At 66.0% G+C, this 57,671-nt stretch carries 54 protein-coding genes, 1 tRNA gene and 1 pseudogene (1 of these 56 running past the window's edge); 40 read left to right on the top strand and 16 right to left on the bottom strand.

The features are described 5' to 3' along the window. Together L6Q96_07865 and L6Q96_07860 are read right to left on the bottom strand one after the other, a co-directional pair. Window positions 1-295, bottom strand: partial view of an alcohol dehydrogenase catalytic domain-containing protein gene (locus tag L6Q96_07865; protein MCK6554484.1) — the 5' portion only. Its footprint begins 737 nt before the window's first position; only the first 295 of its 1,032 coding nucleotides appear in the window; it begins with the start codon at window positions 293-295; the stop codon falls past the left edge of the window. Window positions 296-516: 221 nt separating this feature from the next. Next, complete coding sequence (locus L6Q96_07860; GenBank protein MCK6554483.1) at window positions 517-1,494, bottom strand: alcohol dehydrogenase catalytic domain-containing protein; 978 nt, start codon at window positions 1,492-1,494, stop codon at window positions 517-519. A 192-nt stretch (window positions 1,495-1,686) separates the two neighbouring features. Here L6Q96_07860 and L6Q96_07855 point away from each other — a divergent pair, with 192 nt between their 5' ends. Further along, window positions 1,687-3,069 (top strand): hypothetical protein, encoded by a 1,383-nt coding sequence (locus L6Q96_07855; GenBank protein ID MCK6554482.1) that lies wholly within the window; start codon window positions 1,687-1,689, stop codon window positions 3,067-3,069. A 12-nt stretch (window positions 3,070-3,081) separates the two neighbouring features. On the opposite strand, the gene L6Q96_07850 is transcribed toward L6Q96_07855, so the two are convergent. Then, complete coding sequence (locus L6Q96_07850; protein ID MCK6554481.1) at window positions 3,082-3,525, bottom strand: universal stress protein; 444 nt, start codon at window positions 3,523-3,525, stop codon at window positions 3,082-3,084. Between the two features lie 345 nt (window positions 3,526-3,870). On the opposite strand from L6Q96_07850, the gene L6Q96_07845 reads away from it, so the two are divergent. The 4 genes from L6Q96_07845 to L6Q96_07830 all read left to right on the top strand — a co-directional run bounded on the left by L6Q96_07845 (window position 3,871) and on the right by L6Q96_07830 (window position 9,016). Further along, complete coding sequence (locus L6Q96_07845) at window positions 3,871-4,668, top strand: alpha/beta hydrolase (protein MCK6554480.1); 798 nt, start codon at window positions 3,871-3,873, stop codon at window positions 4,666-4,668. A 36-nt stretch (window positions 4,669-4,704) separates the two neighbouring features. Then, window positions 4,705-5,163 carry a TIGR03618 family F420-dependent PPOX class oxidoreductase gene (locus L6Q96_07840; protein MCK6554479.1) on the top strand — a complete coding sequence of 153 codons (459 nt, stop codon included), beginning with the start codon at window positions 4,705-4,707 and terminating at the stop codon, window positions 5,161-5,163. Between the two features lie 148 nt (window positions 5,164-5,311). Continuing rightward, entirely contained in the window at window positions 5,312-7,066 is a 1,755-nt protein-coding gene (locus L6Q96_07835) for a hypothetical protein (GenBank protein MCK6554478.1), read from the top strand. Window positions 7,067-7,831: 765 nt separating this feature from the next. Continuing rightward, the gene (locus L6Q96_07830; GenBank protein ID MCK6554477.1) at window positions 7,832-9,016 is read left to right on the top strand and encodes a hypothetical protein; all 1,185 of its coding nucleotides are present in this window, start codon (window positions 7,832-7,834) and stop codon (window positions 9,014-9,016) included. A gap of 139 nt (window positions 9,017-9,155) precedes the next feature. Here the strand turns inward: L6Q96_07830 and L6Q96_07825 are convergent, their stop codons facing one another. From L6Q96_07825 to L6Q96_07815, 3 genes are all read right to left on the bottom strand, one after another. Then, entirely contained in the window at window positions 9,156-9,731 is a 576-nt protein-coding gene (locus L6Q96_07825; GenBank protein MCK6554476.1) for a hypothetical protein, read from the bottom strand. Between the two features lie 30 nt (window positions 9,732-9,761). After that, window positions 9,762-10,025: a hypothetical protein gene (locus L6Q96_07820; GenBank protein MCK6554475.1), complete on the bottom strand. Its 264-nt coding sequence runs from the start codon at window positions 10,023-10,025 to the stop codon at window positions 9,762-9,764. Between the two features lie 762 nt (window positions 10,026-10,787). Further along, entirely contained in the window at window positions 10,788-11,489 is a 702-nt protein-coding gene (locus L6Q96_07815; GenBank protein MCK6554474.1) for a hypothetical protein, read from the bottom strand. Window positions 11,490-11,885: 396 nt separating this feature from the next. On the opposite strand from L6Q96_07815, the gene L6Q96_07810 reads away from it, so the two are divergent. From L6Q96_07810 to L6Q96_07795, 4 genes are all read left to right on the top strand, one after another. Further along, window positions 11,886-13,151: a hypothetical protein gene (locus L6Q96_07810; GenBank protein ID MCK6554473.1), complete on the top strand. Its 1,266-nt coding sequence runs from the start codon at window positions 11,886-11,888 to the stop codon at window positions 13,149-13,151. An 84-nt stretch (window positions 13,152-13,235) separates the two neighbouring features. Further along, window positions 13,236-14,516, top strand: coding sequence for a hypothetical protein (locus L6Q96_07805; protein ID MCK6554472.1), 1,281 nt, complete (start codon window positions 13,236-13,238; stop codon window positions 14,514-14,516). A 60-nt stretch (window positions 14,517-14,576) separates the two neighbouring features. Beyond that, a complete protein-coding gene (locus L6Q96_07800) occupies window positions 14,577-15,701 on the top strand; it encodes a hypothetical protein (GenBank protein ID MCK6554471.1) in 1,125 nt (374 codons plus the stop codon). 73 nt (window positions 15,702-15,774) lie between these two features. Then, window positions 15,775-17,028 (top strand): hypothetical protein, encoded by a 1,254-nt coding sequence (locus L6Q96_07795; GenBank protein MCK6554470.1) that lies wholly within the window; start codon window positions 15,775-15,777, stop codon window positions 17,026-17,028. Between the two features lie 199 nt (window positions 17,029-17,227). Here the strand turns inward: L6Q96_07795 and L6Q96_07790 are convergent, their stop codons facing one another. Beyond that, window positions 17,228-17,467: a helix-turn-helix transcriptional regulator gene (locus L6Q96_07790; protein MCK6554469.1), complete on the bottom strand. Its 240-nt coding sequence runs from the start codon at window positions 17,465-17,467 to the stop codon at window positions 17,228-17,230. Window positions 17,468-17,869: 402 nt separating this feature from the next. On the opposite strand from L6Q96_07790, the gene L6Q96_07785 reads away from it, so the two are divergent. Then, entirely contained in the window at window positions 17,870-18,436 is a 567-nt protein-coding gene (locus L6Q96_07785) for a hypothetical protein (protein ID MCK6554468.1), read from the top strand. 21 nt (window positions 18,437-18,457) lie between these two features. Here the strand turns inward: L6Q96_07785 and L6Q96_07780 are convergent, their stop codons facing one another. The 7 genes from L6Q96_07780 to L6Q96_07750 form a co-directional block, all read right to left on the bottom strand. Then, the gene (locus L6Q96_07780; protein ID MCK6554467.1) at window positions 18,458-18,907 is read right to left on the bottom strand and encodes a hypothetical protein; all 450 of its coding nucleotides are present in this window, start codon (window positions 18,905-18,907) and stop codon (window positions 18,458-18,460) included. A gap of 162 nt (window positions 18,908-19,069) precedes the next feature. Beyond that, the gene (locus L6Q96_07775; protein ID MCK6554466.1) at window positions 19,070-19,807 is read right to left on the bottom strand and encodes a 5-formyltetrahydrofolate cyclo-ligase; all 738 of its coding nucleotides are present in this window, start codon (window positions 19,805-19,807) and stop codon (window positions 19,070-19,072) included. Next, on the bottom strand, window positions 19,794-20,663 hold the full coding sequence (locus L6Q96_07770) for a tRNA (adenine-N1)-methyltransferase (GenBank protein MCK6554465.1): 870 nt from the start codon (window positions 20,661-20,663) through the stop codon (window positions 19,794-19,796). Before L6Q96_07770 ends, L6Q96_07775 begins: the two co-directional genes overlap by 14 nt. 23 nt (window positions 20,664-20,686) lie before the next feature. Beyond that, complete coding sequence (locus L6Q96_07765) at window positions 20,687-21,613, bottom strand: adenine nucleotide alpha hydrolase family protein (GenBank protein MCK6554464.1); 927 nt, start codon at window positions 21,611-21,613, stop codon at window positions 20,687-20,689. A 37-nt stretch (window positions 21,614-21,650) separates the two neighbouring features. Then, complete coding sequence (locus L6Q96_07760) at window positions 21,651-21,845, bottom strand: thiamine biosynthesis protein ThiS (protein MCK6554463.1); 195 nt, start codon at window positions 21,843-21,845, stop codon at window positions 21,651-21,653. 36 nt (window positions 21,846-21,881) lie between these two features. Continuing rightward, window positions 21,882-22,511 (bottom strand): CoA pyrophosphatase, encoded by a 630-nt coding sequence (locus L6Q96_07755; protein MCK6554462.1) that lies wholly within the window; start codon window positions 22,509-22,511, stop codon window positions 21,882-21,884. 40 nt (window positions 22,512-22,551) lie between these two features. Continuing rightward, window positions 22,552-23,037 carry a hypothetical protein gene (locus tag L6Q96_07750; GenBank protein MCK6554461.1) on the bottom strand — a complete coding sequence of 162 codons (486 nt, stop codon included), beginning with the start codon at window positions 23,035-23,037 and terminating at the stop codon, window positions 22,552-22,554. A gap of 132 nt (window positions 23,038-23,169) precedes the next feature. On the opposite strand from L6Q96_07750, the gene rpoZ reads away from it, so the two are divergent. From rpoZ to yihA, 8 genes are all read left to right on the top strand, one after another. After that, window positions 23,170-23,367, top strand: a complete 198-nt coding sequence (gene rpoZ, locus L6Q96_07745) for a DNA-directed RNA polymerase subunit omega (protein ID MCK6554460.1) — start codon at window positions 23,170-23,172, stop codon at window positions 23,365-23,367. A 96-nt stretch (window positions 23,368-23,463) separates the two neighbouring features. Then, complete coding sequence (gene dnaJ, locus L6Q96_07740) at window positions 23,464-24,597, top strand: molecular chaperone DnaJ (protein MCK6554459.1); 1,134 nt, start codon at window positions 23,464-23,466, stop codon at window positions 24,595-24,597. Between the two features lie 54 nt (window positions 24,598-24,651). Then, entirely contained in the window at window positions 24,652-24,966 is a 315-nt protein-coding gene (locus L6Q96_07735) for a hypothetical protein (GenBank protein ID MCK6554458.1), read from the top strand. Window positions 24,967-25,012: 46 nt separating this feature from the next. Next, window positions 25,013-26,080 (top strand): RNA polymerase factor sigma-32, encoded by a 1,068-nt coding sequence (locus tag L6Q96_07730; GenBank protein MCK6554457.1) that lies wholly within the window; start codon window positions 25,013-25,015, stop codon window positions 26,078-26,080. 86 nt (window positions 26,081-26,166) lie between these two features. Beyond that, the gene (locus L6Q96_07725) at window positions 26,167-27,816 is read left to right on the top strand and encodes a thiamine pyrophosphate-dependent enzyme (protein ID MCK6554456.1); all 1,650 of its coding nucleotides are present in this window, start codon (window positions 26,167-26,169) and stop codon (window positions 27,814-27,816) included. A gap of 69 nt (window positions 27,817-27,885) precedes the next feature. Continuing rightward, on the top strand, window positions 27,886-28,617 hold the full coding sequence (locus L6Q96_07720; protein MCK6554455.1) for a competence/damage-inducible protein A: 732 nt from the start codon (window positions 27,886-27,888) through the stop codon (window positions 28,615-28,617). 19 nt (window positions 28,618-28,636) lie between these two features. Continuing rightward, entirely contained in the window at window positions 28,637-28,960 is a 324-nt protein-coding gene (locus tag L6Q96_07715) for a hypothetical protein (GenBank protein ID MCK6554454.1), read from the top strand. 29 nt (window positions 28,961-28,989) lie between these two features. After that, a complete protein-coding gene (yihA, locus tag L6Q96_07710) occupies window positions 28,990-29,574 on the top strand; it encodes a ribosome biogenesis GTP-binding protein YihA/YsxC (GenBank protein ID MCK6554453.1) in 585 nt (194 codons plus the stop codon). A gap of 60 nt (window positions 29,575-29,634) precedes the next feature. Here the strand turns inward: yihA and ilvC are convergent, their stop codons facing one another. Then, window positions 29,635-30,735 (bottom strand): ketol-acid reductoisomerase, encoded by a 1,101-nt coding sequence (gene ilvC / locus L6Q96_07705; GenBank protein MCK6554452.1) that lies wholly within the window; start codon window positions 30,733-30,735, stop codon window positions 29,635-29,637. Window positions 30,736-31,011: 276 nt separating this feature from the next. Here ilvC and L6Q96_07700 point away from each other — a divergent pair, with 276 nt between their 5' ends. The 4 genes and pseudogenes from L6Q96_07700 (at window position 31,012) to L6Q96_07685 (ending at window position 35,386) form a co-directional block, all read left to right on the top strand. Further along, window positions 31,012-32,598 carry a fucose isomerase gene (locus tag L6Q96_07700; GenBank protein MCK6554451.1) on the top strand — a complete coding sequence of 529 codons (1,587 nt, stop codon included), beginning with the start codon at window positions 31,012-31,014 and terminating at the stop codon, window positions 32,596-32,598. A 15-nt stretch (window positions 32,599-32,613) separates the two neighbouring features. Beyond that, the gene (locus tag L6Q96_07695) at window positions 32,614-34,278 is read left to right on the top strand and encodes a ribulokinase (GenBank protein ID MCK6554450.1); all 1,665 of its coding nucleotides are present in this window, start codon (window positions 32,614-32,616) and stop codon (window positions 34,276-34,278) included. 95 nt (window positions 34,279-34,373) lie between these two features. Next, entirely contained in the window at window positions 34,374-34,787 is a 414-nt protein-coding gene (locus L6Q96_07690; GenBank protein MCK6554449.1) for a single-stranded DNA-binding protein, read from the top strand. Between the two features lie 491 nt (window positions 34,788-35,278). Further along, window positions 35,279-35,386 (top strand): annotated as a pseudogene (locus tag L6Q96_07685) (thrombospondin type 3 repeat-containing protein). Window positions 35,387-35,661: 275 nt separating this feature from the next. Here L6Q96_07685 and L6Q96_07680 read toward each other — a convergent pair. Continuing rightward, on the bottom strand, window positions 35,662-35,817 hold the full coding sequence (locus L6Q96_07680; GenBank protein MCK6554448.1) for a hypothetical protein: 156 nt from the start codon (window positions 35,815-35,817) through the stop codon (window positions 35,662-35,664). A gap of 186 nt (window positions 35,818-36,003) precedes the next feature. Here L6Q96_07680 and L6Q96_07675 point away from each other — a divergent pair, with 186 nt between their 5' ends. From L6Q96_07675 to L6Q96_07590, 18 genes are all read left to right on the top strand, one after another. Beyond that, a complete protein-coding gene (locus L6Q96_07675) occupies window positions 36,004-36,942 on the top strand; it encodes an SDR family NAD(P)-dependent oxidoreductase (protein ID MCK6554447.1) in 939 nt (312 codons plus the stop codon). Window positions 36,943-36,995: 53 nt separating this feature from the next. After that, on the top strand, window positions 36,996-37,493 hold the full coding sequence (locus L6Q96_07670) for a low molecular weight protein arginine phosphatase (GenBank protein ID MCK6554446.1): 498 nt from the start codon (window positions 36,996-36,998) through the stop codon (window positions 37,491-37,493). 131 nt (window positions 37,494-37,624) lie between these two features. Continuing rightward, window positions 37,625-38,197, top strand: coding sequence for an NUDIX hydrolase (locus L6Q96_07665; GenBank protein MCK6554445.1), 573 nt, complete (start codon window positions 37,625-37,627; stop codon window positions 38,195-38,197). Window positions 38,198-38,291: 94 nt separating this feature from the next. Beyond that, the gene (locus tag L6Q96_07660) at window positions 38,292-39,767 is read left to right on the top strand and encodes an MmgE/PrpD family protein (protein ID MCK6554444.1); all 1,476 of its coding nucleotides are present in this window, start codon (window positions 38,292-38,294) and stop codon (window positions 39,765-39,767) included. Between the two features lie 3 nt (window positions 39,768-39,770). After that, window positions 39,771-40,574, top strand: coding sequence for a peptidoglycan editing factor PgeF (gene pgeF, locus L6Q96_07655; GenBank protein ID MCK6554443.1), 804 nt, complete (start codon window positions 39,771-39,773; stop codon window positions 40,572-40,574). Between the two features lie 43 nt (window positions 40,575-40,617). Further along, window positions 40,618-40,866 carry a hypothetical protein gene (locus L6Q96_07650; GenBank protein ID MCK6554442.1) on the top strand — a complete coding sequence of 83 codons (249 nt, stop codon included), beginning with the start codon at window positions 40,618-40,620 and terminating at the stop codon, window positions 40,864-40,866. 42 nt (window positions 40,867-40,908) lie between these two features. Continuing rightward, window positions 40,909-41,550 carry an RlmE family RNA methyltransferase gene (locus tag L6Q96_07645; protein ID MCK6554441.1) on the top strand — a complete coding sequence of 214 codons (642 nt, stop codon included), beginning with the start codon at window positions 40,909-40,911 and terminating at the stop codon, window positions 41,548-41,550. Between the two features lie 359 nt (window positions 41,551-41,909). Next, window positions 41,910-43,049, top strand: coding sequence for a pilus assembly protein PilM (locus L6Q96_07640; GenBank protein ID MCK6554440.1), 1,140 nt, complete (start codon window positions 41,910-41,912; stop codon window positions 43,047-43,049). After that, window positions 43,046-43,702, top strand: a complete 657-nt coding sequence (locus L6Q96_07635) for a PilN domain-containing protein (GenBank protein MCK6554439.1) — start codon at window positions 43,046-43,048, stop codon at window positions 43,700-43,702. The genes L6Q96_07640 and L6Q96_07635 overlap by 4 nt, the downstream gene beginning before the upstream one ends. Continuing rightward, window positions 43,699-44,325: a type 4a pilus biogenesis protein PilO gene (locus tag L6Q96_07630; protein ID MCK6554438.1), complete on the top strand. Its 627-nt coding sequence runs from the start codon at window positions 43,699-43,701 to the stop codon at window positions 44,323-44,325. Before L6Q96_07635 ends, L6Q96_07630 begins: the two co-directional genes overlap by 4 nt. Window positions 44,326-44,330: 5 nt before the next feature. After that, the gene (locus tag L6Q96_07625) at window positions 44,331-44,798 is read left to right on the top strand and encodes a pilus assembly protein PilP (GenBank protein ID MCK6554437.1); all 468 of its coding nucleotides are present in this window, start codon (window positions 44,331-44,333) and stop codon (window positions 44,796-44,798) included. A 134-nt stretch (window positions 44,799-44,932) separates the two neighbouring features. Then, the gene (gene pilQ, locus L6Q96_07620; GenBank protein ID MCK6554436.1) at window positions 44,933-46,942 is read left to right on the top strand and encodes a type IV pilus secretin PilQ; all 2,010 of its coding nucleotides are present in this window, start codon (window positions 44,933-44,935) and stop codon (window positions 46,940-46,942) included. Window positions 46,943-46,969: 27 nt separating this feature from the next. Next, on the top strand, window positions 46,970-47,494 hold the full coding sequence (locus L6Q96_07615) for a shikimate kinase (GenBank protein MCK6554435.1): 525 nt from the start codon (window positions 46,970-46,972) through the stop codon (window positions 47,492-47,494). After that, entirely contained in the window at window positions 47,491-48,600 is a 1,110-nt protein-coding gene (gene aroB, locus L6Q96_07610) for a 3-dehydroquinate synthase (GenBank protein ID MCK6554434.1), read from the top strand. The genes L6Q96_07615 and aroB overlap by 4 nt, the downstream gene beginning before the upstream one ends. Before the next feature lie 27 nt (window positions 48,601-48,627). Further along, on the top strand, window positions 48,628-49,308 hold the full coding sequence (locus L6Q96_07605; GenBank protein ID MCK6554433.1) for a hypothetical protein: 681 nt from the start codon (window positions 48,628-48,630) through the stop codon (window positions 49,306-49,308). Window positions 49,309-49,340: 32 nt separating this feature from the next. Further along, window positions 49,341-56,642 carry an Ig-like domain-containing protein gene (locus L6Q96_07600; protein MCK6554432.1) on the top strand — a complete coding sequence of 2,434 codons (7,302 nt, stop codon included), beginning with the start codon at window positions 49,341-49,343 and terminating at the stop codon, window positions 56,640-56,642. A gap of 146 nt (window positions 56,643-56,788) precedes the next feature. Beyond that, window positions 56,789-57,268, top strand: a complete 480-nt coding sequence (gene aroQ, locus L6Q96_07595; GenBank protein ID MCK6554431.1) for a type II 3-dehydroquinate dehydratase — start codon at window positions 56,789-56,791, stop codon at window positions 57,266-57,268. 169 nt (window positions 57,269-57,437) lie between these two features. Further along, a tRNA-His gene (locus tag L6Q96_07590) sits at window positions 57,438-57,510 on the top strand. Window positions 57,511-57,671: the final 161 nt, after the last annotated feature.

The following is a 57,671-nucleotide window of genomic DNA, read 5'->3' as shown; positions in this document are numbered from 1 at the left end:
GGACGTACTCGCCGCGCCGGCAGGCCCGACAGGCGAAGCAGGGTGCGTGATGGTGCACAAAGACCCGGTCGCCCGGACGGAGGTGGTTCACCTCGGTCCCGACTTCGACGATTTCCCCGGTGGGCTCGTGCCCGAATACCAGCGGGGCTTTCTTGCGGATGTACCAGGGAACGACGTCACCTGAGCAGATGCCGCACGCGCGGGTGCGCACGAGTGCCTCGCGCGGGCCGGGACGCGGCACGGGGGCCTCCTCGATGCGCACGTCGAGGTAATCGTACAGGCGGGCTACTTTCATGGCCTGGTGGTTCGATGGCGTGCGTCCGGGAACGTACGCGAGGTCATAGGTTCGGCTACGGATCGACTCGGCATGGCGAGCATCGGTGGGCGAGGAACACCCTTTCTCAGGACCGCAAGGAGCACCCCACCGCGCAGGGCAGGCGGGTCAACCTCCTCGCTTGCTACGCCAGACCACCAGTCGCAGATGGGAAAACGTTGCCGCACGTGCGCGTCACTCCATCAAGGCAGGACGGCGAACTTGATGCCGTCGCCGCGTTGGTGGGCGTCCAGCGCCTGGGGCAACTGGGGGAGCGGATACACGCCGCTGATTAGCGCATGACCGGCGAACGCATCGGTCGTGAGCAAATCGTAAGCTCGGCGTACCGATCGCGGCGTGAAGTGGAACGGGCTGACGACCCGCAGCTGGTCGTAGTGCAGACGCTGGGTGTCCACAGAGACGTGCGAACCGGGCGGACAGCCGCCAAACAGCACCACGGTGCCGCCCCGCCGCGCAAACCCCGGTGCCGCTTCCCAGACTTCGATCTGGCCGGTGCACTCGATGACCACGTCGGCGCCACGCCCGCCGCTGCGAGCGCGAACCCGCTCGCGGGCGAGTTCGAGGTCCCCCACCAGTACCTCGGTGGCCCCAAGCTGGCGCGCGTACTCAGCCCGTGACGGGCGCCGCCCGATGACGACGATGTCCTCGACGCCGTGAGTCCGTAGCAGTAGCAGGTGTAGCAGGCTGATCGCGCCAGCACCGAGCAGCACGACCGTATCGTCGGTGCGCAGCGGCACTGTCTCCAGGCCGTGGATGACGCAGGAAAGCGGTTCGAGTAGCGCCGCCACCGGGTACGAAACGCCGGCGGGCTTGGGATACACGTTGGTTGCCACCACTCTTGCAGGCAGCTTGACGTACTCGGCAAAGGCACCAACGACATAGGTGGCCATCAGCGTAGCGCACAGGTTCTCCTGGCAACGGGTGCAGAAGTAGCACGATCCGCAAGGGGCGGTTGGCACCGCCATTACGGCGTCGCCCTCGCGAAAACCGCGCAGTCCCTCGCCGACCGCGGCAATTTCGCCGGCAAACTCGTGACCGAACATGGTCGGCATGGGGAACTTGGGATGGCCGCGGAGCAACGACTTGACGTCGGTGCCACAGGTTAGCGCCGCGCGGACGCGCAGAACGATCTCACCCGGCCCCGGGACCGGCCGCGGCATTTGGCAGAGAGACATCCGCCCCGGTTCCCAGAGTACGAACCCGTGCATCGCCGGCGCTTTACTGGCCGGTAAGCTCACCGACGAGCTCGGGGACATGTTGCATGGGGTATCCGCGCCGGAAGTGGATGTCAATCGACAGTCGATTCGGACCGGAGGACTGACTTCAGCGGCATACAAGGCTATAGCGGGCCCATGTCCGGGGACGGCTCGGGGAGCGCGGCGGTAGCGAAGCTGGTAGCGGAAGCGGCGGCCGGGAAGGCCCGACGGGCCTATCTGTTCGTGGGTGAGTCGGCGGCGACACGCGCCGCCGCTGAGGCGCTGGTTAACGTGCTGGTCCCGCCGGCGCGGCGCAGTTTCAATCTCGAGGTATACGACGGGCGGAGCGCCGCCTTCGGACGAGTTGTCGACAGCGCGCGCACGCCGGGCTTTTTCGCCGGCGCCAAGGTCATTTGGGTCCGCGAGAGCCCCGCCTTCCTCGCCGCCGAGAAGCGTCCGGACGTCACCAAGGCCTTGCTGGCGGCCTGGGATAACGGTCGCGAGTTGGAGGCGGCGGAGAAGTTGATGGCTCTGGTGGCGCTCGCCGGATGGTCCGACGAACAGTTCCGCGAGGCGCGTTGGGAGCAACTGTCGAAGACGAGAATCCGGGAGGTTTTCGGGGGAGAACTGGATGGTGCGCAGTTGGCGGCCGTCCGTCAGGTGCAGAGCGCATGTGTGGCACGCGATCTGCGCGCCGGCGATTATCGGGATGAAGGCACCGCCCTTGCCGATCTGCTCGAAGGCGGAGACCCGGGCGGGGCAATCCTGCTGTTTACGGCGGCGGCCGCGGATGCGCGGAAGCGCGTCGTCAAGCGCCTGGCGGAGGTCGGCGCGGTGGTCGATCTGACCGTCGCTAGAGAACGCAGCGGTACGCTCGCCGAGGACGCGGTGACGGCTATCGTTCGCGAGGTGACCGCAACATTCCGCAAGCAACTGTCGCCTGCCGCCCTGGCGTTGTTGCGGCGCCGTGCGGGCTCCGACCCGGCCGCCCTCGCCGGCGAAGTCGAGAAGGTCTGTCTGTATGCGGGGGATCGCGCAGTTATCGATGTCGGCGACGTGAGCGCGGTGGTCCGTGACATGGGAGAGTCGTGGATCTTCGATTTCACCAGCGCGTTGGCAGCGCGGCAGTTACCGGCGGCGGTCTCCCTGCTGCGGGATCTACTTGGCCAGGGCGAACCTCCCTTACGCCTCCTTGCCATGGTTGCCCGCGAACTGCGTTTGCTGTTGCTGGCGCGGGAGAGTCTCGATAGCGAGCTGCGGGGCCTCTGGCGTACCGGCCTGGCGTTCCCGCAGTTCCAGAGCCGGGTGTTGCCGCATCTGGACGGTGCGACCCGGGAGGCTTTTGGGCCAGCGCATCCGTACGTGCTTTACCGCCGCTTTCAGGATGCCGAGCGCACTGCGGCTCCGGCCCTGCGCGGGGCGCTCGTCGATCTTGCGGAGCTCGATCGCCGGCTCAAGTCGTCCGCCGGTTTGCCCGCGCTCTTACTCGAAGCGTTCGTGATGCGCTGGTGCGCGACCCAGGTGGGCGGCGCGCGTTGATGGCGGTCGGGTTCACTCCGCCCCGCGACGGACGACGAACACCGGGCACGGCGCGGTACGGACGATCGCTTCGGCGACGCTACCGACCAGAATGTGATCCATGCTGGTATGGCCGTGCGTCGACAGGACGATCAGGTCGACGTCGCGCTGGCGCGCCATTAGCGCGGTCTGCTCCGCCGGATCGCCGACTTCGGTGAGGAGTTCGCAATTCGCATAGTTGCCTAACTGGTCGCGGTGGATGTCGAGCATACGGGCCAGAGCGCGGGTGCGCGCTTCCTCGAAGGTGAGGACATGTCCGCTGGGCTCGTACAGCTCTCCCGATGGAACGTGGACGACGTGCAGCAGCAGGAGTTTGCCGCCGGCCTGTTGCGCGAAGCGCAGTCCGTACGCCAGCGCGCGGAACGACTCGGACGAGAAGTCAGTGGGGCAGAGGGTCGTCTTGAATTCTCGCGGCATGGTTCCTCCCTGGTTGTTACGCGAGCGTTATTGCGAGGACTTGTACCCGTGCTGCATAAGGTTTGGCGCCAACCTCGACCTCCCGGCCGCTAGCGACGTGCCCTGGCGAGCACTTGGCACCTCTTCTGGAACGTTGTCAATCGGTTGCGGCGTTTCCGGCGTACCGCGGGCGGCGGGTGCCGCGATCGGGGCCATGCGGTCGCAAATCCAGGGGAGTGCCGAGGGCGCCTCCGTAGAGCCGGCCGGTATGTGTCGGCCGCCGTCATATCGCGTGATGGGACCGAGCAGGTGGGAGAGCGCCGTTCCGCCGTGGAGTTGCGGGCGAGAATCCGGTAGGAGGCTGACATGCCGATGATCGACATCGGGGGGCTGGCCGTGCATTTCCATGACGAGGGTGGCGGCACACCTGTGTTGCTATTACACGGCCTCGGGCAGGACGCGGGGTACTGGGACGTCGAGGCTCCCGTGCTGGCGGCCCACCATCGCGTGCTGCGTTGCGATTTGCGCGGCTTCGGAGCGACCGCAAAGCCGGCCGGTCCGTACTCCCTGACCCAATACGCCGCCGACGTGGCCAATTTCCTTGCTGCGCTGGAGGTCGATTGCGCCCACGTGGTTGGCATCTCGATGGGCGGGGTCATCGCTCAACGACTGGCGCTGGACGATCCGCGAAGGGTGCGATCGGCCGTTCTTGTGAGCACGTCGAGCGAGGTCGGTCGCGCATCGACCTCGGTCTGGCAACGATTGGCGGACAGCGTCGAGCGCGATGGCTTCGACGAGCATCTGGCGGACGCCTCTCGTGCCTTCTCCACCGGCTTTGCCGCGGCTCATCCCGACGTGGTTGCGGCGATGACGCAGCGTAACGCCGGTAACGATCCCCGCGCTTACGCGGCGGCCGCGCGGGCGGTTAGCGACTACAACTGGACAAGCGCCCTGGGCGGTATCGCCGCACCCGTGCTGATTCTCCAGGGGCTGGAGGACCGGCTCACGCCGCCGGGCGGCTCGGTGAAGATGCGCCGAGCGATCCCGAGGGCACGGGTGTTGATGATAGAGCAGGCCGGCCACAATCTGCCCCTCGAACGACCTGAGGTATTTCGGGCCGCGGTGCTGGCATTCACTGCCGGCGTCGATTTCGCCCGCCCGTGAGGCGCTGTCCTCGATCGTCAATGCATCAGGAGGTCTATGTCCCGGCGCAGTTCCATACAGCTCACGCCAGATGAACGAAGAGAGTTTCTGGCTGCGGCGAAGACCATCATTCTGTCCACGATCGACAGCAACGGATACCCCCATTCGGTGGCGATGTGGTACGTCATGGATGGGGAAGAATGCCTGATGACGACCTATGCGAAGTCGCAAAAGGCGGTCAACATCCGGCGCAACCCGAAGGTGGCGCTGCTGGTTGAATCCGGGGTCACCTACGACACGCTACGGGGCGTATTGATACGCGGTACTGCCCGGTTGGAATCGGAGATCGACTTGTGCCTGGCCGTGCTAACGCAGGTGCACGCTAAGATGCACGGGTCCCAGCCGGCTGGATTGGAGGATGCCCTGCGACAGCAAGCCCGCAAACGCGTGGTCATCCGCGTGACCCCGGTGCGGGTCAGCAGCTGGGACCACGGCAAGTTGGGCGGCGTCTACTAGCCGCTGTCCGAGAATAGATCCACCATGAAGGCGCGGGCTAAGGCGGTCGCCGAATCCACAGGTATTATTGCGGTGCGAACCGCGCCATGACGATGCCGGAGGCCCTCGTCAAAAGCTCTTCTCTTGCTTTGGGTCCTCCGAGATCCCGGTGCCGCGGTGGCGGGAGTTCGTTCTGGATTGGGGCGGGCTTTCCTCTCTGGCGTTGGGTCGCGGCCCGTGCGCGTTTGGCGCTCCGCGAATCGTGTTGCAAAACCGGCAACCGGTTCGCTACATACCCGAAGCGCGGCTGATGTGGTTCACGCAAACGATTTGGCGCCGCGCCCTTGCCGGTGGCGGCCTTTCCCTTTCAATGTCGTTGGCGACGATTCTGGTCCTGGCCGGAGTGGCCGGTGCGCAGGTGCACGGCGATGCAAACTGCGACGGGGTGACCGATGCGTCCGACGTGCAGGCGCTGCGCGCCGCGGTGTTCGAGGGCACTCCGTGCGAGGATGCGGACGCGAATGTTGACCGGGTGATCAGTGTTGCCGATTTGACGGCCGTGATCGCGGTTCTGGGAGCGGCGCCTTCGACGCCGAGCCCGACCGAAGAGGCGACCCCGACCGCGACCGCGGCCGAGGTGCCTGCGACGCCGACCGAGACCCTGACCGAGACACCGACCGTTACCGCCACGCCGACGGGCACGAGCACCGAAACGGCGACCGTTACCGAGAGTCCGACCGCCGCGGGGACGCCGACGCGGACCCCGACGGTGACGCGCACGGGGACCCGAACGGCGACGCCGACCTTGACCCGAACCGGCACGCGAACTCCGACCGGTACGCGCACCCCGACTCCGACACGCACGTACACGGTGACCCGGGCCGTTACCCCGACCCGTACCGCAACCTTCACCAGGACTATTACGCCAACGCCAAGTGCGACCAGGACGGCGACATCGACGGCGTCGGTGACGCCAACGCGTAGCTCCACGCCGACGCCGACCGAGACGGCGACGAGAACGGCGACACGAACGCCGACGGTGACCCGCACGCCCACGCCGACCAAGACGGAAACCCCGACGCGTACCCCGTCGGCCACGCCAACCGAGACAACCACGCGAACGCCGACCCGTACCGCTACGGAAACACCAACCCTGACCCCGTCGCGGACGCAGACGCCTACCCGAACCCCGACAACCACGCCAGCGCCCTCGTTAACGCCGACGCCTTCACTGACTCCTTCGATTACCGCAACGCGTACCGTCACGCCGACGCCGACGGCGACCCGGCCCCCCGGCGACGGCCCGAAGGTCGTGGCGTTTGCCGCGCTCTCACGCCTCAACGGGTGCCTCTTCTGCTGTAGTGACTATTGCCGTACGACGCCGACGCCGACGCCGATCTTCGATAGCGAAGGCCGGCGGGTATTTATCAGTCAAACGGGTCGCGTCTTAATCGTGGTTGAGGGGATTCCCGGGATGAGCGGGAATGCGGTGGGAAAATCGCTCGACGCTGTCGATCCGGATGGCCGTCCCGACCTGCAGATTCAGAGCACAAAGAACCTCGGCAACGGCGACCCCGCCCTTCCCGAGTCGTGCCCGCCCGGGCGGTTAACCACGGACGGTGGCGTTCCGGGCCTGATCTCCCCAACGTTTGCCGACGTGCCCGGAGTGACGGAAGCGCTGCTTGACTTCGCCTGTCGGTTCGACCGCGGTGTTAGCGTCGGGTCGCCGTGTACGATGAAGGACGCTAGTGGCGAGGCGAAGACTATAGACCCCGACGCGTCAGCGCAGTTCTGCAACCTGGTACCGGAAAAGGCGAAGTTCCCACCGGGCGATTCGTTGCTCACGGTGCGCCTGCGCGACACCTTTGCGGTGCCCGGGCCGACGGCGCAAATCGTCGTGCGCGTACCGACCCCGCCGTCGTAAGGGGTGCGGGCGATGCAGCGTCGCGGGCGAGTTGGCCGGCCGGATAGTGTCGAGCGGCCGTGGTGTCGGCGGCGGCAGGCGGGTTGGCTTGCTCTCGCGGTCCTAATCTGGATAGTGCCGACAGCCGGTGGCCATGCCCAGCCCTCCTTGCGGGGCGACACGAACTGTGACGGCATCGTGAACCCTCTTGACCTTTCGGCGCTTGCCGATGCACTGATGGGCGGGCACCTCTGCGCCGGTGCCGATGCGGACTTGAATGGTGACGGACGGGTTTCGGCGGCCGACATGACTGCGATGGTTGACATCCTCGTCGATCGGCCGGAGCCGAGTGCCACACCGGTGACCACGCCGACGGCGTCGGCGTCCCCCGGTGTGGGGGCAACGGCAACCGGTACGCCGACTGGCGTGGCCACCTTGACCGCTCCTCCCGCGCCGTCCGCCAGCCCGACACCTCGACCGAGCGACCCGCCCTTGTCCACGCCGACCGCCTCCGCAGCCCCGACGCACACCGGTACACCCGTCCCTTCGCTCAGCGCGACGGAGACGCCTACGTCGACAAGGACGCATACCGCCGTACCTACCCACACAGCGACGCGCACGCCGAGCCTGCCCCCGTCTCCGTCCGTTTCCGCCACGGCGGCGGACGCGAGTAAGTCCGCGACGCCGTCTCCCACTCCCACGCGGAGCGCGACAGCCAGCGCCACGGCGACCCGGTCCGGCACCGCAACGCCATCGCGGACTGCCTCCGCGACGAGGACCGGGACCATGTCTCCTACCGTCAGCCGGACGGCGACCGCGAGCCGCACGCCAACCGGTACCGTCACGGCGACCCCGCCGTTCACTCCCAGTCGGACCAAGACACCGACGCCGGTCTGGACGGCGAGCCCGACGGCGACTGTTTCTCCGTCCGCCAGTGCGACGCCGGTGGCGTCAGAGAGCCCGACGCATACGCCATTGCCGAGCGCAACAGGGTCGCCGTCGCCGACACCAAGTCGCACCGCGACAACGACGTTGACTCCAACCCGCACCGCCACTCCAACCCGCACCGGCACTCCTACCGGCACCGTGACTCCGACCCGTACCGGGACGGCGTCGCCGACGGGGACCGCAAGCCGCACCCCCAGTTTGCCGCCAAGCGCGACGGCTACACCGACCGCGACAGCGCCGACCTTTCCGACCTCGACTCCGACCCGGACGTCAACCGCGACGGTGACCCCGACGCGCACGCCGACCGTGTCCCCCACTCCCCCGCCGGGCAGTGCGACCCCGAGTCCGACCCCGACCCCGACGACAGGCAGCGGGCCGACCGGCCCCGTGGTGGTGGCGTTTGCCGTTGTGCCCGCGAACGGCTGTCTGGCGTGCGGCGACACTCGCTGCGAGTGCGGTACGACGCCGACTGCAACGCCCGAGTTCGACGCCTTAGGAAGACGCGTGTTCCGACGGTCCGACTCACGCGACTTCATGATCGTCGTCGAGGCGATTCCGGGTTCGAGCGGTACATTCCCCGGCGCCCGCGAGCCGGCGGTTTGTGCCCCGGGGCCGGCACGGCCCGACCTGCAGATTCAGAGCGACAGTCGCCTCGGTGGCGGGCCGGACCCGGAGTGCCCGCCGACCGGTGTCACGCCCGGGATACCGGCATTCCCGACGCCCGAGTTCGGCTCTTCTGACATGGTGACGCTTGCGCTGCGGGAGTTCGGCGCCCGCTTTGACCCGGGTCACACCAGTGCCGGAGAGGCCTGCACCCGCGATTGGAGTGGGGAGTGGAACTTCCTGTCGTCTCCGCCGCCGCCGACGCCCGCGCGAACCGGCGTTCGACAGTATTGCTACCTGGTCGATAGTGCCTCCGAGTTTCCGGCTGGAGATACGGTTCTCACCGTACGCGTGAGCGATGCGTCGCCGACCCCGAACGTCGGACCGACGGTGCAGATCGTCGTGCGGGTGAGTCCGTGAGTCTCATGCGGAGTCTGAGACGGCAGGGTGGGATCGATGGTCTCCGTTCCCACCGGCGGAGCGCGGCGAGGGGGGCGGTATGGCGCGCCATTCCGGTCGGGATCGTGGTGCTCGCTGCAACGGCCCGCATGGGGGATGCTCAAGTGCCGGGCGACGCGAACTGCGACCAGGTCGTCAACCTGCTCGATCCGCCGGCGCTGGTCGACGTGCTCATGGGCGAAAGCGTCTGTCCGGGTGCCGATGCGAACCTCGACGGTCGCGTGACGGCCGCGGATTTCCCGGCGCTGGCGATGCTTCTGGCGCGCCCCCTGCAGTCCCCGTCCCCGACCGGCGGCGTGCCGACACCGACGCCGAGTCCGTCCCCGGGCGTGACCGCAACAGCCACCGGTAGCGCCGCTCCGAGCCGCAGCGCCACGGTCACACTCACGCGGACGAGAACCCCGAGCGTGACGCCGTCGTCGCCCAGTCCGACGCGCAGCCCGTTGCCCCCGACGGCAACCCGCACGGCGACCGCGACCCCCAGCCCCTCGGGCTTGCCGACCTCGGCGCCGAGCATTACCCCCAGCCGGACGCCGAGTCGTGCGGTAACCGCGACCGGCACGCCGACGACCGCCGGCCTGCAGACGCCGACGCTTACGGCCAGCGCCGCACCTGCGGTTTCTGCCACGCCGACTGCAAGCGCGACGGGGACGGCAACTCCGACGTCGAGTGTCACGCCGAGTCTGAGCCCAACGGTTTCGCCGAGTCAGACGCCGACCTCTGTGCCGACACTTACGTTCAGCCCGACGGTTACCGCTACGGCTAGCGCCACGGCGACCTCGGTGCCTAGTTCGACGCCGACCAGTTCGCCCGTCAGTACGCCGACTGCCACGGCGAGTTTCTCGCCGACGCGGACAGTGACCGTCTCCCCGACGCGCAGCCCGACCGGTACTGCCACCCCGAGCGCAACGCCGACGCCGTCGCCGACGTTCTCGCCGACGGCGACCGGAACGCGCACGCCGACGGTCACGCCGACTATGTCGTCGCTGCCGGCGACGCCGACAGTGACGCCGATCCTGACGCCGACGCCGACGAATACCGGAACCGCGGTGCCGACGGCGAGCCCGTCACGGAGCCCGACGCGGACGATAACTCAGACGCCGGTTCGGACCCCGACGCCGACGCCGACTGCGCTGCCGGCGTTGCCGGGTCCGGTGGTGGTATTGGCGGGGGCAGGCCCGGCCAATGGCTGCTTCGCATGTCCCGACTCGCCGACGGGGCTTTGCTATTGTGCGGGCAGCCCGACCCCGACGCCGGCTTTCGATGGACACGGACGGCGCCTGTACGAATGGATCGACGGGGTGGGTTTCCTTCTCGTCGTCGAGACGGTGGCGGGTAGCAGCGGACAAGCCGCAGGCGATTTCCTGCCGTCGGTGTGCTCGACCGAGGAGCGTCCCGACCTCCAAATGCTGTCCAATCGGCCGCTGGGCAGCGGCACGCCTGCAAGCTGTCCCCCCACTCCCGGAGTTTTGACCGGGATTGAGGCGTTCCCGACTCCGGATTTCGGACCGGGAACGGCGATCACGACCGCCATGCAAGACCTGGGGTCGAGATTCGTATACGTGGCCGGGGCGGAGTCGGCGTGTACGAAAGACCGTTTCGGGAACTCTAACTTCGCCAGCGTAGATCCGTTTGCACCCGTAAACCCGACGATGCGGCAGTTCTGCTACATCGTTTCGCCGTCCCTGCGCTTCCCGCCGGGGGACACGCTTCTTACCCTGCAAGTGCTCGATTACGGTGCGAACGCCGGCCCGACCGCACAGGTTGTCGTCCGCGTGTGGACGCCGCTGCCGTCGTTTACACCGACCTCGTCCCCGACGCGCACCGTCACGCCGACGAGGACCCGCACCGCGACGGTGACGCCAACCCCGAGCGATTCCGCGACGCCGACCGAGACGCCGACGCCGACGTTGACTGCACCGCCGACAGCGACGCCGACATTGACTCCCACGGGAGCGCCGACCGCGACACCGACGGCCATGCCGACAGCGACTCCATCCGCATCGCCCTCGATAACACCGACCGGTACACCGACGCGGACCATGACGCCAAGTATAACCCCAACCGGCACCGCAACGCGGACCTCGACGGTCACGGCAACGCCGTCAGTGCCGCCAAGTGCCACCCCGACGGCAACGTTGACGCCAACCGGTACGGCGACGGTCGCGCCCTCGGCAACGCCGTCGGCGAGTCCAACGCTGACCGATAGCCCGACCGCGTCTCCCACCGCGACGGCGACGGATTCGCCCACACCATCGCCGACCGAGACGGCCACGGAGACGCCCGCTGTCGCGACCGAAACGCCGACCATGACGGCGACCGACACTCCAACCGCACTACCTTCGGAAACGCCGACGGCCCCGGCTACAGAAACTCCCACCACCGCCGCCACCGACACGCCGACCGCCCCGCTGACGGCCACCCCGACGGACACGCCGACACCCTGATCCCGGGCATGACCGTGAGGAGTCGTCGGGCGTCAGGTTTTCGGCGTGCGCGTTGCCAAATCGTCTGCAAATGGGGGTGGGCGATGCGGCGCAGCTTCGTTGGGCGACAGTTCGACGTGTGCAATGGGTTTGGCACGCGTGATGCGGGGGCGGTGATCGTGGGCCGTGGATGGACAGGGTTGCGCGCCGGTGCGGATGCCTGGTTGATGGCCAAAATGCGATGCGGCGGACAGTGGTCAAACTGGTGTGGCGTGAGGGAAATAGCGCTTTTCCTCTTGACTGCATTGCAACGATCAGGCATACGAAGAGGCGCGATTTTGCGGGGGTCGTGTGCGATCCTCACGCTGGACATGAATGCAGGTTGTGCCGAAAGGAGGCAGGCAATGCGTGGGTTAAAGCGGAATCCTTGGCTGGTCGGCCGTGGGGTGCTGCTCGCTGCCCTGGTGCTGTGCGCCGGGCAAGCCCGAGCCGACGTCTTCACCGACCAGTCGGGCTCTGTCGTTATTTTCCCCAAGGTGGTTTCGGACGGGGTGCGGGATACCGTCATCCAGCTCGCGAACACCTCCAACTATCCGGCGCAGGCTCATTGCTTTTACGTGAACGCGATGGGCTACTGCAGCCAGTCGATCGGAACCGACTGCACTCTCGACCGGCAGTGTCCGGCCGGTGAGCTTTGCGTTCCGCAGTGGACCGAAATCGATTTCGACTTGCAATTGACGGGGCAACAGCCCACGCAGTGGCGGGTGTCGACGGGCCGGAGCGTGGATTACTTCGTCAAGCCGTGTCGGCCCGGGGACGCTACCTGCGCCTGCACGGTCGACCCGTTCAACGGCGGCTTGATTTGCCCCGGCCTGCAGCCGGGCACGGGCGGACAGGGGTCGCTGGCGGTGAAGCCTGTGGGAACGTCGTTTATCGGCGAGTTGAAGTGCGTTCAGGTGCTCGACGACTTCGACGCTCCGAGCGGTCAGAACTCGCTCAAGGGCGAAGCCTACATCGAGACCCTCGCTAACGGGCAGATCAGCAAGTACAACGCGACGGGCGTTAGCGCGCGAGCGGTTGCTTCGGACAACCTCCTGCTCCTCAATAACGTGGAATACAACTTATGTCCGGCGAGCCTCGGCATGAATCATTTTGCCGAAGGTGCGCAGGAGCCTTTCACGGGCGCAGTGGTCGGTACGGAGTTGACGTTGGTGCCCTGCACTGAACTGTTCGAGCAACAGATCCCGACGCGATCGCGAGCGATCTTCACGATCTACAACGAGTACGAGCAGCCCCTGAGCGCCGACCTCACGTTCGATTGCTTTGTGAACCGCCAATTGAGTGATATCAGCCTGAACTTCTCGGTGGGCACCTTGGGTACGATGCTGGCGCACACGCGGATTACGCCGCCGAGCAGCTCGATTTGCCTGACCGGCGACAATCGGGGCCTGCCTTGTGGGAGTGACTCGGATTGCCCGAATGCGCGTCCCAGTGGAAGTGCCAGTGTGTCGTTCGGCTGTCGTCCGTGGACGGGCCTTCTCGGTGTGGCCGAGGAGTTCTACGTGCGTACCCAGCCGGCGGTCAGCGTGACGACTGCCGCGTACGAGCTGACCCTCGAGGGCTCGCGTGCGGGCGTAGGCGATGTCATCGAGCTACCCCTCAACCCGTAACGGGTGGGGTCGGTTAATTGTATGCTGAGCCCTACACGGGTTGGAAGTGTGGTTTCCAGAGAGAGGAACGAAAGGAGAGCGGCAATGTTGAACAGCACGCGGGTTGCGTTCCGGGGAGCGCTGGCCGGCCTGGTCGCGGGGGTTGCCCTGCTCGGCGCCGTCGTCCCGGCCGCGCGCGCCTTCACCACCGCCGACAAGCCGGCGTCGATTCTGGTGTGGCCGCGAATCAAGGTGGACACGCTCGGCCGTTTCAACAACGGCATCCCGCTGGACACCCTGGTTCAGTTGACCAACGCGAAGTCCGTTCAGCGGCAGGCGTACTGCTTCTACGTTAACGCCAACAGCCACTGCTTGAACAATCCGTCGCTCGTTTGCGAGACGCCGGCCGACTGTCCCGTCGAAGCGGGCTTTTCGCCGTGCGTGCCGGGGTGGAGCGAGATCGACTTCGTAATCAACATCACGCAGAACCAGCCGCTTGGGTGGTATGCCTCGGACGGACTGAGCCGGGGTGACTTTCCGCTCGAGGGGCCGGGTCTTTGCACAACACCCCCCGGCCGCCCGTGCACGAGGAACTCCGATTGCGGCTTCCCCACTGGCGTCTGCCAGCTCGGTCAGACGAACCTGGGGAGCGGGATTCCCCCGGTGCCGGAAGATCCCTTCATCGGATCCCTGAAATGCATTCAGTACAACCCTGATACGAATCCTCCGGTTCCCGATCAGTCGGCCAACCGCGATGCCTTGGTCGGGCATGCGACCATCCTCACCAGTCCTACAATCGTCGAGGATGGCGCACCGGATGCTGCCAAGTACAACGCGGTTGGGGTGCGAGCCACGGGCGTGGCCGTCGCCAACGAAACCCTGAATCTTGGTGGCCCGTCGGCAACGGCGAATTACGCAGCCTGCACAACCACCCTCATCCTGGACCACCTCTTTGACTTTGCGACCGACCCAGCTCAGGCCGGCGCCACCGCCCCCGCCGGGACGGTCCTTTCGAACCTCACTCTGGTGCCCTGCGGGGACAACTTCCTCACGCAGACGCCGGGGCGCGTGACGGCGCAGTTCCTTATTTTCAACGAGTACGAGCAGCGTTTCTCGACCAGCCGACTGATCGACTGTTTCTACGACAGCCAGCTTTCTCTGATCGATACTCGCAGCCCGACCCGGTCGATCTTTAGTGCGTTTGTCGCCGGGACTATCGCCGGTCAGACGCGTATTCGTGGCGTGGGCACGGCGGCGACGGGCCGCGGGCTCATCGGGGTCGCGACGTTACAGACGGATCAGCCGACGGGGCCGTCGGCCGGGTACAGCCTGCAGCAGCAGGGTGACCCGGTTAATACGCCGGCGGACGTCATCACGCTGCCGTAACGCAACCGGGACTTTCCTGGGGCATCGGTGAACGTGCTCGATCGTGAAAGGAGGAAAGTCATGAGGACGATCCGTGGGATCCGGGTCGCGTGGATATCGGGAGCCCTGGGTAGCCTCATCCTGCTTGCGGGTATGGCGGGGGCCGACGTGGCAACGGAGCGTCCCGGATCCCTGTTGATGTTCCCGAAGGTCGTGAGAGACGGCCAGCGGGATACGGTGATCCAGTTAACGAACACGGGGACGAACCCGAACTACGTCAAGTGCTATTACCTGAATGCGCAGCCGGGAACGAACGGCCAACCGCTGTGGACGGTGAGCGACTTCGAACTCATGCTCACCAAGCAACAGCCCACTCACTGGCGCGTGAGTACGGGGCGCCAGGTTAATCCGTTCGATCCGTTCGGTAGCGAGAATGCGGGCTTGGATCCCGGACTCGTACCGCCCGTGCCGGTAGGGTTTGTCGGTGCCTTGATTTGTAACGAGGTGAACGATGGGGATCCGGTGGCGAGGAACGCACTCAAGGGCGAAGCGACCATCGGCGCGGATGCCGGTGGCGACTACTCCAAATATAATGCGATCGCATTTGACGGAACCGACCCGATTGTCGGGCCGGATCTTAACCTGAATGGTACGGAATACGCGCGCTGTCCAACGGCGGTCCGGATGAACTTCGTCGCTGACGGGTATACGGACCGAGTCATAGAAGACCTCGGGAACGCTGGGGTCTGTGTCGGGGGGACGACCCCGGGGGCGCCGTGCAACGCGGACGTAGACTGCGCCGGCGGCACGTGCAGCGTCGGACGGAGCAGCGTCGTCACAACCCTCACGATCCTGCCTTGCAACCTCGACTTGTTAAACGGCATACCTACACGGCTGCAAGTAAACTTCGATGTTACGGACGAGTTCGAGGTGTCACTCAGCGGCTCGACGACGGTCGACTGCTGGGCGAGCTTCAACATCGGAAATATCCCCGCTATGCGGTCGGACCTGTTGCCCCAGGGCGCACTGACGACCGAGTTTGCAACCGTGCGGATCTCATCGTCCTCCGGCGGCCCGTTTGTCGCCGTGGCAGAGAGCTTCCACGTCGACAGCATCGGAAACGCCGGGTCGGCGGCCGTGAATCTGCACATGGACCTGAGTGCACCGCGACCGGATGCCGTGGTTAAGGTGCATGAGGCGTTCTGAGCGAACGAGGAGCAGTGAAGTGCGTACGCTCGTGAATGTGCTGCAAGGGCGCAGTTGGGAAAGGAGACGCGCGATGGCGACGCGGGTAGCTACGAGTCTGAGCGCTGGCATCGTGGCTCTGGCGCTGGTCGCGGCCGGTGGGCCGACACGGATTGAGGCACAGACGGTCGCCTCGGATCAGGCCGCGGGCTATGTGGTGTTCGCGAAAGTGATCTCGGACCCTAATGATGTATTTCAGACCGGTGTCGCCTCGGACACCGTGGTTCAGTTGACCAACACCGGGTCTGCAGTGCGCGTGATCCACTGTTTCTACGTGGACGCGACGAGCGAGTGTACGAACGGGTTAAATCGTTTCGGAACGTCGCAAGCGTGCCGCGACAGCTCGGATTGCACGCCTGGCGGGTCGTGTGCGCCGCAGTGGAGCGAGGACGACTTTACCTTCGTGCTCAGTCCGTTGCAGCCGGTGGGTTGGTCAGTGACGCAGGGCGGGACGGCACCGGCGGTCCCTAACAAAGGGTCCGAGGGCGGGCCGCTGCCCGGAGTGGCCACGGATTACTTCATCGGCGAGTTGAAGTGTGTCGAGGTCGACGGGACGACGGCGGTGAACACGACGAACACGCCGATCAATGCGAACGACCTCAAGGGCGAGGCGACGATATACGAGGTGGCGCCCGGCGCGGCCGGCGTGTCGCTGGTGGACGTTCGGACGTACAACGCAATCGGGATCCAAGCGGTGTCGACAAATGGCCAGGCGCAAAACGATCGGACTATGTGCCTTGGCCCCGATTCGGGAACCCCCGCTGTAGGGTCCATCTGTACGACGCGCGAGTATGCGGCTTGCCCGCGGAACCTGATTCTCAATCATCGGTTCGACGAGACGCCGGTGGTGCCCGGGGGCCCGGTCGTGGCGACGGAACTAACTCTGGTGCCGTGCTCGGAGAATCTGGACGACATCGGGGCGGCGCGGCCGGTACTGAGCGTGCAGTTCCTCGTTTACAACGAATTCGAGCAACGTTTCTCGGCAAGCACGCCGTTCGACTGCTTTAAGTCGGTGCAGCTTTCGAACATAGACCAGCGGCCCGGCAACGAGCGCACCTCGATCTGGAACGTGGCGGTCCAGGGCACGCTCGCGGGACAGACGCGCATTCGTTCGGTGATGGGTAGCGAGTTGAACGTCGGACGCGGAATTCTGGCGGTGGCCGAGGAGAGTCGCCGGACGGGTGGTGCTCCGCCGGCGGCGGTGGGCTCGGCGGCGTTCAACCTGAACTATCAGTCGAGCAACCCTGGCAAGTTCGACGTCGTTGTAATCAACGCCGCCTCGAACTAGGGAAGGGTCAAACAGGGGACCTGCGGCGGTACGGTGCGACCGCAGCGGTGAATTTGAACAAAGGGTCGGTGGTGGAAGCCACCGGCCCTTTGTTCTTTCTGGCGAGAGAAAGGATTTTGGGTGGAGTACGCACGGCCCGAAGCGCGGATTGCCGGCCAGTTGGCGGCGTGCCGAGGGCCGGAGATGATTTCCTGCAGAGTCAGATCGCGGAGGCGATGCCGGTACCGTTGTCCTTGGCCAGTAGGCGCTCCGGGGTTAAGCCGTGCTTCTTCGCGAAGTCGAGAATCATGGCACGGGCCAGCTTGCTGGGCCGGAAACGGCCGTTTTCCCAACGGTTGACCGTGCCGACGGTGATGCCGAGTTGATGCGCGAGCTCTTCCTGTGTCATTTTGAGTTCGCGGCGGATGGCGCGTACGAACTCACTCATTTGGTCGGGCATGAGTAGCACTCCTTCGATCGACACCCTACCGGTGGTTCCGGCGACAGGGGTTCTGTCGTTGGAAACAGCAAGCGAGGTGCCAGTAGAGTGGCACCCCCAGGTGTGGCGACTCGGGTGGGTGGGACTGGCAGGCGTGCGACAAAGACCGCTCGACCGTGGCATTTGTGACGTGATTTGCGGGAGAGTATGAACACGTGCACGAGGCGCATAGGCGGGGTGCGTGCGGCACGGAGAACCTGGACGCTAGTTGTCGTGCTGGTCCTGACGTCCGTTGCAGAGGGTGCGGTGGCCCTCCGCGCGAGCGCAGGCGGGGTCGCGTCGGGGCGGCCGATGGTGTTTCCGGATGGCGCGTGCGGGGCACGGCGATGCGGCAAGGGGTGGCCGGAGGCCTGGGGAAGCGGGATGCTGTGGCAGGCACAATGGGAAGTGCCGGGCGAGCCGCCTCCCGTGGAAGAGAACCTGAGTGTCGGGACGTTGCGGCTACTACGATCGCTCAGAAGGGGTCTGCGGCGTCTTGGCAAGACGGTGGGTGCGGCCGCCAACCGGTGGGCGGATTGGGCGTTGCGCGGGCTGGCGTTTGTCGCGCTCATCCTGGTTGCTCCTCTGGCTGACCTTGCGCTGCTGCGAACATGGTACCGGAACGGGTTCCAAGCGGCGCGACACGCTGCCCTGCTCGGCATAGCAGTGAACGTGCGGCTGTTGATCGACCGACGGGTGCCTGCCCTGGCGCGTCTGCCGCTGGTCTTTGCGGTAATCTACGGGGTAGCCGTATTGGACCTGATGCCGGACGGACGCGCAGCATGGGGGAGGATCGACGATATCGTGGTAACTTTGCTTGCTGCCCGGCTCTTCACCGCTCTGTGTCCAGAAAGTCGCATTGCTGCGCACGCCCGCCGGGTATCCAGGCAGATGAACGCTCTGCGGCCACGGCGCACGCAACGTACGCCCGCGGATGGCGGGCTGGCATGAACGGGAGTCTGACGCTGCTTCTCAGGACGCTGGCGGTTGGGGACCGGCGGCCAGACGCTGCGGCAAACCGCCGGCTTCGTTTCCCTGTGGCCGTACGTCCTTGTTCTCGAGGTTGACGCGCCAAAGCGCGACCTTCTTGGCCTGCCCCTCGGTCCAGAGCAAGGTCACTTCATATTCCGGCCCGTCACGTTGAATAGCGCTCCAGCTCATCTCCCCGATGAAGATGTCCCGCTCCTTGGCCTTTAACTGGTAATCCCGAAGCATGTCGTAAAGGGATGCCGGTGCGCCGGCGGGCTTGAAGTCGCGTACTAGCTGAATTGCGTTGTTTTGCTTGTCTGCCCATCGCTCGCCGAGAATCAAAGGGGCACCCACGTGCCAGGCAAAACCGAGGGCGAAGAGGCCGAGCAATCCCCAGCCGATGATTGTTCCCACTGCGCTTTCGTGGGCACTCTGCGGTTTGGCGGTCGACATCGTGGATTGCTCCCTTCGAAGATCGCAGCCCGTTCCAACGCGACCGTCACGCTTGCCGGGTACGGCAGGATCGGCGGGCCCGTGTGCCGAGGGACTTACCGAAGGCGAGGCGCGAAGGCAAGTGGCGCCGTTGCCGGGCCACCGCACGTCCTCACCCGGGAGCTACAGCCGTCGAGGGCTCTGGGCGCTGAGTTGAGCCCGTCGACCCTTCCGTAAGGCCGGGATCGCCTGGATCTGCTCCTCGTGAAGGATCTCCCAGATTACCCCGCGGGGCCGCGGGTGCAGGCTGGGAGCGGCAATGACCTGGTCGGGCGTAACGACGAAGTCGATGGGGATGTCGTGCCCTCGCATCGGCAATCTTTCCTCGAGTATTTGCACCGGATGAACCGTCGTAAGGATCGGCGTGTACTCTCGGATCTTTCCCTCCATGCGCAGGAGGGCGTACTCCAGATCGGAGAAGCCGCCGCCACGACCGACGCGGGCGCCCTGGCGCGTGACCGCGACGGAACCGCAGACAATCAAGTCCACTGGACGCAGTTCCGGGGGCGCTACGAGACGTCCGTGTTGCAGTGCGCCACGCACGCTAAGCGCACGGGTCAGCCGGCTACCCAGGCGGTCGGCGTCGAGCTCGACGAAACAGCGCTCCCCGCGGAGGCGCGGAATACCGACGTAGACAATCTTACCCTCGTAAAGTGCCGCCCGCCGCAGCGCCAGCAAAGGCGCGTCCGCATCGACCTTGACCACCTTCGCCCGCCGCCACATCGGCAATTCGCACACCAGACGGGCCGCCCGCTCCGCGCCGGCGAAGTTCGGCACGTAGCCCTGCAACAGGGGGAAACGCGCTGCCCCGGTCAGGTGGAGACGGGTGCGCACCTTGTGACGGATTTCATCTTTCGTCATGGGGATCGAAATCGGGTGATATTTCGTCGCTACTACACGGTGCATCATGAGTCAACGCGAATCCCCGCTCGACCACCCGCCGCGCTACGATGACAAAGCCGGTGTGCGCGACCATCCGGTGATCCGGCCGTACGCTCTGGCCCTGAACATGCCAGAAGCGCTGCATCGCTTCGAAGACCTGAACGCCGGCGAACGCCCCGTGGCTCCTGAGGGCGTCTACGAAATGCTTCACCTGCAACACCGTGGGCACGTAGCCGACGATGGCGCCGCCCGGTCGTAACGCTTCTGCCGCCGGCGCAAGTACTGTCCACGGTTCCGGCATGTCGCACGTGAGGCGGTCGACGCCGCTTTCCTCGAAACCGAGCCGCGCATCCGCGTGCTTGACGGTCCAGTTGGGAGTCTCGCCCAGGAACCGCCTCACGTTGCCCCTCGCCATGTCGACGAAGTCCTCCCGGATCTCGTAGGTGACGACCCGTCCGCCCGTGCCGACGGCGCGCAACAGGGCCATCGTCAGAGCCCCGGGGCCGGCCCCGACCTCGATGACCGTCGCCCCCGGGTAAATATCGCCCCAGAGCAGGATCGGCCCAATGTCCTTCGGATAGATCACCTGCGCCTGCCGCGGCAGATTGGGGATCAACTGCGCAAACGTCGGTCGCAGGACCAGAAACGCCTCCCTACCCGAATTGTAGATCACCCGACCCTCAGGCTCGCCGATGAGGGCATCGGTCTCGATGTTGCCGCTGCGCAGATGGATACGGGTGCCCGGGCGCAGTACCCGCAGGTACTCGCGCTCCTTGCGGTCGATCAAAACCACCGCATCGCCGGCACGCAGCAGAGACTGGTCCGCCACATCCATGGGTTCTTCCTGCGTGACCGGGGTCAGGTGCGCCGAGCCGTCGCGCGCCGTGCCCGCTTGCTGTCCACCTCTCGCCGCAGACTGCAGAACGAACACACCTCGGCGAAGGCCGGCATGCCGCACTGCGAACAGGAGTTGGGCGGGCTGTCCACCGACCGCGCGAAAACCGGGTAGCCCAGACGGAGAAAATCCTGCAGGAAATTCTGCTTGGTGCCCGGCATTACCGCCTCGATGCGGTTCAGGGCATCTTTGTATACCAACTGGGTCGCTCCCGAGCTGTTCGGGCACTCGTCGACTTCGTAGTCGATCTTACGCACGAACGCGTAGGCGGCGGTTTCGTACTCGCTCAGACGAAACAGCGGCTTCACCTTGCGTACGAAGCGTTTGTGCGTCGGTAGGAGGACAGGGTGTTGCTTGGCAAGGTGGTCTACCTGCCATCGCAGCACGTTGCCGAGAAGACGCGCGGCCTCGTCGTCGAGGTTGTGACCCGTCGCCAGCACCGAGACGCCGCGTTCGAACGCCAGCTTATCGAAGTAGTACCGCTTCGCGATGCCGCAGGCGGCACACGCCGGCCGATTGGTGAATCCCGCCAGTTGGGGGATCGCGCAACCCTCCTCTTCGAGGTGAACGACGACTAGCGGGAGACCGCGTTCGGTTGCAAAAGCCTCGGTCCGCGTCGTCGAGGCCGTCGAGTATCCGCCGATCCCCAACGCGAGGTGCAGTCCCACCGTGCGGTAGCCCAACACCTGCAATACGTCCCAGAGTGCAAGGCTGTCCTTTCCTCCCGACACCGCGACCATGACTTCTTCGTCGGCGGAGAACATGTGCTGTTTGTGGATGGCACGCTCGACCTGACGCTGGAAGTACACGACGAAGCAGGCGCGGCAGAACGCGGAACTGTGCTGGCGGACATGAACCTCCGCCGCTGCCTTACAGCGCTTGCATTTCATCGCCTGTGACGCCTGCGGATAGTCCCGGCCCGGCCCATTACCCGCCCGAGATGACGTTGCGAATCTCGATCGAGTCCTCGGCCTCGACGATCGCCCGATCGGTCAACAGCTCGTCCCCTCGGATCACCATCACCGTGCCCGGTAGCAGGTTGAGTTGACGCAACACCTCGGCCACACGGTGGCGCCCGGAGATCTCCAACTGTCGTCGTTGCGGGAGCAGGGTGATGAGCATCGGAAAGCCGCAAGCTATGGGAAGCCCACTCCGGAGTCAACGCGACCCGGGAGCCCCGCCGCCGCGTACCGGCGCGTCGCTTAGGTCCATGACCTCGAAGAAGTTCCACAGGATGCGATGCGTGAGCCCCCAGATAGTGTGCCCCCGGTACAGGAAGGCGGGGTAGTCCGTGTCCGGCCCATAGGGCCGATAAGTGCCATGCGCCTCGGGGCGCCGCAGCGACGCCAGCGGAATCCAGAAGGCGCTCTGAACTTCGATCGGAGACGGCACCAGTCTGATCTCCGCCGAGACCGCATACACGATGGGCCGGATGACGAGATCCAGGACCACTCGCCTGCCCACGGCACGGAGATCGTCGAGGGTGCCAATGACGCTCGCGTCCTGCTTCAGATCGACACCGACCTCCTCCCTGGTTTCGCGCGCCGCGGTGGCCACAAGGTCCCCGTCAGTGCGATGCTGACGGCCGCCCGGAAGCGCCATGTGGCCCGACCACGGGTCGCCATGCCGATGCGCCCTGTGGATCGCAATGAACTCTACGCCCACCGACCCTTCGCGCAGCACCAGCGCTACGGCAGCCCTCGACGATTCGGGGTCGTCGACCACGACCGGGCGATGCTGACTCAAGCGGTGCCGGATGTCGTCTATGGTTGCGGGCTCGGCCACCATGCTTGCCTGTCCACCGGTGCACGCTTGTCCTGCGCGTTTCTCAGTCGATTGCCTGTGGATCGGCCCGGGCGATGAGGCTTCGAAGCCGGCGGCAAATGCCCGCTTGCGCGCCGCCGAGCCGCTCGAAGATGGCGGCCTTCGCGGGAGACCGTTCGGTCAGCCGCGTCGCCATCTCCCGATAGCGATGCGCCGCAGCCCGGTGAGCTTCGAGGTGATTAACCAACCTTGCCCAGTGATTACGGCCCGGCGGGAAGTGCTCCGGCGCCGCCGGCGGCGACGCGCTCGCGATCCCGCCGACAGATTCCCGCAGCCGTTCTGCGAGTTCCGTTTCGGCTCCTGCTAGAGCTAACAGCTCCTCTCGGCTGCCCGGCGCCGGCGCCCGCCGAGCGTCGGCGCGCAAACGGTCTGCCCGAAGGAGACAGGTCCAGTAAGCAGCGGCGAGTGCCGAGCTGCCGTCGTCGCCGGGCGCCGAGCCGGTTAACGCCGACCCGAGCTGTCTGACCATTTCCATGCTGCCGGCACGCACCCTAGGAACCTCTCCGGAACCTGTCAACTCGCCTGCCGCGTTCGGCCCGGTGAACCGGCCCGCGCCCTTTCGCTCGGTCGGCGATTTGTTTATAGGTGGTGAACATCGCGGCGGAATATCAGGGGAGAACGCATGGCGCGCATCACCGTTGAGGACTGCTTGCAACACGTTTCAAACCGCTTCGAACTCGTCCTGCTGGGCGCCCGACGGGCCAAACAACTCCTCAAGGGCGCCCGCCCACAGGTCGAGAGCGACAACAAGGAAGTCGTTACCGCCCTGCGGGAGATCGGCGGCGGCAAGGTGACGCTTCGCTACCCGGCGGAGGAATAACCGACCTCGCCCACAGTGACGCTCCCGACGCGGCTCTGCCGGCGCCCAGGGCGGTAGGGCCCCGTCTCCACCGATCGCGGCCGGCACACCCAGCGTATGGACGAGAAGGACCTTTACTCCGTCCTCGGCGTCAGCCGCAGCGCGACCGCGGACGAGATCAAGCGGGCGTATCGCAAGCTGGCGCGGCGGTATCACCCCGACGTCAATCCCGGCAACAAAGAGGCCGAAGAACGGTTCAAGGAAATATCGGTCGCCTACGATGCCCTCTCGGATCCCCAGAAGCGCAAGCAGTACGACGAATTCGGAATGCAGGGTCTGCAGGCGGGCTTCGACGCGGCCATGGCTCGCGAGGCTCGCGAACGCGCCGAACGTGCTTATGCGGGTGGCGCTTTCGGCGCGGGTGGGCCCGGAGCCGGCGGTTTCGGACGCTACGCCAGTTTCGACGATATCTTTGGGGACATCTTAGGAGCAGAGGCTCGGCCGGGTCCTCAGCCGGGAGCGGACGCGGAGTCTCCATTCGAGATCGACCTTCTCGACGCGATTCGCGGGACGACTACTACCTTTGGGATCGATCGGCACGAGGCATGCTCGGCGTGCGACGGCTCGGGAAGCGAACGCAGTAGCGAAACCACCTGCCCCGAGTGCCACGGCAAAGGCCAGGTGCAGGCCGCGCGCGGGCCCATGACTCTGCTCCGCACGTGCGCACGCTGCGGCGGCGCCGGGCGGACGGCGACTCGGCCGTGTCCGAGCTGCGGCGGCAGCGGCGAGACGGTACGCCGGGAACAACTGCGCGTACGCATCCCGGCCGGCGTCGATAACGGGTCGCGAGTCCGCATCGCCGGCAAAGGCGCCCCCGGGAGACATGGCGGTCCTCCCGGCGATCTTTACATTGTCATACGCGTACGTCCTCACCCGGTGCTCGAACGCCGGGGGCAGGACCTGTATCTGGATGTGCCGGTTACGCTTGCGGAGGCTGCCCTTGGCGCGACCATTCAGGTTCCGACCCCTGACGGCGAGGTGCGGGTCAAGGTACCCCCGGGCAGTCAGAGCGGCCGATTGCTGCGGATCAGGGGGCACGGAGTTCCGGGGCTGAAGGACGCTCCCCGCGGGGACCTGTACATCAGGGTGATGGTGCGGGTGCCGCATCCGTTGAATGCAACTCAGGAGGAGGCGGTTCGAACACTCGATGCCGCTTATGGCGCCAACGTGCGCGAAGGTCTTCGCCTCTAGCGATGGTCGCATCGCGGAGGAGCGGTTCGGTTCGATGAATCGAGGAGATATGCCGTGATTGCCAGCGCTCATGTGCGAATCGCCGACCTGGTTGTGGAGATGGCCGTCGATGCCGCTTTCCTCGATGCGCTCGAGGCCGAGGATCTCATCCATATCGAACGTACGCCCGAGGGTGAGCGCATCTTGTCCCCCGAAGACGCCGAACGCGTTCGCGTGGCGTGCACCCTGGTCCGGGAGCTGGACGTTAACCTCGCCGGTGCCGAGGTCATCCTTCACATGCGCGAGACCATTCGCGCAATGCAGCGGCAGTTCGAGGAGGTCCTCGACGCTCTGGTCGCCGAGCTTCGGCACCGACAGGGACGACTGTAACTCGGCCGAGTTGGTCGGGGGTATTCGCGCATGCTAGGGTGGCGCCGTGAAGCCCCTTGCTCCCGACGTGTCCGACGGTGACGATATCGCCGCCGACTCCGAGGACGGGATTGCGGACGAGGTCGTCTCCGAAACCGCCGCCGCATCGACCGCCTCGCCCGACGACGTCGAGGTGCTCGAGCCGGCGGAGGTGGAAGAACCGGCCGTCCTCCCGAAGCTGGACGCCACGGAAGAGGAGCCGGGCGAGGGCGCTCTCGTCCCCTTCGATTCCCTGCAGCGCTACCTCAGCGAAATCCGCAAGTACCCGCTGCTCTCTCGCGAGGAGGAACACGAACTCGCCGTCCGTTACAAGGAGAAGCAGGACATCGACGCGGCCTACCAGCTCGTCACCGCCAACCTGCGCCTCGTGGTGATGGTGGCCAGGGAATATCAGCGCTCGTTCCGGAACATCCTCGACCTCGTTCAAGAGGGCAATATCGGTCTGATGGAGGCAGTCAAGAACTACGATCCCTACCGTGGCGTTCGCTTTCCATCGTACGCCGTCTGGTGGATTCGCGCCTACATCATCCGCTACGTGATGAACAATTGGCGCCTTGTGAAGATCGGCACCACTCAGGCGCAGCGGAAGCTGTTCTTCAACCTCCAGAAGGAGAAAGACCGCCTCGAGGCTGAAGGCTTCAGCGCCGAGCCCAAGCTGCTGGCGCAACGCCTCGACGTCAAGGAATCGGAAGTGATCGAAATGGAGCAGCGCCTCGGGGGGCGCGACGTCTCCGTCGATGCGACCGTCGGCGACAACGATGAAGCCACATTGCTTGATTTCCTGCCCAGCTCCGAGGCCACCGCCGAGGAACTGGTCGGCGGCGCCGAATCCCGCGAGATCGTCGCCCGCAAGATCCAGGAGTTCGGCGCGCGTCTCGAAGGCAAGGACCGCATAATCTTCTTCGAGCGCATGATCGCCGAAGAGCCGCAAACGCTGCAGGACCTCGGCGATCGCTTCGGGGTCAGCCGGGAACGGATCCGGCAGATAGAAGAACGCCTCAAGCGGCGCCTCAAAGCCTACCTGCTCGCCGAGGTCGAGGGCCTCGAGGACGCGGTCGTCGACATCATTCGTTGAACCCCGCCGCGCGGCCGGCACCTGCCTTGCGGCTCCCGGAGGGCGACGGTATAGTCCGGCGACTTCTCGGCGAAACGGGACGAACAATGGCAGACATCCATGGCGGGCGGATCGTGGCGAAGGCGCTCAGAGCGGAGAACGTTCCGTTCGTCTTCACCCTCTGTGGCGGTCACGTCATGCCGATTTACGATGGCTGCGTCGACGAAGGCATCGGCGTGGTCGATGTGCGTCACGAGCAGACCGCGGCGCATGCCGCCGACGGCTGGGCCCGCGTCACCGGGCAGCCCGGCGTGGCCATCGTAACCGCGGGCCCCGGATTGACCGACGCGGTCACCGGCGTTGCCAGCGCCCATCGAGCCAATATTCCCATGCTGATCTTCGGTGGCCAGGGCCCACGCCCGTTTGCCGATATGGGCTCGTTGCAGGACATGAACCATGTCGAGCTCATGCGCCCGATCACCAAGTGGTCGGTATCGGTCCCCGAAGGACGACGCCTGGCCGAGTACGTGAGTATGGCTTTCCGTATCGCCACGACCGGACTCCCGGGGCCGGTTTATCTCGAAATGCCGATCGATCAGCTCTTCAACATGTACGACGAGGAACGAGTGACGTTTCCGCGCGGCTACCGCACCGAAGCCGGTATAGCCGGCGATCCGCACTACATCGACAAAGCGGTGGCGCTGCTCGCAAAGGCGGAACGGCCCGTGGCCCTTGTCGGCAGCCAGTTGCGCTGGTCCAAACGCCGCGACGCGTATCCGACATTCGTGGCCACGTTCGGCATGCCGATCTATGTCAATGGCCTCGGGCGCGGCTCGCTGCCGCCCGACAATCCCTACTTCTTCTCGCACACGCGCAAGGACGCGCTGCGGCAGGCCGACGTCGTTCTGATCTTCGGAACACCCCTCGACTTCCGCCTCGGTTACGGACGGGAGTCGCACTTCAACGCCGGCGCCGCAATCGTCCAGGTGGATCTCGACGGTGCCGAGATCGGTCGCAATCGGGTGATCGACGTCGGCATCGTTGGCGATACCGGCATCGTCATGGAACAGCTGACCGGCGCCGCCAAAGCGTCGGGGTACGGCGCTGCCATGGTCAGGCCGTGGCTCGACGCCATGCGCGCCCGCGAACGCGAGAAGTCGGAACGGATGGCGCCCGAGTTGACTTCCGGCGCCGTGCCGATCAATCCCCTGCGGGCTTGCAAGGAGATCGCCGACAGCCTGGCGCCCGATGCCATAGTCGTGGGCGACGGCGGCGATTTCGTCGCCACCGCCGCGTCGGTCATTCCCATCCATCACCAGGGACACTGGCTCGACCCGGGCCCGCTCGGCACGCTGGGCGTGGGTCCGGGTTATGCGATGGCCGCCAAACTGGCGAAACCCGGCAGCCCCGTGGTCATCGTTTACGGTGACGGTTCCTTCGGCCTGCACGGCCTCGAATTCGAGGCCATGGTACGGCAAAAGATCAACGTGGTGGGGGTGATCGGTAACGACGCCGGCTGGACGCAAATCCGTCGCGGCCAGGTGCAGTTGTACGGCGCCGAGCGTGCCGTGGCGACCGCCCTGAACCATACGCGCTACGATCGCGTCGTCGAGGCGCTAGGGGGCCACGGCGAGTACGTCGAACGCCCCGAGGATATCCGCCCCGCCATGGAACGAGCGCTGAACGCCGGCAAGCCGGCGCTGGTGAACATCAAGATCGGGGCGAGTGAGTTCCGCAAGGATGCCATTTCGATCTGAAGCGTCGATGCAGTGTCCCCCGTCTTGCGCCGCCCGGCGGCTGCATCCGGGCTGCGCCCGGCAAGCCTGATGCGCGATCGTACCGCTGCCGTCATCGTTGTCGGGAACGAGATTCTGTCGGGAAAAGTGGCGGATACGAACGCTGCCTTTCTCGCGCAAGCTTTGCGTGCCGTCGGCGTGGCGCTCCGGCGTATTCTGGTGATCCCCGACGAAATCGAGACTATCGCCGCGGCCGTGCGCGAGTATCAGCCCGCGTTCGATGTCGTGTTTACTTCGGGAGGCGTCGGGCCGACCCACGACGACGTTACGATCGCCGGTATCGCCCTCGGTCTCGGGTGCGGCGTGGTGCGGCATCCGATCCTGGAGGAGAAAATCCGGGCATGGTCCAGCGGCGTGATGACCGAAGCCCGTCTCAAGATGGCCGAAGTTCCAGAAGGTGCCGAGCTGGTCTTTGCCGGGGAATCCGACTACCCGACGGTCGCCATCCGTAACCTCTACGTCCTGCCGGGCATTCCGGAGATTTTCCGCGCCAAGGTCGACGCGTTGAAGTCGCGCTTCGCCGTCGATCCGTATTTCATGCGCGTGGTGTACAGCCGGGCAATGGAGAGCGTGCTTGCGCCCTTCCTTAACGCGACGCTCGATGCTTTTCCCGATCTGTTGCTGGGCTCGTATCCGCAGATCAACAACCCCGAGTACCGGGTGCGGGTAACGCTGGAGTCCAAGGATCGCGAGTACCTCGACCGCGCCCTGTCGCACCTGCTGGCGCAGCTTTCGGGAGACTCGATTGTGCGAACCGAATGAGGATGGGAGGGATTGCGTGATGTGGAAACGGGTAACGGTGCTGGTTGTCGCGGTGTGCTGCCTGGCGCAGATGGCACGGGCACAGGAGGACTTCGGCACGGACGCAGCGTACGGGTCGTTGGCGGTCCTGGCGAACGTTTTCTACATGCCCGCCAAAGTGGTTTACGCCGCCATCGGTGGGCTCACCGGATGCCTCGTCTATCTGGTTACGATCGGTAACGAGGGTGCGGCGATAGCGACGTGGAGCCCGTCGATCGGCGGTACGTACGTCGTCACGCCGGCGATGCTCCGCGGCGAAGAGTCCGTACTCTTCAACGGCGCGAGTTACAGCGTTTCCGACTGACCAACGCCGGCCGCCGGCGCGGCACCGTCGTGCACACGCATAACGCCAGCTTTCTTGCCGGTAGCGCCGAGGCGGCCCGATTGCCGGTCTGGAGGTATCCGGAGATCGCCTTCGCCGGTCGCTCCAACGTCGGTAAGTCGTCGTTGTTGAATCGCCTGGTCGGCCGGCGCGGACTGGCTCGGGTCAGCAAGACTCCCGGTCGGACCCAGCAGATCAACTTCTTCCTCGTCGACGACCGCGTCGTGTTCGCTGATCTGCCCGGATACGGTTTCGCCCGCGTGCCGGTTGCCGTGCGCGACAGTTGGAAGCATCTCGTCGAAGGGTACCTCTCCGCGCGGCGGGCTCTGCGGGTTGTCGTCGTTCTCGTCGATCTGCGCCGTGGCCTCGAAGCCGACGACGAGCAACTTCTCGACTACCTGCGTGCGCAACGGTTGCCGGCGGTGATCGTCGCCACGAAGGCGGACAAGCTGGCGCTTGGACATCGCCGCCAGCGAGGACGGTTACTCGTGGCGGCGGTCGGTGAAAGCACCCCGGTGATTGTCTGCTCGGCGCACAGTGGCGACGGGCTGTCGGTGCTGTGGACGACGCTTCTCCGATACACGGGCGGGGATTGAGTACCGGACGCGCGAGGATTCCCGTCAGGGTGCGATTCCAGCGCGTCCGGCGCTCCGAGTTCAGTTTGAGTCGCGTCCCGCGACGCCCTTGGTGTCGGCGCCGATCTGGCGAGCCGCCTCCTTGGGTCGCAGCGCGCGGGTGGCTTTGCCGGCACGCCACATTTCCGAGTTGCCGAGTTCGTTCAGTTCCCTGGTCAGCTCTTCCTGGTAGTTCGGGGCGCCGCATGCGCTCAGTACGCGTGCGGTCTCCTTGCCGGAGGCAACGCGCTCGTAGAGCTCCTTGAACACCGGACGCACGGCGTCGCGGAAACGCGGTCGCCAGTCCAGGGCCCCACGCTGTGCCGTCGCCGAGCAGTTGGCGTACATCCAGTCCATGCCCCGCTCGCCCACGAGACGGATCAGGCTCTCGGTGAGCTCCTCGACGGTTTCGTTGAAGGCCTCGCTCGGACTGTGGCCGTTGGCCCGTAGCACCTCGTATTGCGCGTCCATGATGCCGGCCAGCGCACCCATCAAGACTCCACGTTCGCCGGTCAGATCGCTGAACACTTCCTTCTGGAAGGTAGTTGGGAACAGGTAACCCGAGCCGATGGCTATACCGAGAGCGATGCACCGCTCGCGTGCCTTGCCCGTGGCGTCCTGTTCGACGGCGAAGCTCGAGTTGATGCCGGCGCCGCTCAGGAAGTTCCGCCGGACCGAGGTGCCTGAGCCCTTGGGCGCGACCAGCACGACGTCGACGCCCGGCGGCGGCACGACGCCGGTCTGATCCTTGTAAACGATCGAGAAACCGTGCGAGAAATACAGCGCGTCCCCCGCCTTCAGGCACTGCTTGATGTTCGGCCAGATGGCTTTCTGAGCGGCGTCGGAGACCAGCATTTGTACGACGGTGCCACGTCTGGCGGCATCTTCGATGTCGAATAGGGCCTTGCCGGGTTCCCAGCCGTCGGCCGCCGCCCGGTCCCAGTCCTTCGGGTACTGCTTCGATTGACCGACGATGACGTTGAAGCCGTTATCGCGCATGTTGAGAGCCTGAGCGGGCCCCTGTACGCCGTAACCGATGACGGCGATGGTTTCGTTCTTTAAGACCTCTCGCGCCCGGCTGAGTGGGAACTCCTCGCGGGTGATCACCTCTTCGGTCACCCCGCCGAAATCGATCGTCGCCATGTGTCGTCCTCCTTGAGCATGGATCGTCGATGGAAAAGCCAGAGTAATGTTGTCGACGACGTTGAAACCCGTGTCAACCGCGCCGTCAAGGCCGTCGGCCGGCCCCCCGGCGTTCGCCGTCGACGACATCCGCTGCCGCCGCGAAGTCATCTCCGTGCGACGGGCAGGTTTCTTCCTTCCTGGTTGCGGCTTGACAGGTCGCTTCTTCGCACCCTAACACGAAGCGTCCGAACGGACCGGTCGAGCTGCCGGGCGAACCGGGACAGAGGAGTTCTCATGAGGAACGTCTATCTCGTTGCCAGCGGCGACCTCAGGCTGTCGGCGAACCGGAACTGCTGGCCCGCTCAGGCCGCCATGGAGGAACAGCTCCGCGGCGCCCTCGCACGCGAGGGCGTGGGCGTGGTTCGCGCGCACGGGTACGACCCGGTGCAGCGCCACGGCTTTCTCGACTCCCAGCGGCGCGGCATCGAGGCCTTCCGCGCGATTCCCCCGGCGGCGCCCCTGATCGTCGCCGAAGCCGTGTGGCAGTACACGCATCACGTCCTGCCCGGCCTGCTGACCCACCGCGGCCCCATCCTGACGGTGGCGAACTGGAGCGGGCAGTGGCCCGGACTGGTCGGCATGCTGAACCTCAACGGCTCGCTGACCAAGGCGGGGGTGAAGTACTCGACCCTCTGGAGCGAGACCTTCGACGATGCGTTCTTCACGACAGGTCTGCGCAAGTGGCTGAAGACCGGCAGGATCGTCCACGACGCATCCCATGTTCGCGCCTTTGCGGACGTGACGATTCCGGGGGGCGCCGCACGCCTCGGCGTTGCTCTGGCCATAGCCTTTCGTGCGCACAAGTCGATCATGGGCATCTTCGACGAGGGCTGTATGGGCATGTACAACGCCGTCGTTCCGGACGAACTGTTGCATCCTCTTGGCATCCACAAAGAGCGCCTCAGCCAGTCGGCCCTGTTCGCTCGCATGCGCACGGTGGCCGACCGCGAGGCACGTGCCGTTGGCGATTGGCTGGGCGCGCACGGCATGACCTTCGCCTACGGCACCGACGACGCCACCGAGCTGACCGAGGCGCAGGTGCTCGCCCAGTGCAAGATGTACATTGCTGCGGTGCGCCTTGCCGCCGAGTACGGCTGCGACACCATCGGCATTCAGTATCAGCAAGGGCTCAAGGACCTGACCCCGGCCTCGGATCTGGTCGAGGGCCTGCTCAATAACGTCGAACGCCCGCCGGTGTTCGACGAGGCCGGCAAGACCGAGCTGTTTGCCGGGCAGGCGCTGCCGCACTTCAACGAGGTCGACGAGTGCGCCGGCGTCGATGCGCTGCTTACCAATCGTCTTTGGACCCGGCTCGGGCTCTCTCCCGAGACGACCTTGCACGACGTGCGCTGGGGGCGATGGATTGGCAACCGCTTCGTCTGGATCCTGGAGATCTCCGGGGCGGTTCCACCGGCGCATCTCGTTGGCGGATACGGGGGCGCTCGTGGCGAGCGCCAACCGCCGATGTATTTTCCGCTCGGCGGCAGTACGATCAAGGGGCTCAGCAAGCCGGGCTGGGTGGTGTGGAGCCGAGTGTTCGTCGCCAGAGGGAGATTGCATTGCGACATAGGCCTTGGCGAGTCGGTGACGGTGCCGCCCGAGGTGGCGGAAGACAACTGGCAGCAGACCACTCCGCAGTGGCCGATGATGCATCTTGTTCTCCGCGGCATCTCGCGGGATCAGTTCATGGCGCGACACAAGGCGAACCACGTTCAGGTGGCCTACGCGCCGACGAGAGCCGCGGCGCGTCGTGCCCTGTTCGCCAAGGCGGCGGCACTGGGCGAGTTGGGCGTCACGGTGGCGTTCTGCGGGACCCTCTAACGGCGGTCCGCGGCGATGCCGAAGTGCGCAATCGGAATTGACTTTGGGACCGAGTCGGGCCGCGCCCTCGTCGTCGAGGCGACCTCGGGCCGTGTGCTCGGGAGTGCCGTACACGGCTACGCCGACGGGACGGTCGCCGCGCGACTGCCCGGGACCTCGATCCGGCTGGAGCCTGACTGGGCCTTGCAAAACCCGCACGATTACCTGGAGACGCTGCGGCGGGCGGTGCCGGAGGCGGTGAAGCAGGCGGGAGTGCGTGCGGAAGACATAGTCGGCATCGGCGTTGACTTCACGTCGTGTACGATCCTGCCTACGGACAGCGACGGACGGCCGCTGTGCGAGCTTCCGCAGTGGCGCGGAAATCCGCATGCGTGGGTGAAGTTGTGGAAGCACCACGCCGCACAGCCGGAGGCGAACCGTATCTGCGAGGTGGCGAGGATGCGCAACGAGCCGTGGCTGCCGCGGTACGGCGGCGTCGTGTCCTCGGAGTGGTACCACAGCAAGACGCTCGAGATCTTGAACGATGCGCCGGAGGTGTTTGCCGCCGCCGCCCGCATCGTCGAGGCGGGCGACTGGATCGTCTGGCAGATGACCGGCGTCCTGCGGCGTAATGCGTGTGCGGCCGGTTACAAGGGACTGTGGCAGCGTGAGTTCGGCTATCCCGACAACGAGTTCTTGTGTGCGCTCGACCCGCGTCTCGACGGCCTCAACGACACCAAACTGGCCGGGGAGATCGTTCCGCCCGGCACGCGCGTCGGAGGGCTGTGCCCGGCGGTGGCGGCCTGGATGGGCCTCGCTCCCGGAACCCCGGTGGCGGCGGCGACTATCGACGCGCACGCCGCGGTCCCGGGTGTCGGGGTGAGCGAGCCGGGGCGCATGGTGCTCATCCTCGGGACGTCGACCTGCCACATGGTCCTGGACCGCGCGAGGCACCTCGTTCCGGGCATCAGCGGGGTCGTCGAGGACGGCATCTTGCCCGGCCTGTTCGGGTACGAGGCGGGGCAGGCGGGTGTTGGCGACCTGTTCGCCTGGTTTGTCGCGCACGGGGTCGGAGCGGCCTACGAGCGCCGGGCGATTGAGCACGGCCTGACGTCGTACGACTTGCTGGAGCGCGAGGCGGCGGAGTTGGAACCCGGAGAGTCCGGTCTACTCGCGCTCGATTGGTGGAACGGCTGTCGAACGCCGCTGGTGGATGCGAGTCTGAGCGGCCTGCTGGTCGGGGCGACGTTACAGACGCGTGCTGCGGACATCTATAGGGCCCTGATCGAGGCCACCGCGTTCGGGACGCGGGTCATCGTGGATACGTTCGCGGCGCACGGCGTCGCGGTGAAGGAGTTGGTAGCGTGCGGGGGGCTGGCGGAGCGCAACAAGTTGCTCTTGCGGATTTACGCGGACGTGACAGGTCGAGAACTGGTGGAGGCCGGTTCGGGTCACGCGAGTGCACTGGGGGCCGCGATGTTCGGGGCTGCCGCTGCCGGTGCCGAGACGAGCGGTGTACCGACAATTGCCGCGGCGGCGGAGCGGATGAGCGGGAGCACGCGTGTGGTGCATCGGCCCCATGCTCGCCACCGGGCGACCTACGATCGGCTGTTTGCCGACTACCGCGCTCTGCACGAATATTTCGGTCGTGGCGGTAACGGCGTCATGCAACGACTCCGTGCGCTGCGCGCGGCGCGATAGAGCCGCCCCGCGGACAGCGGCGCCACCCCTGATTCAGGTAACTTGAGAGTTCCGACTGCTTGCCCGTTGCCCCGGGACTCTGTTAGGGTCGTCGCATTGTGGTGAACAAGGTCATACTCGTGGGGAACCTCGGCAAAGATCCCGAGGTCAGGTTCACGCCAAGCGGTAAGGCCGTAGCGAAGTTCCCGGTGGCGACTTCGGAACGTTGGACGGACCAGGACGGTAACCGCCAGGAACGTACCGAGTGGCACAACGTCGTGGTCTGGGGAAAACAGGCCGAGGCTTGCGGCCAGTACCTGGCGAAGGGCCGGCAGGTATTCGTCGAGGGTTCGATTCGGAGCCGCCAGTACGACGACAAGGACGGCAACAAGCGTTACTTCACGGACATTGTGGCCCGCGATGTGCGCTTTCTGGGCGGTGCCCGCGGGGGCGCGGAGCCGGGTGTCGGCTTACCTCCGGGCGAGCCGGATAGCGGCAACATTGCCGGTGAGGACGACATCCCGTTCTGATGACCCAGCATCATGGCTGCCGCTTTCTCCGACTCGTCGGGGCAGCCCTCCTTGCCGTCGGACTGGTTGCGACGTGGTTGACCCCGGCCGCGGCCGATACCCGGCGCTACCTGTTAAGTCCAGGCAGCTCGATCACCGCCGTCTGCTTGCCTTGCAACGAAGCCCCGGCGCCTCCAGAGCCGTTGTCGGGTTGGTTCGAAGTTACCGTCGTTCCGGGGCAAACTCTGGTCGACTTCGCGGCCGTGACCGGGGTCGATCTGTCGAGCGAAAGCCATAGCGTCGTCGGGCAGGGCTTCCTTCAAACCGTGGGGCCGGACCGGCAGGCGATGGTTCTCGATGTGCGCATCGACGGCGAAACCGTGTTGCTGTCGAGCGGGCAACGACAGGTCGTTTCGCCGACCGGAATCGCCATCGTGCTTTCGTCGCCCCGCGCGGCGGCGAAAACCTACCTGCTGGTGCTGTCCGCGTCGGAGGTCGCGCCCGACGGCCCGGACTTCGATGCCGACGGCATCCTCGATAGTGCCGACAACTGTCCCCACCTCGCCAACCCCGATCAGCGCGACGGGGACGGTGACGGCGTGGGCGACGACTGCGATGCGTGTCCGGCGACGCCCGCGGGTGCGGTGTCGCCGCTGACCGCGGACGGCTGTGCGTTGGTCGACCTGTGTCCGTGCGACGGGCCGCGGGCGGGTGGGGAATGGACCGGTCCGCGCGGCTACTTGCGCTGTGTATCGCGGGCAACGCGAGCGTGGCGGGCTCAGGGCCGGCTGTCTCGCGAGGAGAGTATTGCGGTGATGCGCCGCGCCGCCCGTTCGGGCTGTGGGCGCATGCTCGTGGCGCTGCGCTGATCGACCGGCTCCTCTCCGGTCGCGTCTCACCGCGCCTTGTCGCGACCGCCGTAACCGGAAGTGGATTCCACCGCCGACTCGGTGGCGGCGTTGAGATAAGCGAGAATCGCCGGGGGGTCGAGCCGCTCGTAAGCGAACATCGCCGCGGCACCGAGGATCAGTCCGTAAATGAATTGGCGCATAACGCGAACCCACGGGCATGATAAGCTCTCGGGCACGGCTGGTCAAAACGCCCCGCGGGTCGCCGCCCGCTACCTTGACAAGACAATACCTTTGCCGCAGAGTCAGCCCGCTCTGTCGCGTTGCGCCTGACGGCTGCCACCGCCGAGCCACACGATCGATTTCCCACGAAGGAGGGTGTTGCAGCAATGGCACGTCTGCTGGAAGGCAAGGTTGTGGTCATTACCGGATCGGGTCGAGGAATCGGCCGCGAGGAGGCACTCCTGATGGCCGCGCACGGCGCGAAGATCGTCGTCAACGATCTCGGCGCCCACTTCGACGGCTCCGGGGCGAGCACCAGCCCGGCGCAGGAGGTTGTCAACGAGATCAAGAAGACGGGCGGCGAAGCAGTTGCCAACGGCGACAGCGTCTCCGACTTCAAGAGTGCGAAACGCATCATCGAGTGCGCCGTCGACACGTTCGGCAAGCTGAACATTGTCGTGAACAATGCCGGTATTCTGCGTGACCGGATGATCTTCAACATGGGCGAGGAGGATTGGGACGCGGTCCTTGCCGTCCATTTGAAGGGTACCTTCAACATGACTCGACACGCCTGCGAATACTGGCGCGAGGAGCACAAGAAGGGCAACGTCCTCAATGGGCGCGTGATCAATACGTCGTCCGACTCGGGCCTGCTCGGCAACGTCGGCCAGTCCAACTACGGTGCCGCCAAGGCGGCCGTGGCGCTCATGGCGATCACCATCGACCGCGAGATGGCGAAGTATGGCGTGACGTGCAACGCCATCGCTCCCGTGGCGCGCACGCGACTGACCGTCGAAGCGACGCCGTCGACCGCGGCGCTCATGGGTCAGGAGGTCAAAGAGGGCGAATTCGACGTCTTCAGCCCACGCAACGTCGCGCCACTGGTCGCCTGGCTGGGGAGCGATGACGCCGCCGATGTGCATGGCGAGGTCTTCCGCGTCGGTGGCGGCACCGTCTGGCTCATGAAAGGCTGGCACTCGGCGGGCAAGGTGCAACAGCGTGCCACGTGGGAACCCGAGTCGCTCGGCGCCAAACTGAAGGCGGAGCTGAACAAGGGAATCACCCGCAAGGAAAGCATGGCGGACGTCTTTTCCGAAGGCATGTAGCGCCACTCAGGGACTACCGGGGCCGGCGTTTGCGCCGGCCCCGGTCGATGCCCGTGCGGACTTATCGAAAGATCCTCTTCATCTGCCACGCCAACACGAGCCGCAGCGTCATTGCGGAGGCGTTGCTGAAGAAGATGCTGGCGGAGCGGGCCCTCGATAAACAACTTACGGTGGAATCCGGCGGCGTGGCCGCATACGCACGCGACGGGGCGCTGGTGTCGATGGACGCGCGCCTCGTACTGCGCGAGGACGGTATCCATGTGCCGGCCGACACGGTATCCACGGATCTCAAGCGCAACCGCCATCTCATTGCCGATGCCGATCTCATACTCGCCATGACCGCGGAGCAGGTGCGCATGCTGCACGAGGCATTTCCGGAGGCTGCGGGCAAGCCGGTGTTTACCCTGAAGGCATTTGCCGGTGGCGAGGGCGACATAGAAGACCCGGTGGGCGGCGGCGACGCGGTGTACGCGGCTTGCCGTGACGAGATCAAGGCCTGTCTCGAGCGTGCCATCGATCGCCTTACCCCGGCGGCGCCGGGCCCCGTTTAGCGGTGAAGGGATCGCGCCATGTTCATAAACCCACCGTATGCGGTGATTCCCGGTTCCCTCGATAAGAGGGCAGCGGAGCGGGCCGTGCCTGTCGCTGGGGCGGCCGCGGTCATGGACCGCCTGTCGACCGCGTGCCGCGGGCTTTTCTGACGGCGATGCACTGGGACACCCGCTTCTCCGAGGTGATCTGTCGATGCCGCATTTTTTCTGTGCGCCGTGACAGCAATCGATCGCAGAGCACGGGACAGGAGTTCGACTTCTTCGTGATCGAGTCGGCGGATTGGGTCAATATCGTGCCGCTGACATCGGATGGCCGCGTTGTCATGGTCCGCCAATTCCGCCACGGCGTTCGGGCGCTGACTCTCGAGGTCCCGGCGGGCATCGTCGATCCGACCGACGCCTCTCCGGCCGTGGCGGCGGAGCGTGAGTTACGCGAGGAGACGGGGTACGCCGCACGCCGGGTCGAGCCGCTGGGGGTGGTGCATCCTAACCCGGCCATCATGAACAACCACTGCCACATCTTTGTCGCCCGCGACGTGACGCCGGCGGGCCCACCGCAGTGGGACGGCACCGAGGAGCTTGAAGTGGTGACGGTTCCTCTCGCGGCGATACCGGATCTCATGCGCTCCGGCGGGGTGTCGAACGCCCTGACCGTGACGGCCTTTCACCTGTTGGCGCTGGCGGATTCGGCACCGGGCGCTTGATCTCGGCCCGGCGAAGCCGAGCGGCGGGCGTTTTGCGCCGGCGCTGCGCTACAGTATGAAGGGTCTGACACCGGGAACGAGAGGAGATGCTCGCATGAGTAACGCCAGGGTGACCGAGCGGATCGCCGCCTGGGTCGCGCAGACCCGCTTCGAGGACATCCCGCGACGCGTTATCGAGGAGGCCAAGAACCAGATTCTCAGCGTTCTGGCTGCGGTCCACGCGGGCCATTTTTCCGAGGCCGGAAAGGTAGTGACCAAGGCCCTGCGCGACTGGCCCGCCGGTAAAGACGCGACCTTCATTCCGACGGGCGAACGCATGCCGTTGCACACGGCGATCATGGGCAACGCCGCACTCAGTATGGCGTTGGACTACGACGACTACCTGTTCGCCGGGCACACCGGGCATTCGTCGGTCCTGGTGACCCTGGCCCTGGCGGAAAAGATCGGTGTGAGCGGCAAGGACTTCCTTCTGATTCAGACTCTGGCGAACGAAGTGGGGGGACGCCTCGGCGCTGCTGTGGTCCTAGGACCGCACAATGGTCAGCAATGGAGCTTCATCCATCTTGCCGGCGGCGCTCTGGCGACGGCGCGGGTACTTGGGCTCGACGCCGCGCGTACCTGCGCGGCGCTCGGTCTGGCCCTCGGGCAGCCAACTTGCCCGTTGCGGCCCGCGTTCTTCGGGTCGGATGCCAAAGTGTTACTCGCGGCCATGACGGCCCCGACCGGTGTGCAGGCCGCGCAGTTCGCGGCAGCTGGACTGCAGGGGTTCGACGCCATCATCGAACACGAGGACGGGCTGGTCAGGAGCCTCGGGACACAGCCGCTCATGGGGGCGTTCGAGGGCCTCGGACGCGTCTGGCTGAGCGATACGCTGTCGTTCAAGAACTATCCGGGCTGCGCCTATATCGACACCGCGATCGACTGCGTGCTGGCTCTGGTCCGCCAGCACAACATCGATGCACGCAAAGTGAAGTCGGTACACGTGGGGGCCGGACCGCTGACCCTGGGCATGGATGCGCTGGCGGCGCCGTATTTGCGTGGGGTCGACAGCCTGCCGTCGACGCTCAATTTCACGGTCGGGTACAACGTGGCCGTGGCGCTCAGCGACCGAGAGCTCACGGCGCGGCAATTCTCCCGCGAGCGGATTCGTGACGCTGCCGTCTGGGAGCTGGCGCGCCGAGTAACGGTGGATCTCGACGAGGCGATGGCGGACCGGATGCGCGAGCGGGCACTGGTGCGCAGTGTCGGCGAAGGCGGCGAGGAACGCTGGCAGCTCGATCTCGGTACCGTCGATCTGGCCGGCTTCAAGGCCTCGTTCGGGGCGCGAGTGCGCGTCGATATGGAAGATGGAAAGCACTTCGAAGCCGAGCAGGAAGTGCCCTTCGGCGGTGCGGGTCGCTCGGCCGACGAGCGGCGGCGCAGCGTCGAAGAGAAGTTCCGGCGGGAGACGCGTTACACGCTGCGCAAAGAGAAGATGGAACGGGCCATCGATCTGGTGCTCCATCTCGATCAGGCTAACGCTGCCCAGGTGCGGGAGCTGGTGCGGCTCTGTTGTTCGGAGCGCGCGTGACCGATGATGTACGCTGGCCCCGACATGAGCCATCCGTCGGTACTGCAATCCGCAGCTCTCAAGCGGATTCCGGGGCTGGTCCACGGATTTTGCGGACGACGCGGTGGCGTTAGCAGCGGGCCGTTTGCGTCGCTTAACGTCTCCCGCAGAGTCGGCGACGACGCGGGGGCCGTGCGGGAGAACTGGCGCCGGGTGCAGTCGCTGGCCCCGCCGGGGGGACACTTCGCGACGATGCAACAGGTCCACAGTACGAACGTGGCTGTGGTCGGCAATGACGCGGCGGATGCGGGCGAGGCCGACGCTCTGGTAACGGTGGCGGCGGGCGTCTGGCTTCCGGTCCTCACCGCCGACTGCGTACCGGTGTTTCTCGTGGCTCCGCGAACGCGTGTGGCGGCGGCCGTGCATGCCGGCTGGCGCGGCGCCGCCGCGGGTATCGTGCAGCGGACGTTGCGGCTGCTCGGGGAGGCGTACGGTGTCGGGGCGGGGGAAGTCGTGGCGGCACTGGGGCCGGCAATCGACGGTTGCTGCTACGAGGTGGGGTCCGAGGTTGCGGAGGCGCTGGCAAGCTGCGCGAACGCCGCGCCGGCCGAGGACGTGTGGGCTACGGCGGCGGGATCGGGAAGAGCCAGAGTCGACTTGCGTGCGTGTCTCACCGGGCAATTGATCGGGGCCGGCGTGTCGCCCGGGCGCGTCGCCAGGGTGGGTCCGTGCACGCGCTGCGCTGCCGGCGAGTACTTCTCGCATCGCGCCTCGGGGGGGCAAACGGGACGACAGGTGAGCTTCGTTGGATGGCGTGCGGCGCTTTGAAAGGCTGGCAACGTTTGGTAGCTTGACGGTGGAGGGTCGATCGATGAAACGTTTGCTTGTCGCCGCGGCGGTCAGTTTGTGCCTGTGGGCAGCGGCCGGGCGGGCGGTGGCCTTGCCCGACGACTACGACGATACCCAGTCGCATCCACTTCGGGTGATCGCTTATATGATGAACCCGTTCGGCTTTGCGGCCGAGTGGTTGGTTTTTCGCCCCTTCCACTACGTGGTGACGCGGCCGTATCTCGAACCCGTCTTCGGCCACAAGCGGCACGCGGAGATTAGGGTCTACTGAGGCGATCAGCCGCCGGGAGTCCTCCGAGGCGACGGTGCGCGGTTGCCCGGAGCGGCGGTTGTCGGCGTGCCGATCGTGTATCGCCGTAAGGACGGGTTCTACGTACGCGCCAAGGCGGAAGGCTTTCGGGCGCGTAGCGCATATAAGCTAATTGAGATTTCCCGCCGGGTAGGGTTGTTCCGGCCCGGCGATGCAGTCGTCGATCTCGGGGCATGGCCGGGCGGGTGGATGCAAGTGGCTGCCGCCGCGGTGGGCGAGGGGGGTCGGGTCATTGGTGTCGACCTGCGCAAGACCGACCCGCTTCCCGGGGCCGCTAACGTCACCTGCCTGTGCGGCGATATCGCCGACCCGGAGGTCCGCGCCCAGGTTGTCGCGGCGTGTGCGGGCCGGGCCGACGTGCTGTTGTCGGATCTGGCCCCCCACCTGAGCGGAGTGCGCGCTCGGGACGAGGCGCGGATGATGGCGCTCGCCGATTTGGTCCTCGACCTGACCACCGACGTGCTCCGTCCGGGCGGGCATCTGGTCATCAAACTGTTTACGACCCCGGACACGCCGGGATTCCTGGCGCGTCTCCGACAGCGGTTCCGCCGAGTGACGACGACCCGTCCGGAGGCGACCCGCAAGGGATCGGCGGAAATGTACGCCGTTGCTGTGAGGTTTGCCGGTCCCCCCCGGACCGCCTGATCCGCATGGGCGGTCTCATGCGGTGCGTCGCCGGGCCGCAACTCTAAGCCCGGAGCCGGCCACCCGGAGAGGGGAGGGACCCACCCTCCTTGCTCCCGCTCCGGTTTCCGTCCCGTCGGTTTCTTCGACGGGTTGCCGGACCCGCCGCTCCTTTTGCCACCTCGATCGCCCGAAGAGTCAGCTTCGATCATGCTGCCGCAAGTGGCCTGAATTTCGCTTTGCCTGAGGCTGTGCGAACCCGCAGATGCAGGATCGAGTTTCAGGGGGGAGGGCCGAGTCAAGGGGTCGGAGCAGGTACGGCGAGGGCGTTCTGATCCAGAATAGAATCTGGTTCTCTTAGGCGCGCGGAGGACAGTGCGGTGGGTGGACTGCTGCAGACAGCGGAGGGGGGGAGTGGGCTTGGCAAGCGACTTAGTCGTCTGTTCACGGCTTCGTTGTCCGACTTGAACCCGCTGCGCGGCGAGGAGCCTTACCTTGCGGTGGATATCGGGTCGAGCACGATCAAGGTCGTCGAGGTACGCGGCAAGGTTGGTCATTTGCGCGTGTTGAACGCGGCGACGCTACCGACGCCGGCCGGCGCAATCCAGAACAACATGGTGTTTGAGACCGACGCGGTCGCCGAAGCCGTGAAGGCGCTGCGAGAAAGTTGTGGAATTCGCGCTAGGAAAGTAATTACCGCCGTCCCCGGTCCAGCCGTGATCATCAAGCGCGTGACGCTGCCGGTGCAGACCTCGCAGGAGCTGGAGAACACCATCCTGTTCGAGGCGGGCAACTTCATTCCCGAGGACCTCGATAACGTCAATCTCGACTATCAGGTCACCGACTACCTCGAAGACGGCAAGCGCATGGAGGTGCTGTTGGTGGCGGCGAAGAAGGATATCGTCGCCAGCTACTCCGAGACGGTACGTGCGGCCGGTCTGCTGCCGGTGTTGATCGATGTCGACTACTTCTGCCTCGAAAACATGTTCGAGGTCAGCTACGAGCCGCCCGAAACCGGTGCCATCGCGTTGGTCAACATCGGTGCCCGGTACTCGTCGATCAATATCATGAAGGCGGGCCGCTCGACCTTTACCGGCGACGTGCCCGTCGGGGGGCGCGACTTGAGCGAAGCGCTGATGCGGGACCTCGGCGTCGACGCCGAGCGGGCCGAGGTGCTCAAGGCCGGCGGTGCGGCCGACGACGACCTGGCGGAACAGGTGGCCGGCGTGCTGGAGGCGGGCACGGCATCGCTGATCGACGAGATTCACCACGCCTTGAGCTTCTTCTGGACCGCGGCGACCGACGAGACCATCGACAAGGTCTACCTGAGCGGCGGTATGGCGCGGATGCCGGGCTTTGCGCAGCAGCTTTCCGAGCGGGTGCAGGCCCCGGTGGAGATTGCCAACCCGTTCGCCAACGTCGAGATCGATCGCCAGGTGGATACGCCGGCCCTGCGCCAGCAAGCGCCGGAGTTTGCCGTTGCCATGGGCCTGGCGATTCGGCGCCCGGACGACAAATGATCCGCATCAACCTCCTCGCACTCAAGGAAGTCCAGCGCGCTCTCGATCGGCGCCGACAGGTGTCGATCGCGCTCCTCAGCCTTGCGGTTGCCGCTCTGGTGATGGTGGTCCCCTACGTCCTCCAGGGTATCGAGATGAGCCGTCTCGAACGGGAAATCGACGCACTGAATGCGGAGGTGGCCAAGCTGAATCAGCAGGCCCGCGAGGTGCGCGATCTGGAGCGCAAGCGCGCCGACTTGCGGGCCAAACTCAAGGTCATCGCCGACCTGCAGAACCGGCGCGTTGGACCGGTCCGGGTGCTGGAGGACTTGAGCGGCGCGACACCGGAGAAACTGTGGCTCGTCGATTTTACCGACAGCGCGGGGCAGGCAACGATCACTGGCATGGCGCTGGACAACCAGACCATCGCGACGTTCATGCGCCAGCTTCAGGCCTCGAAGTACTACTACGATGTCGACCTGGTCGAAGCCACGGAGAGCGTACCCTCGCGTGGCAGTCCGGAGAGCCAGGGCGGAGTGGTCTTCAAGAAGTTCGTCGTCAAGGCGCGGCTCGACTACACCGGTGCTGACGGCGTGCCGCCGCCGGGGTCGGAAGTCACCGGGAAGGGGGCTGCGGCGCCATCGGGCGCGGCGGCCGGCGGTCAGGGGACATGAACGAGTACATCGAACGCCTTCTCGATCTGCCGCCGAACCAGCGCTTGCTCCTGCTGGTCGGCGCCCTTGCGGTATTGCTCGGATCGTATGGGTTCTTCTTGTTCATGCCGCGTAGCGAGCGGATCGCGACCCTCGAGCTGAGCCGCGAGCAGGTGCAGCAGGATCGCGACCGCAAGGCGGCGCTCCTCGCCAACCTGGAACAGACCCGTCAGGAGGTCGCCAATCTCGACGCCGAGCTGCGGCGCGCGGTAGCGCAACTTCCCGACACCAAGGAAATCCCCGACCTTCTCAGTACGATCTCGTCGCTCGGGCGCGAAGCCGGACTGGAGATCACGCAGTTCAAACAAAGGCCCGAGCAGTACGAGGAGTTCTACGCTGTCGTCCCGGTCGACATCGTGGTCCGTGGGACCTTTCACCAGGTCGCTGCCTTCCTCGACAGCGTCGGCCGCATGGCCCGTATCGTCAATATTGCCGACGTCCACATGAAGGCTCCCCCGAAGATCGAGAACAGCAGTGTCGATCTGGAAACCACTGCCGTCGCCGTGACCTTTCGCTTTCTTGACGAGGCCGAACGCGAGCGCATCGCCAAGCAGCGAGAGAAAGAAAAGAAGTCGTCGCCGTGAGCGTGATGATACTGCGGTCGTTATCGGTCTGGCTGCTCTGTTTGCAGGTGTGTGCCGTGGCATTGGCGCAGGGCATGCCGCCGCCCGCTCCCGAATTCACGCCTGGCACCGGCTACGTCGCGACGGGGCGGCGCGATCCGTTCCGGCCCTTCACGCTCGATATGCGGCCGGACGTGCCGCGCGTCGCGCTCACGCCGCTGCAGCGGTACGAGCTCGGGCAACTCACCGTCGTCGGGACCGTATGGGCCGTCAATCCGCCGCGCGCGATGCTCGAAGATAGCGCGGGTATGGGTTTCATCGTGACCATCGGGACGCCGATCGGTCGCAACGGGGGGGTGGTGACCGGGATCGAACCGGAGCGCGTTATCGTCGAGGAGCGCTTGATCGACTTGTACGGCAAGGAACAGGTCAACCGGGTCGTCATGGAGACACCAAAGGACGATCCGGCCAAAGCAGGACGGGAGCAAAAATGATGCGACGGAGCTGGTCGGGTGGGTTTCGATGCGGCGTCGCCCTCGTGCAGCTCGCGACCCTCGCCGCCTGCGCGCGGCCGGCGACACGAGGGCAGGCGCCGGTCCCCGAGGATGTTACGTCGACGTCTATGGCGATGCCTGACGGGGCTACGGCAGGGGATGCCGTCGCGGCCGACGTGCAGCGAACGGTGGCCACCGCGCCGATCGGCGTGCGCGAAATCAAACTCATCGACGACAACGGACAGCAGGGACTGTTCACCAAACTGAGCGGTCCGCCGGCCGCCCTCACGCATTTCACGATGACGCAGCCGCCGCGGGTGGTGATCGATATCGCCGGCGCGGCGGGTGTCACCGCCGCGCCCGAGGCCACCTACGCCGCCGACAACCCCGTTGTGGAAAGCGTGCGGGTGGCTGGACGTGACGGCAGCATTCGCCTGACCGTCAATCTGCGCGGCGACACCGTCCCGAGCTATACCGTCAGCGACCTCAACGAGACCGTGGTCGCGTTCTTCGGCGAACCCGGCGGCGGGTCGGCGCCCGTGGCCGAGCAGGTGCTGTTGGCGCCGCGCGCCGAAGATGTCGCGCCGCGCACTGCCGCTCGCCCGCGGCCGGCGCCTCCGCCGGTGCCGCGCCGGCGGCCCGCTCCACCACCGGTCGAGCGCAGCGGCGCTCCCGGCGACTTCGCCGCCGCCGAGCCCGTCGACGCTCCCAGTCCCCGGCCCACCCCGAAGTTGTACTACGGACAGCATGTTTCCCTGGATTTCAAGGACGCCGACGTCAACAACGTATTGCGCCTGCTCGCCGAAGTGAGCCGACTGAACATTGTCGCCACCGACGACGTGAAGGGGCGTGTCACCTTGCGGCTCTTCGATGTTCCCTGGGACCAGGCTCTCGACATCCTGCTCCAGGTTCTCAACCTCGAGAGCGTGCATGAGGGCGACGTCATCCGCATCTCGACGGTGAAACGGCTGCGCGAGGAACGCGAGGAGCAAGCCAGGGCGCAGGAAGCCCAGAAGGCGGTCGAACCCCTGGAGGTCGAATACATCCGCGTCAATTACGCCAAGGCCAGCAAACTGGCGGAGTTGATCAGCGGCGCGGCCGCGCGCACGCGCGGCCAGCAAACCACGCGCGGGGCGCGCCAGGAGGACGGCGTGCTGTCGAGCCGGGGCAGCGTCTTCTCCGACGAGTACGCCAACATGCTGATCGTGCGCGATATCAGGCGCGGTATCGAAAACGCCCTCGAACTGGTGCGTAAGCTCGATGTGCAGACTCCGCAGGTGCTCATAGAATCGAGCATCGTCGAAGCCACCACCGACTTTGCCCGCGACCTCGGCGTGCAGTGGGGCTATCGCTACCTTGCCGGACCCGCGGTCGGCAGCTCCACCGGAGTCAACTTCCCCGGTGCGATCGGACTCGGCGGCTCGGGTCTCGGCACCGGCGGCGGGGGAGTGCCGTTCATCGCCGATTTCCCTGCCGCCGGCGTGGTGCCGGGCTCGGGCACGGCCCTCGCCCTCGCCCTGGGATCGCTCGATGGCAGCCAGTCTCTCGATGTCCGCCTGACGGCCCTGGAGAAGGAGGGCAAGGCGCGCATCATCTCGCGACCCCGAGTGGTGACCCTGAACAACGTTGCGGCCACGATCAAGAGCCTGCGGATTCTCCGGGTCAAGCTGCCTTCCACCGGCACGGTCATCAACACCGGCGCCGGCGGCGCCGCCGGCGGCCAGTCGACGGCAACCGAGAAGATCGAAACCGGTATAATCCTCGTAGTCACACCGCAGGTGTCATCCGACGGTTTCGTGCTGCTCGACATGTTCGCCAAGTCGAGCACCGCCGACTTCGCCCAACAGGTCGACCAGATCCCCACGGAAGTCAGCCGCGAAGCGAACTCCCATATCCTCGTCAAGAACGGGCAGACGATCGTTCTGGGCGGCATCTATCGAGATAACCTGAGCGACGCCGTCACCGGCGTGCCGTTCCTTCGCGATATCCCCGGACTGGGCTGGCTGTTCCGGACCAACAGCACCAAGAGCACCCGCGAAGACCTCCTCGTGTTCCTGACGCCTCGCATCGTCGGTGGCGGAGGTACCGGCCTGCCGACGGCGGAAAGGCTGTGGGAGCATCGTGGCGTTCGGAAGGAAGGCTGAACGGGCCGGAAAGGACCGCACGACACGATGAGCGTGGTGGTTCTCACTGGGATCATGGGTACCGGTAAGACCAGCGTTGGAAGGCGTCTGGCCGAACGCATGGGCACTTCCTTCGTCGATACGGACGAACGCATCGAAGCCTCGGCCGGTATGTCGATCTCCAAGATCCTCGCGACCCGGGGCGAATTCTTCTTTCAGGAACTCGAAAGCCGGGTCCTCGCCGCCGTCCTCAACGACGGAACGGTGGTTGCGACCGGCGATAGCGCCATCATGGACCCGGCCAACGAGGCGTTGATGCACGATGCCGGCCCGGTGATCTGCCTGACGGCGGACGTCGACACCATCCTCGGACGTAGCGTGAACCACGGTGTTCCTCGGGACCTCGGCCCGGAAGCGCGACGGGTGCGCATCGCACGCCTGCTGGCCGAGCGCGCCGATGCGTACGGGCGGGCCGATCTCTGTATCGATACCTCGCACCGCAGCGTTGACGCGGTGGTCGACGAGATCGTCGCCTACCTGCGCCGCCATGCAGTGAACGGGAACGCCGCATGACCAGATCGCGACCGGCGGCGAATGCGGCGACCGCTACTGTCAGGGTGGGTCTGGGCGAGCGCGCTTACGACATCGTGATCGGCTCCGGCGTTCTCGACGACGTCGGAACGCAGCTTGCCGCCGTGACCCGACCGGGGCAGGCGGTGGTGATTTCCAACCCGGTCGTCGGCGGGCTGTTCCGGGCCCGCGTCACCGCGGCGCTCGCGACGGCCGGATTCCGTGTCGCCGCGATCGAGATCCCCGACGGCGAGGAGCACAAGAACCTCGCGTGGGTGGCTTTCGCATACGAGCGGCTCATCGAGGCGCACGCCGACCGCTCGACCCCGGTGCTCGCCCTTGGTGGCGGCGTGATCGGCGACCTGGCCGGCTTCGTCGCGGCGACGTACCTGCGCGGCGTGCCGTTCGTTCAACTGCCGACCACGCTGCTGGCACAGGTCGATTCGAGCGTCGGTGGGAAGACGGGAGTCAACCTGCCCGCCGGAAAGAACCTCATCGGAGCCTTCTACCAACCGCGACTGGTGCTCAGCGACATCGCCGCGCTGCACTCGCTGCCAAAACGCGAGTTCCTCGCCGGCCTCGCCGAGGTCATCAAGTACGGAATCATCCTCGACGCCGAGCTGTTCGCCCTCGTCGAAACCGAGCTGGCCCGGGTCATGGCCCGGGACGAGGGTCTGCTGCGCACCATTGTCCGCCGTTGTTGCGAATTGAAGGCAACGGTAGTCGAGCGGGACGAACGGGAAGCCGATCACCGAGCCATACTCAACTTCGGTCATACGCTCGGCCACGCCATCGAGGCGCTGACCGATTACCGGCGGTTCCTGCATGGCGAGGCGGTGGCGATCGGCATGGCCTTCGCGGCGCGGGTCTCGCGGAGCCGCGGGTTCTGCGACGACGAAACGGTACGGCGGATCGTGACGCTGCTGACACGGGCCGGGCTGCCCGTGGCGGTGCCGCCCGACGCGGCGGGCCAGGCACTCGTGTTGGCGATCGAGACGGACAAGAAGGTTGCGGGCGGCAAGGTGAAGTTCGTGTGCGTTGAAGCCGTCGGGCGCAGCCGCTTCGAGCTGCTGGCCGCCGACGTTATTGCCGCGCAGGCGACTGCGTAAGGTACGACCGGTGATCAGGAGGATGACATGCAATTCAATCGCGCCGTGACGACAACCGCAATGCTCGCCGTATTGCTGTGGAGTTGTGGCTCGACGACGGACAACGACCAGCAGGTGATGCGCTTCGTCGGCTTCGACGGCAACAATATCGACCAGCAGGACTCGGTCAATCCGGGTAGCGCCGCCGTCGACGTCGATCCCAGTCTCTGCACGGTCGACTTCATATTCAGCGAGATCACTTTCGAGCTGTTTACGGAGACCATCTTCAACGCGACCTTCATCAACGAGCAGAAGCAGGACATCGTCCTGCGCAAGTATCGCCTCAGCTTCGATCCGATCCTCGGCCTCGGCGATGTCGAGTACGATATCGCCGCGAATCTGCTCGGCGGCTTCTGCTCCAACGTCGAAGGGCGCCGCTGTGCGGTCGACAACGACTGTATCGTTCCCGGGCAGACCAGCGCTACGTTTGCCTGCCTGAAGACCCCGACCACCGTCGGCGGTCTTCTGTTGATCGACTTCCTGACCAAGGAGCGCATCAAGGGTAACGTGCGCGCACTCGGCCGGGCGACCAACGTAAAGATCGCTTTCACGGGCAACGACCCGGTGCGGACGTATACGGTCGAAACCGCTTACACGATCACCTTCGATGAATTCTGCAACTGTCCGAGCGGACAGTTCTGCGTTCCCAGCGACATGCTTCCGCAGTGACGCGGACGAGCCCGAGTATGAGGAGAGGGGCCATGAGACGCGCGATCGGCCGGCATACGTGGGCATCCCTGATGCTGGCGGCCCTCGTGGCCGCGTGCGGTGGTGGAGGCGGAAGCGGCAGTGGTGGCGGTTCCGCGGGTGGGGCGTCGCCGACGCGAGCGCCGTCGCCCACGCCGCCGCCGTCGGCAACCCGGGTCGCTTCGCCATCGCCGACGCCGCAGGCGACGTCGACGCCGAGGCCGGCCACCGTCATCAACCAGAACACGGTCTATACGAGCGACGGGTCGATAACCCTCGCGGTCGACGACGTCGTCGTGGTCAACGGCGAAACCCAGGAGTTCCAGGTTACGCTTCTCGATCGCAACGACCGGCCGCGCGCCAATCAGCCGATCTACGTCTCCGCCGGGTCCGGGCTGCAGGTCCTCACCCCGCCGGACGGAAAAGGCTTCACCGACGCCGGCGGCGTTCTCAACGGCACGTTCCGGGGGGTGCACGACGGGGCATCCGAGCTGCTGGCGACGGCAACCGACTTCCCCGGTATGACCGTGCCGTTCGTCCTGATCGTGCGCGGCTCCGGCGGGCGAACTCCGACGACCACGCGCACCGGCACCGTCGGCCCGACGCAGACGCCCACCCCGCAGCCGTGCGAGAGTCTCCGGACCATCATCCTCCTTGCCGATCCGATCAACATCAGCGGACAGAGCGGCGGCACCGTGACCGTCAACGCCTTCGCGTTCGACCAGAACAACCTGCCGGTGCAGAACGTGAACATCCTTTTCGACGTCGATCCGCGAATCTCGCCCTTCTCGCCGCAGGTGGTTGCCACCGACAACGCCGGCAATGCGGTGTCGCAGCTCGTGCTGCCGCCGGACACGCCGTTCGGGCAACTGAAGCTGACGGCGTCAGCGTGCGGCATCAGCGGCACCAACACGGTCAACGTGGTGTCCGGGGGGAGCAATAAGCCTGTGGCGGCGATCGTTCTCGAGGCCGACCCGCCGTCGGTAGGGAACGAGGTCGGCGGGACGATCAATCTGAAGGCTTCCGTCTTCGATGCCGACAACAACCCGATCAATGACATCGACGTGCTGTTCATCACTTCGGTCGGAAGAGTGAATCCACTCGTCGACCGCACCAAGGTGGTGGGGTCGCAGGGCGGCGTGGCGACCTCGCTTGTCGAGGTGCCCGTCGGCGTCGTGGCGCTCGATACTCCGTACCAGGTGCGTGCCACCGCCGGCGGAGTCACGGGTTCGGCGTCATTCTACGTCGTCCAGGGGCGGGTGCCTCCCGGCGGACGCATTCCCGGCGTGCCGCCGGGCGAGCCGGCCGAGATCGTCCTCGGGGCGAGTCCGACCCGTATTCAGGTGTCCGGCTCGGGTGGCGTGACTCTCAGCTCCGTACTGGGCCGCGTGTTTGACAACGGCGGTAATCCGCTTGCCGGTGCGCGCGTGTACTACCATGTGGTCTCTTCGCAGAGCGCCGAAGGCGCGGTGATCTTACCGCCGCCGACCGGAGGGACTCCGGCGCCCACGCCGGCGGCAACCACGCTGTGCAATCCCGACGATCCGTCGGTCCTTTCCGACGTTGCGGGCTTTGCGGTGATCCAGCTCCGAGCCGGGACGGGTGCCGGGCCCGTGACCGTCGCGGCGTGTACGGATACGACCGTGTATGGGGTGCCGAAACCGCTGATCGAGCAACAGACCGTGGTTACGGTCACCTCCGGCCCGGTGAGCCGCATCGGTCTGGCGATCAACAGCTTCTTCATCGACAACAACGACGGCACCCTGCTCGCGACCGCCAGCGCCATCGTGATCGACGCCCACGGCAATACCGTCGAGGATGGCACCCCGGTGTTCTTCGAGATGATGCTGCGGCGCATTTGTTCGGGCGGTCCGCGCGACGGCGAAACGTGCGGCAGCAGCACGGAGTGCGACGGCGGTACCTGCGTCGAAGACCCGTTCGACCCCGCGCGCAACGTCGTCGTTTCGAGCAACACGACCACCAATGCGTTGCCGCCGTGCGATGTGAGCCAGTTCCCTGTGCAAACCGGAATTCCGGTGAGTTCGCAACCGGGTGACGCCATCACCTGCATCAAGTACCCCATCATCCAGAGGGGCAGCGAAATCCGCGTGCGGGCCAGCGCCGGCGGCGTCGTCAGCAGCGTGGGAGGCACGGCACTGACGCTGCCCGGCGTGCTCAACGATCTGGTTGCCCGCGTCGTGCCGCCAACGATCTCCGTCAGCAACGCCGCCGAGGGCATCGGCGTGGTTCGCGCCACCATTTCCGCCGCCAACCTCCAACCCGTGGAGAACGTGCGCCTGCGGTTCATGACCACCGTCGGCAGCATCGACCGCTCCGTCCTCACCGATGCCAACGGCGAAGCCAACGCCACCCTGGTTATTCCCCCCGGCACCGCCACGGGAACCGGTACCGTCCGCGTTGCCGGTGGCGGTATCCAGCTCGAAAACGTCGAGTTCTCGATCAAGAATACGGGCGGCGGTACGACCCCGACCCCGGGCAGCGCCCAGCCCGCGGCGATCGAGTTCATCGGCGCCCAACCGCAACAAATCGGCGTGCGCGGATCCGGCCTGCCGGAACAGTCGGTTCTAACCTTCAGAGTGACCGATTCGTTCGGCGACCCCGCCGCCGGCATGACGGTGAAATTCTCCCTGGCGCGCGTGTCGACCGAGTCGCTGGCGCCGGCGCAGGCCGTCACCGACGACAACGGCGAGGTGAAGGTAACCCTGACCAGCGGCCAACGGGCCATTAGCGTTCAGGTCACCGCCTACATGGATACCCCGCCGCTGATCACCCGCTCGACGGCCGTGAGCATACTCGGCGGTCCGCCGTCGCAGCCGAATTTCAGTCTCACCCACGAGTTCGCCAACATTTCCGGCCGCGTGACCTTCGGCCTCGAGGACGCACTGGTAGCCTTCGTGGCGGACCGGTTCGGCAACCCGGTCCCGCCGGGGACGGCGGTGACATTCACCACCCTCGGCGGCGCGATCGGCAAACAGACGCCGACCAACGAACTCGGCCAGGCCGGCGGCGTTCTCGTGTCGCAAGCCCCCGTGTCGGACAACGGTATCGTCGCGAGTCTGGCGACGACGCGTGGAGAGCGGCCTTTCGTCGACACCAACGGCAGTGGCGTGTGCGACGAGGGCGACGAGTTGCTGCTAATCTCCGAACCTTACTACGACGAAAACTGCGACGGCGTGCATCAGGACGGCGAGCAGTTCGTGGATCTCAACTTCAACGGCATCTGGGATCTCGATCAGGGCAGCGGCACCGTTTCCTGCAGCGAGCCGGTGGTGATCTTCGAATCGATTTGCACCACGTTCTCCGCCCACACTCGTGTGCTCCTGCTGCGTTCCGGCAGCAGCACCGTGCCGGCGGGCGGGTCGGTGGATTACACCCTGATCGTCAGCGACAATCCCGATCCGATCGGAAGCCCCGGTGTCGGCAATCCGATTGTCGGTGGATCGACCATCAACGTCTCAGTGAGCGGGCGCCGCGGACGTGTCCTCGGGATCAGTTCGTTCACGCTGCCGGACGCCCAGACCAACAACGTTATCGTCGACGGCATCAGCCGCTTCTTTTTCACGATTAACGACAACTCGCCGACCTCGACCGAGAGCTCGACCGATGCGGTGATCGTGGAAATCGATTCTGACGTCGACTCGTTGCCCGCGGGCGGGAACGGTTCGGTGACCGTGCAGGATGCAATCACATTCGAGGCGGCACCAACGCCCACCCCGACCATCGAGCCGAGCGCGACGCCGGTGCCGAGCGCGACGCCGGTCCCACCGACGCCGGCCGTCGTACCGACGCAGGCCGCTCTGCGCGCGGGCACCGGGGCTCCGCCGACCAGTTGCAACGGTGTCAGTCAGACTTTCATTGTCAGTGGCGGCGCGCCGCCGTTCACGATTGCTGCCGGCGGTGGCTGTCTGAGTGCGACCAGCGTTCCGACCTCCGGCGGCTCCGTGACCTTCACCGCCGGCGATCTGCCGGGTAACTATACCCTGACGGTCAGCGACGCCCTCGGACGCACCGCCTCCGCAGGCGTCACGGTCGAAGGGCCCGCCACACCGACCCCGACCGTTACCGAGCCGCCCGTGGCGACCCCGACGGTTACACCGACCCCACGGCCGACCCCGGGCGCCGCCTTCATCCGACTCGATCTGTTCGTGAACCAGCGCAGCGACAACGGCGACGGCAGCTTCACCAGCGTGATCGGCGCGCTGGTGACCGATGTCAACGGCGTTGCCATCGGTGACGGCGTGGCCGTCGAGTTCAGCCTGGTGAGCCCGGTCGCCGGCGTGTCGGTGACCAGCCCCGGCCTGAGCCACCAGCCGCCGCCGTGTACGGTGAACTTCACCGTGGTGCCGCAGCCCGGTGACGCGCTGTCGTGCATCAAGTACATCCAGAGCCTGCAGGGAACCTCGGTGTCGGTCCGCGCCCGCGTGCAGACCGCCAGCGGCGGCACTCTTGAGGACGTCCGGCCCATCCTGCTTCCGGACAACCGGCCGACGCCGACGGCGAGCTTTACCCCCGTTCCGGCGACCGAGACGCCGACGCGCACACCGACGGCGACGCCCGCGGCCGCCAACATCCGCGTCGCGCTGTTCGTCAACCAGGCGTCGAACAACGGCGACGGCACGTTCAGCAGCGTGATCAGCGCCCTGGTGACCGACAGTACGGGCGCCGCGGTGCAGAACGGTATCCCGGTGCAGTTCAGTCTGGTGAGCCCGGTTCCGGGAGTGTCGGTGACCAGTCCGGGCCTTACCGGCGCGGGTGCCCCATGCACTCTGGGCTTCCCGGTCGTGGCTCAGCCCGGCGATGCGCTGTCGTGCATCAAGTACGACCAGGCCCTCAGCCTGACGTCGGTCACTGTCCGTGCCGAGGTGTCCACGGGTTCGGGAACGGTCAGCAACACGCAGGCGCTCGTTCTTCCCGATCTGCGGCCAACCGCGACCGGTACGAAGACGGCGACACCCAGCCCCACCCAGACGCCGACGAATACCGAAACGTTCACCCCGACTCACACTTTCACCCCGACGATGACCCCGACGCGCACCGCGACGGCGACGCCGGTGGCAGCGCACATCCAGGTGGCGCTGTTCGTGAATCAGGCGTCGAACAACGGCGACGGGACGTTCAGCAGCGTGATCAGCGCGCTGGTGACCGACAGCACGGGGGCAGCGGTGCCGAACGACGTGCCGGTGCAGTTCAGCCTCGTCGCTCCGGTGCCGGCCGGCGTGTCGGTGACCAGCCCCGGTCTCACCGGCCGGGCGCAACCCTGCACGCTGGCGTTCCCGGTGGTGCCACAGCCGGGCGATGCCCTGTCGTGCGTGAAGTACAACGCCGCCCTCGGCGGCACGACGGTGACCGTGCGGGCGACGGTGAGCACGGGCTCCGGTACGATCAGCGATACCCAGGCGATCGTACTGCCGGATATGCGGCCGACGCCGACGGGGACGAAGACGTCGACACCGACGTTCACCCCGACGCCCACCAACACGCCGACGTTCACGCCGACCCCGACGAACACTCCGACGGTGACGCCGACCCAGACGCCGACGCCGAGCACGACGCCGACGGCAACGCCAGCGGCGGCTAGTATCGTCGTGGCGCTGTTCGTCAATCAGGCATCTAACAACGGCGACGGGACGCTGAGTTCGGTTATCAGCGCCCTCGTCACCACCAGCACAGGGTCGGTCGTGCCCAACGGCATTCCTGTGCAGTTCAGTCTGGTGCCGCCAGTGCCCGGCGTATCTGTGACCAGCCCGGGATTCACCGGTCAGGGCGCGCCGTGCCAGCTCGGCTTCCCGGTGGTGCCGCAGCCGGGAGATGCGCTGTCGTGCATCAAGTTCAGTCAGGCCCAGCAGGGCGCGACCGTGACCGTGCGGGCTACCGTCGCCACGGCCGGAGGCGGCAGCATCTTCGACGATGCAACCATCGTGCTCCCCGATCTGCGGCCGACGCCGACCCCGACCAACAGCGTGCCGCCGACGATAACCAACACCCCGACGTCCACGCCGACACTGCCGCCCGGCGCCGCCACGTTCACGCCGACGGCGACCGCCACGGCACCCGCCGGCTCCGTGCAGTTCCTCGGGGCCGTGCCGCCGACCATCGGCGTGCGGGGTTCCGGTCTGCCGGAGCAGTCGACCCTCACCTTCCGGGTCACCAACACGATCGGTCAACCGATTCCCGGCATCGCGGTGCAGTTCGTGCTCAGCGGTACCGGCTCCGAAACCCTCAATCCATCCAGCGCCACGACCGATGCGTCGGGGGATGCGAGCACTACCGTCACCAGCGGCATTCAGGCCTCCAGCGTCAGAGTGGTGGCGACGGTGATCAGCAACCCGTCGATCAGCGGGCAATCGACTGCAGTGAGCATCCTCGGTGCGCCGCCGGCGTTCAACAGCTTCAGCGTCGCGTCGGCGAAACAGAACATTGCCGGACGCCTGCAGTCCGGCCTGCAGGACACCGTCTCGGCCTTCGTCAACGATCGTTTCGGAAATGCCGTGCCCCCGGGCACTGCCGTGTCGTTCATCACCAACGCCGCCAGCGTCGTCAGTCCGACGACCACCGACGCCTCTGGTATCGCCACGGCGACCTTACTCAGCGAGGGCATCTTCACGCCCACCGGCATCGTTACCGTGATGGCCTATACCCGTGGCGAGGAGTCGTTCGTCGACAACAACGGCAACGGCATTTTCGACACCGGCGTCGACCTCATCCTCACCGACGACGAGCCCGAGCCGTACATCGACTTCCGGCCGTACCCGCCGCTCGATGCGGCCTGCCCGATCGCTCCGCCGAGCCCGCTGTGCAACGACATGTTCAACGTGAACACGCAGTTCGAGCGGTTCATCGACCTGAACGCCGACGGTATCTGGGACGCGCAGGGGACGACGCTGGTGTGGGACAACAATATGGTCGTTTTCGACAAGACCTGGGTGACGTTCTCGGGTCCCCTGCAGGCCGTGACGGTCGATAGTTGCAGCAGCCCGCCGTGCAACCCGTTCAACATCCCGAACGGCGGGTCGATGACCTTTACGATCAACGTGCACGACGACCTCCGTAACCCCATCGTCGGCGGATCGACGATCAACGTTACCGCCACAGTCGGTACGCTGGCCGGCGGCAGCATCACGGTTCCGGACGTGCAATCGTTCAATCAGCTCGTGCTGGGTGCAACGCAGTTCCAGTTCGTGCTCTCGGACCCCGACCCGACGACGACGCAGGCGACGCCGACAACCGTGAGCGTCACCATCCAGTCCGTCAACGGGAACGGAACGTTCATCGTGGCGACGGGCACCGTGAATTGAGCTGCGTCTTGACTGCGGAGGCGATGAGGCACGGAGGCTGAACCAAAAGACGATCGGGGGATTCGGTCAGACCGCGTGCGGGGCGGGCGTGTCAATGCGGAAGGGCTGGCGTGCTGCCGCTCTCCTTTGATAGAGGCGGCGGCATGATGGCCAAGGCGAAGAAATCCGATCTCGTGCCGCACGTGCTGGTCGTGCACGGGCCGAACCTCAACTTACTCGGCAGCCGCGAACCTGACGTATACGGGCGGGAGACGCTGGCGGACATCGACGCGAGCCTGCTCGAGCTTTCACATGCACTCGGATTGGCGTTGCAGACTTACCAGTCGAACAGCGAGGGCGCGCTGGTCGATCGCATTCAGGCGGCGCGCGGGACCGCGGATGTCATCGTCATCAACGCCGGGGCGTACACGCACACCAGTGTGGCGATTCGCGATGCGCTGCTCGCCAGCGGTCTGCCGGTGGTCGAGGTGCACCTGTCGAACACATACAGGCGAGAGGACTTCCGGCACCGTTCGCTGATCGCCGACATTGCGGTCGGTCAGATTGTAGGATTCGGCGCGGAGAGCTACCGGCTCGGTCTGCGGGCCGCCGCCGCGCTGTTGTCGCGGCGGGGGGCGGCGGGCTAGTTCCACGGCCGACCGGAAGGCGCCGGTCTTCACCCTGGTTTCGCCTCGCCGGTGTTCTTCCGACCCTTGCGTGTGCTGAGGCGTTCGCGTATTGCGTGCGGAGTAGCTCCCTGTCTCGGGGAGCGTTCCCGAGCGCCGGTCGTGCGACTGTGTGCTGCCGCTGTGTGCGGTGAGTGTAGCTCAATCGGTAGAGCACTGGACTGTGGCTCCAGGGGTTGAGGGTTCGAGCCCCTTCACTCACCCTTGATTTCCCGGGTCCTTCCGGTCCTTCCGGGTCGGACCTTCAGAACACACTGAAACAGCTGAGTTTCGCTCGAATAGATTACCCCCCGCAGAGGCTTATCGAGGCATTTTCGGCGCCGGGATGGCGGCTGTAAGCTGCGGCGGCCTCGCGCAGGCTGTG

It is taken from the genome of Candidatus Binatia bacterium (genome assembly GCA_023150935.1).
Classification (GTDB): domain Bacteria; phylum Desulfobacterota; class Binatia; order HRBIN30; family HRBIN30; genus JAKLJW01.
The sequence above is the reverse complement of the archived record's forward strand: the minus strand, read 5'-3'. Positions and strand labels throughout refer to the sequence as shown.

Bases quoted from the DNA above. Each gene is read 5' to 3' on its own strand.
- L6Q96_07805 (MCK6554472.1), top strand. From the start codon at position 13,236: ATGTTGAACAGCACGCGGGTTGCGTTCCGGGGAGCGCTGGCCGGCCTG.
- L6Q96_07605 (MCK6554433.1), top strand. From the start codon at position 48,628: ATGCAATTCAATCGCGCCGTGACGACAACCGCAATGCTCGCCGTATTG.
- L6Q96_07855 (MCK6554482.1), top strand. From the start codon at position 1,687: ATGTCCGGGGACGGCTCGGGGAGCGCGGCGGTAGCGAAGCTGGTAGCG.
- L6Q96_07635 (MCK6554439.1), top strand. From the start codon at position 43,046: ATGATCCGCATCAACCTCCTCGCACTCAAGGAAGTCCAGCGCGCTCTC.
- L6Q96_07860 (MCK6554483.1), bottom strand. From the start codon at position 1,494: ATGCCGCGGCCGGTCCCGGGGCCGGGTGAGATCGTTCTGCGCGTCCGC.
- L6Q96_07755 (MCK6554462.1), bottom strand. From the start codon at position 22,511: ATGGTGGCCGAGCCCGCAACCATAGACGACATCCGGCACCGCTTGAGT.
- dnaJ (MCK6554459.1), top strand. From the start codon at position 23,464: ATGGACGAGAAGGACCTTTACTCCGTCCTCGGCGTCAGCCGCAGCGCG.
- L6Q96_07660 (MCK6554444.1), top strand. From the start codon at position 38,292: ATGAGTAACGCCAGGGTGACCGAGCGGATCGCCGCCTGGGTCGCGCAG.
- L6Q96_07650 (MCK6554442.1), top strand. From the start codon at position 40,618: ATGAAACGTTTGCTTGTCGCCGCGGCGGTCAGTTTGTGCCTGTGGGCA.
- ilvC (MCK6554452.1), bottom strand. From the start codon at position 30,735: ATGGCGACGATCGATTTCGGCGGGGTGACCGAAGAGGTGATCACCCGC.
- pilQ (MCK6554436.1), top strand. From the start codon at position 44,933: ATGCCTGACGGGGCTACGGCAGGGGATGCCGTCGCGGCCGACGTGCAG.
- aroB (MCK6554434.1), top strand. From the start codon at position 47,491: ATGACCAGATCGCGACCGGCGGCGAATGCGGCGACCGCTACTGTCAGG.
- L6Q96_07795 (MCK6554470.1), top strand. From the start codon at position 15,775: ATGGCGACGCGGGTAGCTACGAGTCTGAGCGCTGGCATCGTGGCTCTG.
- L6Q96_07845 (MCK6554480.1), top strand. From the start codon at position 3,871: ATGCCGATGATCGACATCGGGGGGCTGGCCGTGCATTTCCATGACGAG.
- L6Q96_07840 (MCK6554479.1), top strand. From the start codon at position 4,705: ATGTCCCGGCGCAGTTCCATACAGCTCACGCCAGATGAACGAAGAGAG.
- L6Q96_07695 (MCK6554450.1), top strand. From the start codon at position 32,614: ATGCCGAAGTGCGCAATCGGAATTGACTTTGGGACCGAGTCGGGCCGC.
- L6Q96_07625 (MCK6554437.1), top strand. From the start codon at position 44,331: ATGATACTGCGGTCGTTATCGGTCTGGCTGCTCTGTTTGCAGGTGTGT.
- L6Q96_07700 (MCK6554451.1), top strand. From the start codon at position 31,012: ATGAGGAACGTCTATCTCGTTGCCAGCGGCGACCTCAGGCTGTCGGCG.
- L6Q96_07810 (MCK6554473.1), top strand. From the start codon at position 11,886: ATGCGTGGGTTAAAGCGGAATCCTTGGCTGGTCGGCCGTGGGGTGCTG.
- L6Q96_07615 (MCK6554435.1), top strand. From the start codon at position 46,970: ATGAGCGTGGTGGTTCTCACTGGGATCATGGGTACCGGTAAGACCAGC.
- L6Q96_07680 (MCK6554448.1), bottom strand. From the start codon at position 35,817: ATGCGCCAATTCATTTACGGACTGATCCTCGGTGCCGCGGCGATGTTC.
- L6Q96_07675 (MCK6554447.1), top strand. From the start codon at position 36,004: ATGGCACGTCTGCTGGAAGGCAAGGTTGTGGTCATTACCGGATCGGGT.
- L6Q96_07850 (MCK6554481.1), bottom strand. From the start codon at position 3,525: ATGCCGCGAGAATTCAAGACGACCCTCTGCCCCACTGACTTCTCGTCC.
- L6Q96_07775 (MCK6554466.1), bottom strand. From the start codon at position 19,807: ATGACGAAAGATGAAATCCGTCACAAGGTGCGCACCCGTCTCCACCTG.
- L6Q96_07770 (MCK6554465.1), bottom strand. From the start codon at position 20,663: ATGGATGTGGCGGACCAGTCTCTGCTGCGTGCCGGCGATGCGGTGGTT.
- L6Q96_07790 (MCK6554469.1), bottom strand. From the start codon at position 17,467: ATGCCCGACCAAATGAGTGAGTTCGTACGCGCCATCCGCCGCGAACTC.
- L6Q96_07720 (MCK6554455.1), top strand. From the start codon at position 27,886: ATGCGCGATCGTACCGCTGCCGTCATCGTTGTCGGGAACGAGATTCTG.
- L6Q96_07760 (MCK6554463.1), bottom strand. From the start codon at position 21,845: ATGCTCATCACCCTGCTCCCGCAACGACGACAGTTGGAGATCTCCGGG.
- L6Q96_07715 (MCK6554454.1), top strand. From the start codon at position 28,637: ATGTGGAAACGGGTAACGGTGCTGGTTGTCGCGGTGTGCTGCCTGGCG.
- L6Q96_07725 (MCK6554456.1), top strand. From the start codon at position 26,167: ATGGCAGACATCCATGGCGGGCGGATCGTGGCGAAGGCGCTCAGAGCG.
- L6Q96_07830 (MCK6554477.1), top strand. From the start codon at position 7,832: ATGTCTCCTACCGTCAGCCGGACGGCGACCGCGAGCCGCACGCCAACC.
- L6Q96_07800 (MCK6554471.1), top strand. From the start codon at position 14,577: ATGAGGACGATCCGTGGGATCCGGGTCGCGTGGATATCGGGAGCCCTG.
- L6Q96_07780 (MCK6554467.1), bottom strand. From the start codon at position 18,907: ATGTCGACCGCCAAACCGCAGAGTGCCCACGAAAGCGCAGTGGGAACA.
- L6Q96_07600 (MCK6554432.1), top strand. From the start codon at position 49,341: ATGAGACGCGCGATCGGCCGGCATACGTGGGCATCCCTGATGCTGGCG.
- pgeF (MCK6554443.1), top strand. From the start codon at position 39,771: ATGATGTACGCTGGCCCCGACATGAGCCATCCGTCGGTACTGCAATCC.
- L6Q96_07765 (MCK6554464.1), bottom strand. From the start codon at position 21,613: ATGAAATGCAAGCGCTGTAAGGCAGCGGCGGAGGTTCATGTCCGCCAG.
- aroQ (MCK6554431.1), top strand. From the start codon at position 56,789: ATGGCCAAGGCGAAGAAATCCGATCTCGTGCCGCACGTGCTGGTCGTG.
- rpoZ (MCK6554460.1), top strand. From the start codon at position 23,170: ATGGCGCGCATCACCGTTGAGGACTGCTTGCAACACGTTTCAAACCGC.
- L6Q96_07785 (MCK6554468.1), top strand. From the start codon at position 17,870: ATGCTGTGGCAGGCACAATGGGAAGTGCCGGGCGAGCCGCCTCCCGTG.
- L6Q96_07630 (MCK6554438.1), top strand. From the start codon at position 43,699: ATGAACGAGTACATCGAACGCCTTCTCGATCTGCCGCCGAACCAGCGC.